Source organism: Tropicimonas sediminicola, assembly GCF_900188335.1.
Classification (GTDB): Bacteria; Pseudomonadota; Alphaproteobacteria; order Rhodobacterales; family Rhodobacteraceae; genus Tropicimonas; species Tropicimonas sediminicola.
In genome coordinates this window covers 225,296-280,041 of sequence record NZ_FZOY01000003.1, presented here as the reverse complement: position 1 = coordinate 280,041, position 54,746 = coordinate 225,296, and the positions used below count along the sequence as shown (strand labels likewise).

The following is a 54,746-nucleotide window of genomic DNA, read 5'->3' as shown; positions in this document are numbered from 1 at the left end:
GCACCGAGGCCAGATTGGCCAGCAGGCCATAATCCGCCAGCCGGTTGAAATGGGCCGCCGAGTAGGGCGCCGTGGCCGCTCCCGCGACGGCCGAGGACAGTACGACCGCGAGCACCGGCATCAGCCAGCGCGGCAGCCGGTTCATCCGTTCGCGCTGTGTCCGCAGCGCGCCGAAGGCCGCGACCAGCGCGGTCGTGGCGGCGAAGGACATCTGGAAGCCCGGGCCCAGCAGCGCTTCGGGGGAGATCACCAGCAGCAACGTCGCCGCCAGAGCAACCGAGCGCAGCGAGATCGCCCGCCGCTCGAGGATCACCGCCACCAGCATGACCGAGACCATGACGAAGGCCCGCATGGTGGACACGGCCCCGCCCGACAGCGCGAGGTAGAAGGCCCCGACCGCCAGCGCGCCGAGCGCCGCCGCCTTGCGGATCGGGAAGCGCAATGCGAGCCATGGCACCAGCGCCAGCAAACCGCGCAGCGCGGCGAAGACAGATCCGGTCAGCAGCCCCATGTGCAGGCCGGAGATCGCGAGCAGATGCGCGAGGTTGGAGTTGCGCAGGTTCTCGACCACCTCGCGCGGCATGGCGGAGCGGTCACCGGTCAGGATCGCGGCCGCGAAGGCCCCGGCGGCGCCGGGGATGCGTTCCTGAACCGCGGCACTGATCGCCATTCGCATCCGGAACACCGCCAGCCCGGCCCGACCCTCCTCTGCCGGGGCGAGCACGAGCACCGGCGTCCGGGTGTACCCGGTCGCGCCAAGCCGCTCGAACCAGGCATTGCGGCGGAAGTCGAAGCCGCCGGGCTCGACCGGGCCGGCGGGGGGCGAGAGATGGCCGGTCAGGATCACCGTCAGGCCCGGCTCCGGGATCACGTAATCCTGCGGGCCGTGCAGGGACACGCGCACGCGCTCGGGCGTGCGGTGCGGGGCGACATCGGCGAGCACCACGCGGTCCAGGGTCAGCCGAGGCTTGTCGGAGACGGAGCGGTCGATCTCGATGATCCGGCCCTCGACCGGCCCGTAGTAGCGGAACCCGAGCACAGGCGCCGCCACCGAATGCGCCCGCGCGCCCGCCAGCATCGCGCCGCAGAGTACCAGCGCCACCGCCCAGACCAGCGGCGCAGCGACCTCCCCGGCCCAGCGGCCGAGCGCCATCAGCACCAGGATCGCCAGCGCGCCGCCCAGGTAGACCTCCGCCCCCGGCTCGACCCGCAAGGCGAACCAGCCGCCGCTGCCGAGGCCGAGGCAGATCGGGACCCACAGCAACAGCCGCCCCCGCTGCGCCAGAAGCGCCGCGGCGATCCTTCCCTGCCTGCCTGCCTCTCCGGCATCGGGCATTTCGGCCGGTGCAACGGGTTCCATCGCGCCAGCCTTCGGCGATCATCCTTGCCAAAGCGTTAACGCCCGCCGGTCGCCCCCGGTTCAGCCTGTCGCAGGCTTCCGTGACGGCGTCCTCATCAAGCCCTCTTGCATTCGCCGCGGGCTTGGCTTTCCATCCCGCCAGCGCTGAAATATATCCGCGACGACAGATATCGGAGGGCGCGATGCGGGGGGCCGGGACGATCCCGGAACCTCGCATGACGGCGCGCCCAATGCAGCGAGAGGTCTCAGGTTTTCATGTCGGACACGCCCCCAGTCGTCACCCGCATCGCACCTTCCCCCACCGGGTTCATGCACATTGGCACGGCCCGCACCGCGCTCTTCAACTGGCTCTATGCCAGGGGTCGCGGCGGCAAGTTCCTGCTGCGGATCGAGGATACCGACCGGGAGCGTTCCACGCCGGAAGCGACCGAGGCGATTCTGCGCGGGATGCGCTGGCTCGGGCTCGACTGGGACGGCGAGGCGGTGAGCCAGTTCGAGCGCGCCGGGCGGCACGCCGAGGTGGCGCATGAACTGCTGGCGCGGGGCGCGGCCTACAAGTGCTTTGCCACCCCCGAAGAGATCACCGCGTTCCGCGAAGCGGCGCGCGCCGAGGGGCGGAGCACGACTTTCCAGTCGCCCTGGCGCGACGCCGATCCCTCGACCCACCCGGACGCACCCTATGTGGTGCGGATCAAGGCCCCGCGCGAGGGCGAGACGGTGATCGAGGATGCCGTTCAGGGCACCGTGCGATGGAAAAACGCAGATCTCGACGATATGGTCCTGCTGCGGTCCGACGGCACGCCGACCTACATGCTCGCCGTCGTGGTGGACGACGTGGACATGGGCATCACCCACGTGATCCGCGGCGACGACCACCTGGCCAACGCCGCGCGTCAGTCGCTGATCTACACCGCGATGGGCTGGCCGCTGCCGGTCTATGCCCACATCCCGCTGATCCTCGGCCCAGACGGCAAGAAGCTCTCCAAGCGCCACGGCGCGACCGGCGTTGAGGAGTACCAGAAGATGGGCTACCCGGCCGCGGGGATGCGCAACTACCTCGCCCGGCTCGGCTGGAGCCACGGCGACGACGAGTTCTTCACCGATGCGCAGGCGCTCGACTGGTTCGACCTCGACGGCATCAACAAGGCCGCCGCGCGGTTCGATTTCAAGAAGCTCGAGAACCTCTGCGGGCAGCATATTGCAGCTGCAGAAAACTCCGATCTGCTCGAGGAATTGATCGCCTATCTGGCCGCAATCGAGGCTGCTCCGCTCTCCGAAACGCAAAAGGACGCACTGTCGCGGGGCATGGACAGCCTCAAGGAGCGCGCGAAGACCTTCGGAGAACTCCTTGAAAAAGCACATTTCGCCTTGACAGAACGGCCGATTGTGCCGGACGAAAAGGCTGCCGGCGCGCTCGATCCGGTATCCCGTGGTATACTGGAAGAATTGACGCCGCACCTGCAAAATGCTAGCTGGACGCGCGACGGTCTCGAGGGGGCCGTCAAGGAATTCGCCGACCTCAAGGGGCTCAAGCTCGGAAAGATCGCACAGCCCCTTCGTGCGGCCCTCGCGGGGCGCACAGCAACGCCGAGCGTCTTCGACATGATGCTCGTGATCGGCCGGGAGGAGACCCTGGGCCGCATAGCAGACGCCGCGGGCCATCCGGGGGAGTGATCCCACGGCCCGCGTAGCAGAAATCCGAGCCCGGATGTGCGCCCCCGTGCGACATCGGTGCCAGTCAGAAAGGGACGCCACATGACAGACAGAAAAGCGACGCTGACGTTCGACGACAAGACGCTCGAACTGCCGATCCACTCGCCCACCGCCGGGCCGGACGTGATCGACATCCGCAAGCTCTACGCCCAGGGCGATGTCTTCACCCATGACCCGGGCTTCACCTCGACCTCGGCCTGCGAGTCGACCATCACCTTCATCGATGGCGACAAGGGCGAGCTGCTGCACCGCGGCTACCCGATCGACCAGCTGGCCTCCAAGTCGCATTACCTCGAAGTCTGCTACCTGCTACTCTACGGCGAGCTGCCGACCGCGGCGGAGATGGAGAAGTTCGAGAACACCATCACCCGTCACACCATGCTCCACGAGCAGATGACGTATTTCTACCGCGGCTTCCGCCGCGACGCGCACCCGATGGCGATCATCGTCGGCGTGATGGGCGCCATGTCGGCCTTCTACCACGACTCGACCGACATCTCCGACCCGCGCCAGCGCGAGATCGCCACGCACCGCCTGATCGCGAAGATGCCGACGATCGTCGCCTGGGCGTTCAAGTATTCGATCGGCCAGCCCTTCGTCTATCCGCGCAACGATCTCGACTACGCGGCGAACTTCCTGAACATGTGCTTCTCGGTCCCGGCCGAGGATTACGAAGTGAGCCCGGTCCTGGCCCGCGCCATGGACCGCATCTTCACGCTGCACGCCGACCACGAGCAGAACGCTTCGACCTCGACGGTGCGTCTGGCCTCCTCGTCGGGCGCCAACCCCTTCGCCTGCATCGCGGCCGGTGCGGCCTGTCTCTGGGGCCCGGCCCACGGTGGCGCCAACCAGGCCTGCCTGGAAATGCTCCGCGAGATCGGCACCGTGGACAAGATCCCGGAATACATCGCCCGCGCCAAGGACAAGGACGATCCGTTCCGCCTGATGGGCTTCGGCCACCGCGTCTACAAGAACTTCGACCCGCGGGCGAAGGTCATGAAGGAATCGGCCGACGAGGTGCTGGACCTGCTCGGCATCCACGACAACCCGACCCTTCAGGTCGCCAAGGAGCTGGAGCGCCAGGCGCTGGAGGATCCCTACTTCGCCGAGAAGAAGCTGTTCCCGAACGTCGACTTCTACTCCGGCATCATCCTCGAGGCGATGGGCTTCCCGACCTCGATGTTCACCCCGATCTTCGCCCTGTCGCGGACCGTCGGCTGGATCTCGCAGTGGAAGGAGCAGCTCTCCGATCCGGCGCACAAGATCGGCCGCCCGCGCCAGCTCTACACCGGCCATCCCTTCCGCGACTACGTCGAGGTGGAGAACCGGGGCTGAGACACGGCGCCATCGGCACCAGAACAGGCGAAGGCCGGGGCATTGCCCCGGCCTTCTGCCGTTTCAAGGGGGGGGGCGTGCCTCAGATCGCGGCGACGCGCAGGTGCGGCGCACCGTCCGACGTGCGCTGCGGCGAGACGCCCTTCCCGTCGATCGTCGCCGACACGCGCTGACGGAACGAGGAGAAGCTGTCGAAGCGCACCACGTCGACCGGATCGTCGAAATGCAGCGTCACCTCGTGATGCGTGCCGCCGGCGATCTGGCGCAGCGCCAGAACTTCGCCGGTAAAGGCCTGGCCGAGATAGCTGCCGCGCACCCTGTCGCCGACGGAAAGCGGCGGCAGCGGGCGGTTCGGCGTCGGCTGCGTGTTGGCGGCGGCGTGCAGGGTGTTCCAGTCGCGATAGCCGAGCTGGGCGGCCAGCAGCTCGAGGCTGCGGGAATGGGACACCGGAGTGCCGGTTGCGGCGAGACTGTCGCGCAGGCGGCGTGCCTGCGCCTTCAGGGCATAGACGCCGGGAAGGCGGTCGTTGGAATGAGTATGGGTCATCTGTTGCCTCGTGAAACGCGACCGATGGCGGTTCGATGGGGCTCGCATTGCCACCCTGCCGGATGTCGCTCGGGCTCGGGATGATCATCTTCGACGGGACTTCACCATTGCGACCAGCGCATGCGAGCGGCCGGCGTCCCTGACCGAGTGCCTATCTGGCCCCGGGCGGCTGCAAATTCAAGGGGTCAGTTGCGCAGCACCACGCAGGGCACCCCGCCGCCCCGCAGGCGGCCACAGAGGCGCTGCGCCTCGGCGCGGCTGTCGGCGCCGATCTGGGCGGTGACCTGCCGGCCGGACCGGGCCGGCAGCCGCATCCGCCGGAAGGTGACGTCATACTCCTCGAGGACCGGCCGGCGGCGGCGCAACTGCTCCACACGCTGCGCGGCCACGCCCTGGCTCGGGTTGGCCGCCAGGATGACGGCCCAGGGGTGGTAGACGTCGGGCATCCGGAACTCGCGAAACCGGCGCGACTCGGCCAGCTCGACGCAGGCCTCGCGGAAAGGCCGGTCGTCATCGAGCGTCAGCGCCAGGCTCTCGGGCGGGGCGTCGCGCCAGTCGAGCGCCGAATAGCCGGTGATCGCGGGCACGTAGCGCCGGGTCTCCAGCGGCAGGATGCGGTCACGGTCGATGAAATCCTCCACCCGGTCCTCGCCGGCATTGTAGGCTGCCGCCGCGAGGCCGAGGTTGCCGTAGCGGTCCCGCAGCTCGGCCAGGTAGATTGCCGAGGCCCGGAGCGCCTTGGCCGGGTTGAACGGGTCGTCGAGCCGCCGCAGCAGCGCGGTACCCGGCATGAACTGCGCGATGCCCTGCGCGCCGGCCGGGCTGACGGCGGAGGCGTCGAACAGGCTCTCGCGCCAGATCAGCCGGACGAAGAAATCCCGGTCCAGCCCGGCCTCGGAGGCGGCGGCCTCGATGGTGCGGCAGACATCGGCAGTGTAGCTCTCGAGTGCGATGCAATGGGCGCCATCCGGGGTGCAGCGCAGGTCGGCCTTGCCAAGCGCCGCCGGTCGCGGCGGCGGGCGGAGCTGGCCCGGCTCCCGCACAGGGGGGCCAGGAGGATCGGCGAGGGCGGGCAGCGCCAGGCACAACCCCAGCACCAGGGCGCGCCCGAGCCGCCGCCTGCCGCGCCCTGCCCCGAGTTGCCTCCCTGCGGCCATGCCACGCTCTCCACCAACCCAGACATCCACACCGGCCGAAGGGAACCACGTTTCGCATCGCCGCCAAAGGAAAAAGCCGGCGGCAAGGGCTCCCGCCCGGCCGACACCCATCAAAGATGGGCCCCGGCCGGTTGGGCCGGGCCGCGCGCCTTCGGCGCGCGGCGGGCGCGGGCGATGAAGAGCAGGCGCGGGGCCGAACCGCAGGCGCTCAGCGTCCCTCGAAATGGGCCGGACGTTTCTCGAGGAAGGCCAGCACACCTTCCTTGAAGTCCCGGCTCAGCCCGCATTCCCCCTGCAACTGCGCTTCCAGCTCAAGCTGGGCCGCCAGCGTGTTGTCCCAGCCCTGGCGCAGCGCCTGCCGCGCCGCGCGATAGGCCGCCGTCGGGCCCTTGGCCAGGTGCAGCGCCCGGCTCCACCAGCGCGCCGGGAAATCCTCGTCCGGCACCGCTTCCCAGATCATCCCCCAGGCATCGGCCTGCCGCGCGGTGATCGGCTCGGCAAAGAGCGCCGCCCCCATCGCCTTGGCCGCGCCCATCTGGCGGGGCAGCATGTAGGTGCCGCCGGCATCCGGGATCAGGCCGATCCGGGCGAAGGCCTGCAGGAACACGGCGCTCTCGGCGGCAATCACCACGTCGCAGGCCAGCGCGAGGTTGGCCCCTGCCCCGGCCGCGGCGCCGTTCACCGCCGCGATGGTCGGCACCGGGCTCTCGGTGATCGCCTCCAGCATCGGGATGTATTCGTCGCGCAGCGTCCGCTCGAGGTCGATGTGGCCCACGTTGGCGCGGTCGCCCAGATCCTGCCCGGAGCAGAAGGCCCGCCCCTCGCCGGTCAGCACGACAACCCGCGCTTCCGATCCGGCGCGCCGCACCGCATGAGCGATCTCGGCCCGCATCTGCGTGTTGAGCGCGTTCATCACCTCGGGGCGGTTCATCGTCACCAAGGCGACGTCGTCGCGCACCGCATAGGTAATTGCGTCGTATTGCACCCTGCCGTCTCCCTCATAACCGGTCGGCGCGAGCATAGGCCGGCCATCGGCATCGCAAAAGTCCGCCCCGGCCGGGCCGTTACGTCATTCCTCGAGAATGTCGCGCAGCCGCGCTTCTTCTTCGGCGGAGAGACCGGCGGCGGCGGCGTCCGGCGCGCTGCCACGGCGGCGGACATAGACCAGACCGAGCCCGCCGGCGACCAGCAGCATGGCCGGCCCCGCGATCCACAGCACCAGGTTCGCCCCGGTCGCGGTCGGCTTGAGCAGCACGTATTCGCCGTAGCGGTCGACGACGTAGTCCAGGACCTCCTCGTCGCTGTCGCCTTCGACGAGCCGTTCGCGAACCAGCACCCGGAGGTCGGAGGCCAGCTCGGCATTGGATTCGTCTATGTTCTCGTTGCGACAGACCAGGCAGCGGAGCCCCTTGGAAATCTCCCGCGCCCGCGCCTCCAGCGCCGGGTCGTCGAGGATTTCGTCAGGCGTGACGGCCTGTGCCGGCGCGGCGAGCAGGAGGCCGAGGGCGAGGACAAGGCGCTTCATTCTGCGGGCACTCCGGCGGCGGGTGCGCGGCGCTTGCGGGCGCCCGCGGCGATGCGATAGCGACGGTCGGTCAGCGAGAAGACCCCGCCGATCCCCATGATGATGCAGCCCGCCCAGATCCAGTTGGCGAAGGGCCGGATGTAGGTCCGCACCGCATAGCCGCCGTCGGCCTGCGCGTCGCCGATCACAAGGTAGACGTCCCGCAGGAAGCCGTTGTCGATCCCGGCCTCGGAGGTCGGCATTCCGGCCACCGGGTAGACGCGCTTCTCGGGATGCAGCACCGCGATCTCGTCGCCGTCGCGATAGACCGCCATGGTCGCCATGGTCGACACGTAGTTCGGCCCCTGCACGTCCCGCACGTCCCGCAGCTCGACCTCGTAGCCCGCGTGCTCGAACCGCTCGCCGATCCGCGCCACGCGAATGTCCTCGCTCTCCCAGGCCATCAGGCCGGAAATCCCGAAGACCGTCACCGCGAGGCCGATATGGGCGGTCGTCTTGCCCCAGTCCGCACCCGGCAGGTTGCGCAGGCGCCGCAGCCGGCTGGAAATGTCGCCCCGACCGGTCCGGCTCCAGAGATCGACCAGCGCCCCGAGGGTCACCCAGGTCGCCAGCGCCAGCCCGACCGGCGCCAGCATCGCGCCGCCGGTCTGCATCACCCATACCAGCGCGCCAAAGGCCACGCTCAGCGCCAGAACGCCCCAGAGCGGCTGCATCGTCCGTGCGAGCGTCCCGCGCTTCCAGGGCAGCATGGCCCCGATCGGCAGGATCGCGGTCAGGGCCACCATGAAGGGCGTGAAAGCCGCGTTGAAGAAGGGCGCGCCGACGCTCAGCTTGCGATCGAAGGCGAGCTCCGCGAAGAGCGGCCAGACCGTGCCCACGAAGACCACGAAGGCCGACACCGCCAGCAGCACGTTGTTGGCCACCAGCGCGCTTTCCCGGCTGACCATCGCAAAGACGCCCTTGGCCTGCATCACGTTGGCCCGTGCCGCGAACAGCGTCAGCGCACCGCCCATGAACACCGCGAGGATCAGCAGGATGAACACCCCGCGCTCCGGATCGTTGGCAAAGGCATGGACCGAGGTGATGACGCCGGAGCGCACGAGGAACGTCCCGATCAGCGAGAAGCCGAAGGCCATGATGGCGAGCAGGATGGTCCAGGATTTCAGCGCTTCGCGCTTCTCCACCACGATGGCCGAGTGCAGCAGCGCCGCCGCCAGCAGCCAGGGCATGAAGGAGGCATTCTCGACCGGGTCCCAGAACCAGAACCCGCCCCAGCCCAGCTCGTAATAGGCCCACCAGGAGCCGAGCCCGATGCCGATGGTTAGGAACAGCCAGGCCGCCAGCGTCCAGGGCCGCACCCAGCGGCCCCAGGCGGCATCGACCTTGCCCTCGATCAGCGCCGCGACAGCAAAGGAAAAGGCCATCGAAAGGCCCACGTAGCCGAGGTAGAGGAACGGCGGGTGAAAGGCGAGGCCCGGGTCCTGCAGCAACGGGTTCAGGTCCTCGCCGTTCATCGGCGGCGTGGCGAGCCGCAGGAACGGGTTCGAGGTGAACAGGATGAAAGCGTAGAAGGCCACCGAGATCGACGCCTGGACCGCCAGGACCCGCGCCTTGAGCGAGGGTTTCAGATTGCCGCCGAACCAGGCCGCACAGGCCCCGAACAGCGCCAGGATCAGCACCCAGAGCAGCATCGAGCCCTCGTGGTTCCCCCAGACGCCGGAGATCTTGTAGAGCATCGGCTTCGCGGTGTGCGAATTCATCACCACCAGCCGCAGCGAGAAGTCCGACACCACGAAGGCATAGGTCAGCGCGGCGAAGGAGGCGGAGACCAGCAGGAACTGGATCGTCGCCGCCGGAACGGCAGCCGCCATCCAGCCGCTCCATTGCCGGGACGCTCCGATCATGGGAACGATCATCTGAACGATCGCGACAAGCGCGGCGAGGACGAGGGCGAAGTGGCCGAGTTCGACTATCATGGCCGGCAAATTAGCCGAGCCCCCGCCCTCCGGCAACGGGCCTGCGGCACCATGCCCTCACGATAGCGGGAGCAGATCGCTCGCCCGGGGCCGCCTTGTGCCAATAATCGCCCCAACAGCATCTTCTTGGCCCAAATACCCTCGCCGAAGGCCGGATCTTCGCAGAAGATCCGTTTCGCGCCGCCCCGGGCCTTACCGCTCCAGCATCTCCTTCAATGCCAGGTCCAGAAGATCCGCCGCCTCCCGGTTGCGCTCCAGCGTCTGCAGGAATCGCCGCCCCAGCAGCAGCTTGCGCGCGGTGCGGCGCAGATCGGCCGCCACCTTCCCCATCCAGACCCGCCAGATCCCGCGCATCGGACAGCTCACCTGACAAGGATCAGCAGCAGGACCGAGACCGCGAAGGCGCCGGCCACAGGCAGCAGGAAACTGCCGCGCCGATGCCCGAGCGAGGTCTCCAGCACCTCGAAATGCAGCACCGCCCCGGTCAGCATCAGCCCCACCAGCCCCAGCAGCATCTCGCTGCGCTCCATCGAGACCGGCGCCCCCAGCAGGGTGAATAGCCACCACCACCCCATCACCATCGCCGCCCCGGCCCAGGAGAACGCCATGCCGAGCGACAGCGGCGACATCCGCATCGCCCAGAGCCACAGGAAGATCGCGGAGATCATCAGCGCCATCACGGTCAGCGCCCCGAAGGCGATCTCCGCCGTGCCCAGGTAACCCTGGCTCAGGTAGGACGCATGGATCGCGCCCAGCAGGACGGCATAGATGGTAAGTGCCTGTTTCACGTCCATTTCCTCTTTCGGGAGGGGTCTGGCTCACACGCGGTCGCGCGGCAGCCTCTCGCGGATCAGCGTGGTGATCTCGACGATGATCTCGGTGTTTCGGTTCAGGATGGTCCGGGTCGCATCGTCCTTCTGATGGTCCCGGAACAGCAGGTAGAAGACCAGGAGCACCCAGGGTCCGTGTTCGGTGACAAGGGTGATCCAGAATCCTTCAGCCACGGGCATTCTTCCACTCCGCCAGCGCCGCGTTCGGCGCATCTGTGGCGGCCTCCTCGTCGTCGACAGGCTCGGAAACCGGCGCCGGCAGCGCGGCCTGCCGGGCGAGAGCCCCGCCCCGAAGCGCCTCCAGCGCCGCGAGCCCCTCGGTCACCTGCCCCGCCTGCGCCAGGGTTGCGGCGATCGAGCGCTGGAACTCCTGCCCCTTGGCCTGGTGACGGGCACCGAAATAGAAGCCGACGATCCCGCCCAGCAGCCACCACAGCGGTTCCGGCACCAGCGCGATGCCCTGCATCCGGGAAGCGAACCACACCGGGTCCACCATCGCCGAGACAAAGAGCGCCAGCGTGCCGAGCGCCAGCGCCGGCCGCGGCAGCCGGTTGAGCCCGTCGATCACCACGTCGAACGGCGACCGGCGCGTGCCGGCGAACTCCGCCGCGAACTGCGCCAGCGCCGCCTGGCTGAGCGCGGCTTCCCGCGCGGCGCCGTTCTCGGCATTCTCGCGAAACAGCTCCACCGTCTCGGCCACCGCGTTGCGCCCGTCGCCGAACAGCGTGCCCATCAGCGCCGACATCACCCCCATGCCGCCACCCGCGCCCGGTGCTGGGCCTCCGACAGGTGAAAGCGCGGAGCGATGAACTCCTCTGCCCGCACGATCCAGCCGCCCTTCCCGCCATCCCGGCGGCGGGCGTACTTGCGGCTGGCCGGCCTGGCATCGGCCAGGGCGTAGTAGTAATTGCGCCGGGCAATCCCGTAGGCGTCCGCCAGGTGGTCCGGCGCCCTCACGGCGGCGCGCTCCGCCGCGGCGATGGTCTGCGGCCCGATCACTCCGTCGACCGCGACCGTCTCGCCCATCTGCACCAGCAGCCGCTGCAGGATCCTCACCGCGTTGGACCCGGCGTTCACGTACATGTCGAAGACACTCGCCTGCAGCGCCTGCGGCAGCGCGGCGATCCGCGGCCGGTGGAAGTAATGCTCGATGAAGATGCGCACTGCCGTCGCCCGGTCGAGCCGCTGCACATCGCTCACGCCGACCCGCCCGTCGCCATCGAGATCCATCCCGAGCCGCTGCAGGGTGCCGATGGTGACGCCATACTTGGTCGCCCCGCCCGGATCGTCCGGATCGTTCACAAAGCCGCCCTCGCGGGCGACGATCTCGCTGGCGATTGCCTCAATGTCTTTCATGGAGCCTGCTCTCCGGTGCCTAGGAATGCCCCTGAAGCTGGCCCAAATGGTTTAAGAAAGATGAACCCGGCCGTTCGCTCGGCCCCTGCAAGCGGCATTCCCGAACCGGTCCGCGCCGGCCCCGGCGCCCGTTTCGACAGGCCGCGACGGTGGCCCGTTTCCCGGCGCAGCCCACCATCCGACCGTGCCGTGCACATGGCGGCTTCCGTCGATCATCGCCGCAGCTCCGAGGCAAGGACGCAGAGCGCTCCGCGCGTTTCGACGCCCGCTGCTCGCTGGACAATGTTGCAAAGGGAACTAGCGTAGACGAACCGTTCAACTCTCGGAGACCGTGAACATGTCATCGAAGATCATACTGAGCGCGCCGCTGGTCCTCTGGGGGCTCGCGGCCTTCGCTGAAGGCGAGACGCCCGACGCCAGCGCAAGCGAAACGCCCGCAACGGCCACGGCTTCGCAAGATGTGGACCTCGCCGCGGCTGAACAGATATTCAAGAAATCCTGCCGGGCCTGTCACGGCAACAAGGCGCAGGGCGCCGCCAGCTATCCGAAGCTCTCGGACAAGGAGCCGGATTACCTCGCGGAGAAACTGGAGCGCTACCGGGCGGGCGAGAAATTCGGACCCAACTCGATACTGATGATCCAGAACGCGAAGAAGCTGTCGGACGCGGACATCGCGAACCTGTCGGTCTACATCGCCACCGCATTCGACTGATCCCGAACGATTGACGATACCTGCGCGGCCAGAGACTTCCCCGACGTAAGTTCCGCGTTGACCGGTTGCATGACCGCAGATTACCGTAGGGAGTCTCGGCCAGGCCGGTACATAAGAGTGCGAAAACACCCCCGGTTGGCGAGATACAACACCTAAGGGAGGACACAATGTTTCATTCTATGCACCGCTCGACGCTCCCCGTCGTCGCGTCGCTGCTCGCTGGTACGGCGATCATGTCATCGCAGGCATTTGCCCAAAGCGGCATGAACACCACCAGCCTTCAATCCGAGGTCGTGCTCGACGGGCTGGAAAACCCGTGGGACATGGCGTTTCTCGATGACGGCACGATGCTGTTCACCGAGAAATGCAAGGGTCTCTCGGTGCGGATGCCGGACGGATCGGTCAACGCGCTCTACGGTGTCGGCGAGACCGAAGGCTACGCTGACAACGGCTCCGACCTGTTCTGCGAGGGCCAGGCCGGCATGATGGGGGTCGCCTTCGATCCGGACTTCTCCAACAACCGTCGCATCTACGTCTACTCGACGTCGAACATGTCGGATCCGCACACCAACCGCCTGATGCGGTTCACCGTGAACGACGACTTCACCGGCGTCGCGGACCGCACCGACATCGTCGACGACGTGCCCTACAAGATGGCCGCATCGAACCATCCGTTCGGAGGCCCCGGTGCCCACAACGGCGGGCGCGTGCGTTTCGGCCCGGATGGCGCGCTCTGGCTGACGACCGGCGATACCCACAATGGCGAGGTGCCGCAGAGCCCGACGATGATGGGCTCCAAGGTCATCCGTATCGACACCGACGGCAACGCCCATCCCGACAACAGCCCGCCCGAGGGCTTCGACACGCGGACGTATACCTACGGGCACCGCAACGTCCAGGGCATCGCCTTCCACCCCGAGACCGGTCAGGCCATCACCGCCGAGCACGGTCCGTGGCATTCCGACGAGATCACGATCCTGCAGAACGGCGGCAATGCCGGCTGGGATCCGCGGCCGAACATGGCCGGACGCGAGGATTGTCCGGACAATTACTGCGGCTACAGCCCGAACCAGGAAGAGGGCATGAACCGCTACGAGCGCGCGGCCTACATGCCGATGACCGATTTCGACACCTATCCCGACGCCATGCCGCCGATCTGGAACAACAACGGCTGGTCGCAGGGCACCTCGTCGGCCGCGTTCCTCGCGGGCGATGCCTGGGGTGACTGGGACGGCGCCATGGTCGTGGGCATCATGGGGATCGGGTTCGGCGGAACGCCGATCGGACAACGGATCGACGTCATCCAGTTCAACGACGACAATACCGACGTCGAGGACGTGACCGAAATGACCCTGCCGATGGAGCCCGGGCGCTTCCGGTCGGTCGTCATGGGGCCGGACGGCAGCCTCTACACGGCCATCGACGAGGGCACGATCTACAAGCTGACCCCCGGCAGCTGACCTGAACACGGGCCGCGCGGCACCGTCGCGCGGCCTAGTCCCCGATCACCAGCGCATCGGGGATGTCAAAGCGCTGGTCATCCACGCGAATGGTGTAGACGCCATCGGACAGGCTCCAGTCGATGTCGGTTCCAACGCCCGACATGGTGGCAGAGCCGCGAAGGAACGCCCCCTCGGAGAACGTCAGCATTCGCGCGAAGCCGTTGGGAAATGTCACCGTTACCGCCGCTGAACCGTCGACGCGGGCGACCGACGCGCCGCATGTGCCAAGCGCCTGTCCGACCTCCTGCGCGCAACGAACCTCGTCCGTGGCGTCGAAATCGCCCGACCTGGCGCGCTTGGTCGCCGCCATCGTGTCAGCGGCAATGGCCCCGGCAGAAAGTGCGACGGTGATCGCTGCGAGCGGCAGTGCAATGCGCATGACTTCGCTCCATGGTTTGCCCGGGCAGTATCTCCGCGTGCCGGCCTCGTATCAAGGACGCGAAACGCGCCACCCCGACGGCGCCCCCATCCTCAAGCCGGCCCATTATCGGCACCGTCCGGCCATCGGCCAGCGTCACCGGCAGCGCAGCCCAACGATCGCGGGAGGACGGTCGGCAGTCCGAGCCGGGCCGGTGTCAGGAGCCGCTCTCGGCCGGGTCCTGGTACACGCCCTGCTCCTTGAGCGCGTCCATGACCTCCTTGGGCATGTAGGTCTCGTCGTGGCGCGCGAGGATCTCGCGGGCCACGAAGACGCCGTCCACCAGGTTGCCGGTGCCGATCATGCCCTGGCCCTCGCCGAACAGGTCGGGAAGCACGCCGGTGTAGGAGACCTGCACCGAGGCGCCGCCATCGGTCACGCTGAAGGTGATGGTCTCGCCCTGCCCGCGCACCAGCGTGCCCTCCTCCACCAGGCCGCCGATCCGGAAGGTCTCGCGCTCCGCCGGCGGCTCGGCAACCACGTCGGACGGGGCGCGGAAGTAGTTGATCCCGTCCCGCATCGCGTAGCCGATCAGCGCCGTGCTGCCCGCCAGGGCGATAAAGGCCACCAGGATCACCTGGATCCGGCGCTTCTTCTTGAGCCCTTTCATTCCCTGCATGGTCGTCGCCCTCCCTCGGAGACAGCCCCGGGCCTCACGGATAGACGGGGGCCAGCATCAGCCCCTCGGTCTCCGGCAGCCCGAGCATAAGGTTCGCGTTCTGGATCGCCTGGCCGGACGACCCCTTGGTCAGGTTGTCCAGCGTGGCATAGACCGTCGCACGCCCCGCCGCGCGCTCCTTCACCACGCCGATATGGACGAAGTTGCTCGCCCGCACATGCTTGGCCGCGGGCACCTCGCCCATCGGCAGCACGGCGAAGAACGGCTCGTCGCCATAGGCCGCCTGCATCGTCGCATGGATCTCGGCCGCATCGCCGCGCACATAGGTCGCAGCCAGGATGCCCCGGTTGGCGGGCAGCAGCGTCGGGGTGAACTGCACCTCGACCTTGCGGCCGGCGGCCTTGCTGAACTCCTGGTCGAACTCGCCCAGGTGCCGGTGCTTGCCGCCGACACTGTAGGGGAACCAGCTCTCCGACAGCTCGGCATGCAGCAGGTTCTCCTTGAGCGACCGCCCGGCCCCGCTGACGCCCACCTTCATGTCGAGGATGATGTCGTCGAGGTCGATCACCCCGGCCCGGATCAGCGGCAGCAGCGAATAGAGCCCCGTCGCCGCGTTGCAGCCGGTGCCGGCGACCAGCCGCGCGCCGCGGATCTCGTCGCGGTAGAACTCGGTGAGGCCATAGACGGCCTCCTTCTGCAGCTCGGGCGCCGAATGCGGCTTGCCGTACCACTTCTCGTATTCCACAGGGTCGCGCAGCCGGAAATCGGCGGACAGGTCCACCACCTTCACGCTCCGCGGCAGCTCCGCGATCACCGCCTGGCTTGTGGCATGGGGCAGCGCGCAGAAGCACAGGTCGACGCCGTCGAAGTCGATCTCCTCGATCTTCTGCAGCGGCGGCAGGTCCAGGTGGCGCAGGTGCGGGTAGACCTCCGACATTGCCATGCCTGCCTTGCGGTCGCCCGACAGCGCACGCACCTCCAGACCGGGGTGAGTTGCGATCAGGCGTACGAGTTCGGCGCCGGTGTAGCCGGACGCCCCGAGGATGGCGACGGAATAGGTCATGTCTGCCCTTACATATTAGGATTTCGATTGCGTCAAAGGTCGAGAATTGCCGCACTCACGCGGCGGTGAACTCGATCTGTCGTCGCAGGAACTGGGTCGCGCGGCTCGAAACCCTGCGCGGATCGCCGGTGGTCAGGAAGCGCGGCGCCTCGCCCGGCCCGATCATCGCGGGATGACGTTCGAGGTAATCGGCAAGGCTCTCCGCCACCAGGTTGGCCTGGGAATAGACCTTCACGTCGGGGCCGAGCGCATCGCGGAAGATGTCTTCCATCAGCGGGTAATGGGTGCAGCCAAGGATCGCGGCCTCGGGGTCCGGCATCTTGCGCTTGAGCGCGTCGACATGGCTGCGGACCAGCGCCTCGGCGAGGATCATGTCCCCCTCCTCGATCGCATCCACGACGCCGCCACAGGCCTGCGCCTCCACGTCGACCCCGATGGCGCGGAAGGCCAGCTCGCGCTGGAAGGCCCGGCTGCGCACCGTCGCCGGCGTGGCGAACAGCGCCACATGCTTCACCTCGACCTCGCGCGGCGGCGAGTTGTCCCCCCACTGGCGTTCGGTCAGCGCCTCGATCAGCGGCACGAAGACGCCGAGCACCCGCTTCTCGCGCGGCACCCAGCTCTCCTGCATCCGCCGCAGCGCGGCCGCAGAGGCCGTGTTGCAGGCGAGAATCACCAGGTCGCACCCCTCCTGCCACATCCGCTCCACCGCCGAGGTGGTCAGCGCATAGACGTCGTCGGCGTCCCGCACGCCGTAGGGCGCATGGGCGTTGTCGCCGAAATAGACGAAGGGCACCTCGGGGAGACGCTTGCTCACCGCATCCAGAACGGTCAGCCCGCCCAGCCCGCTGTCGAATATGCCAACTGCCATCAGTAGATCCGTGGCCCCCTCTCGCCCTTGTCTTCCCGGTATCTGTCCTCGAATTCGAAGCCATAGTCGAGCGACTTCAACGGCCGCGGCGACAGCGCATAGGTCTCGGAGCGCAGAAAATCCATCATTGCGCGGGAATCCCCGGCCCTCTTGGCAAGTTCCTCGCGCGGAATCGGCTCGCCGATCACAACCCGCACGGGCTCGTCCACCCGCTTGCGGAACTCCTTGATCAGCAGCGCCAGCCGCAAGGTGGAATGCAGGTGGCTGGCGAACTGGAACAGCCGGCTGTTGTGCCCCTCGAAGAAGATCGGCACCACCGAGGCGTTCGACTTGGCCACCATCCGCGCGGTGAAGCTGCGCCAGCCCGGATCCATCGGCCGGGTGAACGGCCTGGCCGAGGTCGAGACAGTGCCGCCGGGAAACACCCCGATCGCGCCGCCCGCGGCAAGGTATTCCAGCGCGATCTTCCGGGTCGCCAGGTTCTCCTTCATCGCCTCCTTGGACTCGTCGAAGGACACCGGCAGAATCACCTTGTTCAGGTCCTCGGCCTTGCGGAAAACGCTGTTGGCGAGAATGCGGAAATCCCCCCGCACGATCGACAGCATATGCCCCATCATCAACCCGTCGAGGATGCCGTAGGGATGGTTGGCGATCAGGATCAGCGGCCCCTCGGCGGGGATGTTGTCGAGGCTTCCGCCGACCACGTCGAGGCTCAGCCCGTAGCGCGCGACCATCACCCCCCAGAAATCCTTGCCCGCGGCGACCTCGTGCTCATAGCCCTCCGCCCGCCGGATCAGCCCGATCCTGCCGGTGGCGTTCTCCAGAACGCGCACCAGCGCCCGGCCGCCCCGCGACCGCACGCTCGTTGCATAGCTTATGTCTCGGGCGACATGCCTGTCGGACATTCCAGCGGCCTCCAATCTGCCGGGCGTCATACCGTGCCTTCCGGGGCTTAGCCACATGATATAGGACACCGTGGCAGGGATAGGGAGAGCCACGACGCTCCCCGAGGCCGATCGCCGGGCGGCGACCGGGGCCAAGTCGTCGCGATTTACAAATTTTCACGCATTGGGGATATGATCCTGGCGCAGAGCGTGCCAAAACGCTTTGACGCATCCGCGGACCATCGCAAACCTTCGCAGCCGGAATTGAACTCCATGGATTGGGACAAGCTCAGGATCTTTCACGCCGTCGCTTCCGCCGGAAGTCTCACCCACGCGGGAGATTCCCTCCACCTGAGCCAGTCGGCCGTCTCGCGGCAGATTCGCGCGCTCGAGGAGAGCCTCAACACCACCCTGTTCCACCGCCATGCCCGCGGCCTGATCCTCACCGAGCAGGGCGAGTTGCTGTACGAGGCGACGCGCGGCATGAGCAAGCGGCTGGAGGCCGCCTCGGCCCGGATTCGCGACAGCGAGGAGGAGGTCTTCGGCGAGTTGCGCGTGACCACCGCCCACGGGTTCGGCTGCCTCTGGCTGGCGCCGCGCCTGGCCAAGCTCTACGGCAAGTACCCCGATCTCAACATCGACCTGATGCTGGAAGAGCGGGTGCTCGACCTGCCGATGCGCGAGGCCGATGTCGCGATCCGGATGAAGGAGCCCTCGCAGGCCGACCTGATCCGCAAGCGCCTGATGACGGTCCGGATGCGGCTCTACGCATCGCGGGACTACATCGAGCAGTTCGGCATGCCGCAAACCGCGGACGAGATGCGCGACCATCGGCTGATCTGCCAGGGGACCTCCTCTACCCAGGTCTCCGCCGGCGCCTCGATGGTGCAATGGCTGATCGGCCACGACATCACCTCGCGGCTGAACGTCAACAACTATTTCGGCGTGCTCCAGTGCGTGAAGAACAACCTCGGCATCGGCGTCCTGCCCGACTACATCGTGGCTTCCGAGCCCTATCTCGTGCGCGTCCTGCCCGAGGTGGAGAGCGCCGAAGTGCCGGTTTTCCTCGCCTACCCGGAGGAACTCAGGCAGTCCAAGCGGATCGCCGCCTTCCGCGATTTCGTGGTCGAGGAGATCCAGGCGCACCGCCGGATTCTCGAGGCCAGCCAGCCCGACGAGGGCTGACCGGCCCCTCCCGTACAGCGTCCGGGCGTCGTTGCACTTGCAACACAGGCAAACCCGCTATTTGCACTTGCGGCAATTTTGGACTTGAACCGGACCGTTCACTTTTCTACATCCGGAGTATCGACGGGCGTTCTTCGCTCGTCTTTACCTCCCTGTTGGACTTGGGCCGAGACTTGTCTCGGCCTTTTTTTTCGACCTTTTCCATCCCCGAACCGCTGAAATTCTCACCGTTTTCCACAGGCGCCCTCCGCGAATCCCGGCATTTTGCAAACCGGAAAGCTGGTCTATGATGCGCCGAACCCAGATCCGGAGGTGTCCCATGTTCCGCCAGTTCGCCGCCATCGCCCTCGCCGCGGCGCTGTCCCTTCCCACCGCCGGCCACGCCGCCAGCTGCGGCAATTCCGCCTCGGGCTTCGACGCGTGGAAGCGGGAATTCGCGGCCGAAGCGTCGCGCGCCGGGATCGGCCAGCGCGGCCTCTCGGCCCTTGCCAACACCCAGTATTCCCAGGCCACGATCAACGCCGACCGCGGGCAGAAGAGCTTCAAGCTCAGCTACGACCAGTTCTGCCAGAAGCGCGGCTGCAACGTGATCGTCTCACAGGGCAAGAAGCGCAAGGCGCAGAACCCCGGCTTCTACCAGTCGCTCGAGCGCGCCTATGGCGTCCCCTCCGGCGTCATCATCGCGATCCACGGCATGGAAACCGGATTCGGCCGCTTCATGGGCGATTCCAACGTGCTCAACGCCACCGCGACCCTCGCCTACGACTGCCGCCGCCCACAGTTCTTCCAGCCGCATCTGATGGGCGCGCTGGTGATGATCGATCGGGGCATGATGTCCCCCAACGCCATTGGCGCCAAGCACGGCGAACTCGGCCACACCCAGTTCCTGCCCGGCAACGCCCTGCGCTACGGCCAGGACGGCAACGGCGACGGCCGCATCGACTTCAACAACATGTCCGACGCGCTCGCCTCGACCGCCAACTACCTGCGGATGAAGGGCTGGGCCCCCGGACAGCCGTACCAGCCGGGCACCCGCAACTACAACGTGCTCAAGGAATGGAACGCGGCCTCCGTGTACCAGCAGTCGCTGGCCGTGATGGGCGCCCAGATCGACGGCTGAGCCGGCCCTTCCGGATGCGCGCGATCCGCCATCGCCCGCACCCGCTTCTTCTGTCCGCAAATATCCCGGGGGGCTGCGGCCCGGCCGCAGCGGGGGCAGCGACCCCTCCCCCTCCGGGCCCGCGCAAAGCCGCCCTTGCCCAAACCACCCTTCCCCTTTTCGCCGCGCCCGAATAAAAGCGCAGCGGACAAAGGGGACGAACATGCAAGAGCCAGCCATCACGCCGGAAATCATCGCGGCCCACGGCCTCAAGCCCGAGGAATACGCCGAGATCCTGCGGATCCTGAACCGCGACCCGAACTTCACCGAGCTCGGTATCTTCTCGGCGATGTGGAACGAGCACTGCTCCTACAAATCCTCCAAGAAATGGCTGCGCACCCTGCCGACCGAGGGCCCGCAGGTGATCTGCGGCCCCGGCGAGAACGCCGGCGTGGTCGACATCGGCGACGGTCAGGCCGTGGTCTTCAAGATGGAGAGCCACAACCACCCCTCCTACATCGAGCCCTACCAGGGCGCCGCGACCGGCGTCGGCGGCATCCTGCGCGACGTCTTCACCATGGGCGCGCGCCCCATCGCGGCGATGAACGCCCTCTCCTTCGGCGAACCCTCGCACCCCAAGACCCGCTCCCTGGTCTCCGGCGTGGTGGCCGGCATCGGCGGTTACGGCAACTGCTTCGGCGTGCCGACCATCGGCGGCGAGGTCCGCTTCCATGCCGCCTACAACGGCAACTGCCTGGTCAACGCCTTCGCCGCGGGCCTCGCGGATGCCGACAAGATCTTCTACTCCGCCGCCTCCGGCGTCGGCATGCCGGTGGTCTACCTCGGCGCCAAGACCGGCCGCGACGGTGTCGGCGGCGCGACCATGGCCTCCGCCGAGTTCGACGACACGATCGAGGAAAAGCGCCCCACGGTGCAGGTCGGTGACCCCTTCACCGAAAAGCGCCTGATGGAAGCCTGCCTCGAACTCATGCAGACCGGTGCCGTGATCTCGATCCAGGACATGGGCGCCGCCGGCCTCACCTGCTCGGCCGTCGAGATGGGCGACAAGGGCAAGCTCGGCATCAAGCTCGACCTCGACTGCGTTCCGCAGCGTGAAGAGAACATGACCGCCTACGAGATGATGCTCTCCGAAAGCCAGGAGCGGATGCTCATGGTGCTGCGCCCCGAGAAGGAGGCCGAGGCCCGCGCGGTGTTCGAGAAATGGGACCTCGATTTCGCCATCGTCGGCGAGACCATCCCGGAAGACCGCTTCCTGATCGAGCACAAGGGCGCCGTCGTGGCCGACCTGCCGCTCGCCACCCTCGCCGGCTCCGCCCCCGAATACGACCGCCCCTGGGTCGAAACGCCCGCCGCGCCGGAAATGGACCCGGTGCCCGAGGTCGACCCGATCGACGCGCTCAAGGCGCTGATCGCCTCGCCCAACTACGCCCACAAGGGCCGGGTCTTCGAGCAATACGACCACATGGTCATGGCCGACACCGTGCGCGTGCCCGGCCTCGGCGCCGGCATCACCCGCGTGCACGGCACCAACAAGGCGCTGGCCTTCACCTCCGACGTGACGCCCCGCTACGTCCGCGCCAACCCGCTCCAGGGCGGCCGGCAGGCCGTGGCCGAGGCCTGGCGCAACCTCTGCGCCGTCGGTGCGAAGCCGCTCGCGACCACCGACAACCTCAACTTCGGCAACCCCGAAAAGCCCGAGATCATGGGCCAGTTCGTCGGCGCCATCAAAGGCATCGGCGAGGCCTGCGCCGCGCTCGACATGCCGATCGTCTCCGGCAACGTCTCGCTCTACAACGAGACCGACGGCGAGCCGATCCTGCCCACGCCGACCATCGGCGCGGTCGGGCTGATCGAGGACCTGGACCAGGTCATCGGCCGCGACGCCCGCGAGGGCCACGTGCTGCTGCTGCTCGGCGAGACCACCGGCCACCTCGGCCAGTCGGCGCTTCTTGCGGAGGTCTTCAACCGGGAGGACGGCGACGCACCCCAGGTAGACCTCGCAGCCGAGAAGGCGCATGGCGACTTCATCCGCGCCAACCGCGAGTGGATCGACGGCTGCACCGACCTGTCGGACGGCGGGCTGGCGCTCGCCGCCTTCGAGATGGCCGAAACCGCCGGCATCGGCGTGATCCTCGACGCCGCCGACACGGCGACGCTCTTTGGCGAGGACCAGGCGCGCTACCTGATCGCCTGTTCCTTCGACAAGGCCGAGGCGCTGATGGTCGCCGCGGGCCAGGCCGGCGTGCCGCTGCAGACGGTCGGCCGCTTTGCCGGCGAAACGGTGCGCATCGGCGATGCCGAGGCCCCGCTGGCGGAGCTCTCGCGGATCTTCCGCAGCGCCTTCGCCGAGGCCGTCGGCTGAACGCGGAGCGCACCGAGCGGGCCGCGCCGATGGCGCGGTGCCTTCGGCGAGGGTATTTTCGCCAAGAAGACGAGGCCCGGCACCTCAGGTGACCGGCGCCACGCCGTGGCGGGGATCGCCCCGCGCACCCTTGCGGCCATTGTCCGGCGGCCCTAACTTCCATCGAAACACAACGTGACAGGGATTACACCCATGGCCATCGAGGCCCAGCAGATCGAGACGCTTCTTCGCGAGGCCTTTCCGCAAGGCAAGGTCAAGGTGACCGACATGGCCGGCGACGGCGCCCATTTCGCCGCCGAGGTGGTGGACGAAAGCTTTCGCGGCATGAACCGGGTCCAGCAGCAGCGCGCCGTCTATGCCGCGCTCAAGGGCATGATGGACGGCAGCCAGGCCGACCTGCATGCGCTGGCCCTGACCACCAAGGCGCCGGACTGATGTCCGGCGGCAACGCCATGGCCGTCACCCTCGCGCTCGCTGCGCTGGCTGGCATCATGGCGTTCGCCCTGAAGCGGGCCCTCAGCGGTCCGCGCACCGGGTTCGACCCGCTGGAAGCTGAAGAATCGGCGCGCCGTGCCTATCTGGAGCAAGCACGGCGCGATGGGGTGGACCCCGACGTGGCGGATGCCTATGAAATCGAGCTCAGGCTCCGCCGGCGCGAAATGGAACGGCAGCGCAAGGAAGAAATCCGCTCGGACCTCTCCGGAGTGTAGGAAACCGCGCCTGCCGGCACAGGACAATGGATGTGGAAAAATGACCGAAGCTAAAGCCCAGATCGAAAAGACCGTCTCCGAGAACGATGTCGTGCTCTACATGAAGGGCACCAAGATGGCGCCGCAATGCGGGTTCTCGCAGCGGGTGGCCGGCGTTCTCAACTACATGGGCGTCGATTTCGCCGATGTGAACGTGCTGGCCGACGAGGAGATCCGCCAGGGCATCAAGGAATATTCCGACTGGCCGACGATCCCGCAGCTTTACGTGAAGGGCGAGTTCGTCGGCGGCTGCGACATCGTCACCGAGATGACCCTGTCGGGCGAGCTGGACCAGCTCTTCGAGCAGAACGGCGTCGCCTACAACAAGGAAGCGGCGGACAAGATCCGCGAAGCCAACGCCTGATTGCCGACCCCGGCGCGGTCTGCACCGCATCGGGGCGCCATCGCCGGGCCGAACGGCGATTTGCAGCGGCGGTCCACGCAGCCGCCGCCCGACGAATGTTCGTGCCGGCCACTCTTCAGGCCGGCATTTTCATTCGGGCCCATCGTCATCGAAGGCGTGGAAGGGCAAATGGGCCTGGTTCTCTGAGCGCAGGACGCCACGCTTGCATTCCGACGCCGCCCGCCACCGGCCAGGCCTCCCCGAAAGAACGTTCGGCACAACACATCGCGGCCCGCCTGTTTCGGGATTCGAATCTGGAGAGATCACGGCCGCGCCGGGCCGCCACCACGCACAGATCGACGGTCATACCGGGGTGATGCCGTGTACGCGGCAGGCGGACCGCTCGATCGCGGCCGTGTCGGCCCTGCGCCAATCGTCGCAGGCGCGCGCCTTGCCCGTCCCGCCAGGACCGGCACGCGAAGCGTGCCACGCCCAACCCGCGAAGATGCCGCAAGGCATCGCCAAGGGGCGGGAGCCCCCCGGCCCCGCCGTCAGCGTCCGGCCTTTTCCTCGGCCAGCGCCGCCAGCGCCTCGGCGCGGGCCGCGATCTCGGCCAGCGTATCGCTGACGATCGGCGGGATCACCGCGACTTCCACGCGCTCGGGCTCGGGCGCGGGCATCGCCTTCATCTCCTCGATCAGGCGCTCCTGCCGGGCGAGCTTCTCCTCCGCGGCGGCTGCCTTTTCCTCGTAGGCCGCCGTGCGGTCCGCGAGCATCAGCCCCGCCATCAGCAGCATCCGGGCGTCCGGCATCCGGCCGATCTGGCTGACCAGCCCCTGCGCCTCGCGGTCCAGCATCGCCGCCGCGGATTGCAGGAACGGCTCCTCGCCTTCCTGGCAGGCCACGGTGAATTCCTTGCCGCCCACGACAATCCGCACTTCAGGCATCGCTTTGCTCCTTCACCAGCGGCTCAAGCGCCGAGATCAGGCCGTCGAGCTCTTCGCGGTCGGCCGAGCGCTGCCCCGCCAGCGCGGAGAGCTCGGCCTCCAGTTCCACGATCCGTTCCTGCTGGCGGTCCTTCATCGACTTCAGCGACCCGACGCGCTCGCGCAGCTGCCCGCCGGCGGTGGTTTCCGCCTCGAGCGCCTGGCGCAGCCGCGCCACCTCCGCTTCGGCGGCTTCCGCCCGGGCCTGTGCCTTGCGCGCCTCGGCCTCGGCGGCCTCCGCGGCCCCGCGGGCGTGGTCCAGCTCCTCGGACGAGGCGCCGCCGCCACCGCCCTGGTACCCTTCGACGGCACGTCCGATCCGCGCCATCGCGGCGCTGATCCGGCTCTCGAGATCGGCAATTTCGCTCATGCTCATCTCCCCGTTTCGCGGCTCTTGTCTCAGGGGCGGGTCCGGCAGCCGCAGCGAATCGGCCCTCCCCTCAATTGAATGAATACTAACCAACAAGCCAGCGGAATGCGCCCCCCTTGGTGGTCAGGTACTTAGGGCGGCTTCTTCATGCGCGCCAAGCCGCCTTGACCCGCCCGCTCCCCCTGCTACACCGCGCCAACCCCTTCTGTCGCGCCCCGTGCGCGACCGCGGCGCATACGAAAGGATCTCGCCATGGATATTGCAGCTCTGAAAGATGCCCATCCCGACCATTGGCAGAAGGCCTGCGCGATCCGCGTGCTGACGCTGGACGCCGTGGCCGCCGCGAACTCCGGCCACTCCGGGATGCCGATGGGCATGGCCGACGTCGCCACGGTGCTGTTCGAGAAGCACCTGAAGTTCGACGCCGCCAATCCCGGCTGGCCCGACCGCGACCGCTTCATCCTCTCCGCCGGCCACGGCTCGATGCTGCTCTATTCGCTGCTGCACCTGACCGGCTCGCCCGACATGACGCTCGAGCAGCTCAAGGACTTCCGCCAGCTCGGCTCGATCACCGCCGGCCACCCCGAATACGGCCACGCCATGGGCGTCGAGACGACGACCGGCCCGCTCGGCCAGGGCATCGCCAACGCGGTCGGCTTCGCCATCGCCGAGGAGCACCTGCGCGCCACCTGGGGCCCGAAGATCGTCGACCACTACACCTACTGCATCGCCGGCGACGGCTGCCTGATGGAGGGCGTGAGCCAGGAGGCGATCGCGCTGGCCGGCCGCCAGCAGCTCTCGCGCCTGATCGTGCTGTGGGATGACAACGGCATCACCATCGACGGCAAGGTCGCGCTGGCCGACATCACCGACCAGAAGATGCGCTTCCAGGCCTCCGGCTGGAACGTGCTGGAATGCGACGGCCACGACCCCGAGGCGATCGACGCAGCGCTGACCGCGGCCAAGTCCTCGGATCGACCGACGATGATCGCCTGCAAGACCCATATCGCCCTCGGCTCCTCCGCCCAGGACACCTCCAAGGGCCACGGCGCGCTGACCGACGCGCAGCTCATCGCCGACACCCGCGCCGCCTATGGCTGGGAGCACGGCCCGTTCGAGATCCCGGCCGGGATCAAGTCGGCCTGGGAGGCCATCGGCGCTCGCGGCGCGGCCGACCGCGCCGAGTGGGACGCGCGCCTCGCCGCCCTCTCCGACCGCAAGCGCGCCGAGTTTGCCCGCGCCCAGTCCGGCGAGCTGCCGAAAAAACTCGCCAAGGCGCTGCGCGACTACCGGGCGCAGCTGGTGGCCGACGCCCCCAAGGTGGCGACCCGCTCGGCCTCCGAGATGGCGCTCAACGTCATCAACCCGATCCTCACCGAAACCCTCGGCGGCTCGGCCGACCTCACCGGCTCCAACAACACCAAGTCGAAGGAGATGACGGTGTTCGAGCCCGGCAACCGCAAGGGCCGCTACATCCACTACGGCGTGCGCGAGCACGGCATGGCGGCGGCGATGAACGGCATCGCCCTGCATGGCGGCGTGCGGCCCTACGGCGGCACCTTCATGTGCTTCACCGACTATGCCCGCCCCTCCATGCGCCTCTCCGCGCTGATGGGCGTGCCGGTGGTCTACGTGATGACCCATGACAGCATCGGCCTCGGCGAGGACGGCCCGACCCACCAGCCGGTCGAGCACCTTGCCATGCTGCGCGCCACGCCCAACACGCTGGTCTTCCGCCCGGCCGACGCGGTGGAGACCGCCGAGGCCTGGGAACTGGCGCTGCAGCAGACCGGCACCCCCTCGGTGCTGGCGCTCTCCCGCCAGGGCCTGCCCACCCTGCGCAAGGTTGCGAAGCCCGCCAACCTCACCGCCGGCGGCGCCTACGTGCTGGCCGAGGCCGAAGCCAAGCGCCAGGCGGTGCTGATGGCCACCGGCTCCGAGGTCGCCGTGGCGATGGCCGCGCGCGACCTGCTCGAGGCCGAGGGCATCGGCACCCGCGTCGTCTCCATGCCCTGCATGGAGCTCTTCGCCCGGGCCGACGAGAAGTACCGCCGCAAGGTGCTGCCGAGCGGCGCGGTGCGTGTCGGGATCGAGGCCGGCGTGCAGCAGGGCTGGGACCGCTGGCTCTGCGGCGAGCGCGGCCGCGAGGCGAAGGCCGGCTTCATCGGCATGGACAGCTTCGGCGCCTCGGCGCCGGCCGGCGAACTCTTCGAGCATTTCGGCATCACCGCCGCGGCGACCGCCGAAAAGGTCAAGTCCCTGCTCTGAGCGCTCCCCCGCCGCGGCCGGTGCGCTCCCGCCCGGCCCGGCGACATCGAAGATGTCACCGGCCCGGTTGGGCCGGGCACGCGGCCCCTCGGGCCGCGTGCGTCGTTGATGGCTCCCCCTGACAGCTTGCCGGAAGGCCGCGCTGGTCTTGATGCCTGCGCCGTCAGGGAACTGACCACCAGCGCCTGATCTTGGCGAGGCGGCAATCCCGGCTCCGGTCGTCGTCGGCTCCTCGCAACGCGCGACACGCCCGCCGTCAGGCCATTGGGTATTTGAGCCAAGAAGAAGAGCGTCCCGCCGGATTGTCGTGGCGGAGCTATCCCGCGAGAGACGCGTTTACGGCGGAGAGGCGCGGCGGCCATGCAGGCAGGGCGTCCGCGAACGGCTCTCCCCAGGGAGCGTCAGGCTTCCTTGCTCCTCATGCCGAGCAACCACTCCCGCACATGCAAGGACGCGCCGGACGCCCCCTGGCGCGGCGCCAGGAGGTGGAAGTCCAGCCCTCCCTCAAGCGCCCCGTCAACCGGCTGCACAAGGCGGCCGGCGTCCAGGTCCCGCTGAACCAGGAGACGGCTGGCGAGGGCGATCCCCTGACCGGCGAGGGCCGCGTCGAGGCTCAGTGTCGTCTGGTTGAACCGCAGGCCGCGCGGCGGGTCGGTCTCCCGCCCGAAAGCCGCCACGATGAACCTGGGCCAGAGATCGTGCGTGTCGTGCAGCAGCGTCAGGCGCGACAGGGTCGCTGCATCGAGCGGGAGGCGCTCATCGGCCACGAGGCCGGGCGAGCAGACCGCGATGACCTCCTGCGGGAACAGCAGGTCGGCGCGCAGGCTCGCGCCGAACGGCGGCCGGCCCTGCCGCACCGCCAGGTCGATCCCGTCGGCATGGAAGCTCGCGACGCGCTCCGTCGCCGTGATGCGAAGGTCGATCCCGGGATGTGCCGCCGTGAACTCCGCGAGCCGGGGGATGAGCCATTTCGACGCGAAGGTCGGGGTCACGCTGATGGTCACACGCGAGGGCGCGGCCCGGAGCGCTCCGGTCGCCTCCGAGAGCTGAGCGAAAGCACGGGAGACCGCCGCGTGGTAGGCGCGCCCCTCCTCGGTGAACGCCAGACCGCGCGGCTCCCTCAGGAACAGGCGCAGGCCAAGATGTGCCTCGAGGCCGCGCACCTGCTGCGCCACGGCCCCCTGGGTCACACCCAGCTCCTCCGCCGCCGCGCGAAAGGTCAGATGTCTGCCCGCGGCTGCGAAGGCGCGAAGGCCATTCAGCGGCGGCAGGTCGATCCTGTCTGTCACGATAGATTTCCTACACCCACGCAGCAACCGATCTGGCTGGTCCGGGCATTCTATACGGCCTAATTGCCGAACGATACGAAAGACAGACCGACTGCCGCCCTCAGGGAGCGCAAGATCATGACGATAGAAAAAGTGGCCCTCGTCACCGCAGGTGGCAGCGGCATGGGAGCGGCCGCTGCAAGACGGCTCGCCGCCGACGGCTTCAAGGTCGGGGTCCTGTCCTCCTCCGGCAAGGCGGAGGCGCTCACCCGGGATCTCTGCGGCCTCGGCGTCACGGGGTCGAACCAGTCGGTCGCGGACCTTGCGCGCCTCGTCGACGGCGCGATGGACTGCTGGGGGCGGGTCGATGTGCTGGTGAACTCGGCGGGTCACGGTCCCAACGGGGACGTCCTCGCGATCACGGACGCGGAATGGCATGCGGGGCTGGATGTCTACCTTCTGAACGTGATCCGCCCGACCCGCCTCGTCACGCCGATCATGGAGGCCCAGGGCGGTGGCGCGATCATCAACATCTCGACCTTCGCGGCCGTCGAGCCCGACCCGCTGTTTCCGACCTCGGGCATCTTCCGCGCCGGTCTCGCCAGCTTCGCCAAGCTCTATGCCGACAGGTATGCGCCCCGGAACATCCGCATGAACAACGTCCTGCCGGGCTTCATCGACAGCCTGCCCGAAACCGGGGAACGCCGTGCGCGCATCCCGATGGGCCGCTATGGCAAGGAAGACGAGGTGGCCTCGCTGATCGGATGGCTCGCCTCGGAGGACGGTGCCTATGTCACAGGGCAGAACTGGCGGATCGACGGGGGGCTGACCCGTGGCGTCTGAGGCAACCGATATCGCCGCACGCAGCCGGACCGTCTTCGTCGTGAAGTGGGTGGCCTCGATCATCAAGATCCTCGGCTACGCCGGAACCGGCTTCGGCTGGACGCCGTGGAACCTGTACCTGTTCCTGGTCGGCGTGCTCGGCTGGCTGATCGTGGGCCTGCTCTGGAACGATAAGGCGATTATCCTGATCCATCTCGTCGCGCTCGGCTCCATGCTGTTCGGCATGGCGAGCCGGTGACTCTCCGGGCCCCGCGCGGCGCAAGCCGCGCGCCACGCCCAACCGGGAGGCCGCATCCACGATGCGGCGCGACCGGGCGGGAGCTCCCCGGGGCCGGGCGTGCCGGTCGCGTCAGGCAGGATCCTTGCCACGGAACATCCCGGCCAGCGGAATGAGCACCCGCGTGGCCACCGGTACCAGCAGCAATCCCACGAAGAGACCGAAGATGCCGTCGAGGAACGCCGTCACGAACCAGATCGTCGCCCCGGACCAGTCTTCCGGCACCATGTGCCCCGCCGCATGGGCCACGTCGTGGATCCAGTGGCCGACCTCGGCGCCAAGGTGCAGCTCTTCCATCCCGTGGATCACGATGCTGCCGCCGACCCAGAGCATCGCCGCCGTGCCGACGGTCGTCAGGATCGACATGAAGGTCGGCATGCCGCGCACGATGCCGCGCCCGATCGCCCGGGTCAGGCCGAGCCGTCCCCGCTGGGCCATCAGCAGTCCGATATCGTCGGCCTTCACGATCAGCGCCACAGAGCCGTAGACCAACACCGTGATGCCGACCGCCACCAGCGCCAGCGTCAGCGCCTCGGTCCAGAATCCCGATTCCGGGATCGCCGAGAGCGCGATCGTCATGATCTCCGCCGAGAGGATGAAATCGGTCTTGATCGCGCCCGCGACCCGGCTTTCCTCCAGGTGCGTGGGATCTTCGGGGGTGTCGCCGTGGGTGTCGTGCTCCCTGTGCGGCATCAGCGCGTGCAGGATCTTCTCGGCGCCCTCGAAACACAGGTAGCCCCCGCCCAGCATCAGCAGCGGCACGATGAGCCAGGGCGCGAAGTTGCTCAGGACCAGCGCCGCCGGCAGCAGCACCAGCAGCTTGTTGCGGATCGAGCCCCAGGCGATCCTCCCGACGATCGGCAGCTCGCGCGCCGCCGGGAATCCCATGGTGTATTTCGGCGTCACCGCCGCGTCGTCGATCACCGCGCCCGCCGCCTTGGCGCCCGCCTTGGCCGCGTCGTCGATCACCCCGCCCGCGACCTTGGCCGTGGTCTTGACCGCCTGGCTCGCCACGTCGTCGATCGAGGTCGCCGCCACCTTGGCCAGCGCGGCCACGTCGTCCAGAAGTGCCAGCAATCCGCTCATCGTCGCCTCGCGCGTTCCCGTTCCTTGCAGCGGACCCTAACGCCCCGCCTGCGCCGCGCCAAGGCAAAGGGCCGGCGATTGTCGCCACCGCCGCAAGCCATTAGAGAAATTGCAAGTGTTTCGCCGGACCCTCTGCCCATGTCGACCCGATCCTGGATGTTCCTCGCCCTGCTGCTCGCCTTCGCCATCGGCGCCAATGCGGCTTTCGAGTGGAACCTGCACATCTTCCTTGGCCGCAAGTTCATCGATGCGGTGGAATGGCTGGCCTTCTGGCGCTGAGCGCCGCCGCCCTCAGCAGTCGGAGCCGAGCTTTTCCTGCAGCGCCAGACGCACCGGCGGGGTCACGAACTGCGAGACATTGCCCCCCAGCCGCGCGATCTCCTTGACCAGCTTGGAGGCGATCGCCTGGTGCTGTGCCTCCGCCATCAGGAACACCGTCTCGACCGAGGCGTCGAGTCGCCGGTTCATGCCGACCATCTGGAATTCGTACTCGAAATCCGCCACCGCGCGCAGGCCGCGGATGATGATGCCGGCGCCGACGTCCCGGGCGCAGTCGATCAGCAGGTTCTCGAACGGATGCGCAACGATCTCGCAGCCGGTCTCCGCCGAGATCTTGACGCATTCCGCCTCGATCATCTCGACGCGCTGCTCGAGGTCGAAGAGCGGACCCTTGTCGCGGTTGATCGCGATCCCGATCACCAGCCGGTCGACCAGCACCGTGGCCCGGCGGATGATGTCCAGATGGCCGAGGGTGACCGGGTCGAAGGTCCCGGGGTACAGCCCGATGCGCATGGTGGTGGCTCCCTGTTAGGCTCCGGCGCGTCCCAACGCACCCGCCTCCCCGAGACACGCCGCAGGACCACCAACTGATCTGTCATGCACGCTTAACATTCCGCAGCGCAGCGATCCACGGCCATCTGGGCGCACCCCTCCGGCCGCGACGTGGCGAGCGCGGGGGCTCAATGCCCCATGATCATCCCCTGCAGCGCGTCCTTCTCCATCGCCAGTTCCATCAGCCGGGCCTTGACCACGTCGCCGATGGAGATGATGCCGATCATCTCGCCGTCCTTGACCACCGGCATGTGGCGGAAGCGGCCGTCGGTCATCCGGGTCAGGATCTCCTCGGCGTCATCGGCCAGCCCGCAGGTCTCGATGACGGCGGTCATCAGAACCTCGACCTTGTCGGCCATGCAGCCCGGCCCCCGCTTGCCCAGTTCGCGCACGATGTCGCGCTCCGACAGGATCCCGACGCAGGAGCGCCCGTCCGCCGAAACCACGACGGAGCCGATCCGGTTGTCCGAAAGCACCTTGGCCGCCGATTCGACGCTGTCGCCGGGCGCCACCGTGATCACGTTCGAAATCGGCTTCCCGTTCAAAATCTGTTGCACGATCATACTGCTGGCTCCTCCCCGGCATGTCCTGTCCTGTCTCCTTCCCCAGCGTCCACCGAGCCGGAGGCTTCTGTCAATGCCTCGCGCACGCGGGCCATTTCCCGGCGCATCCCCGCCACCAGCAACTCGGCGAAGCGCGCCAGCCGGCGTACCCGCGCGTCGTCGGCGTGGCGGATCAGGAAGAAGCTCCGGTCGAGCGCGAACTGCTCGGGCAGCACCCATTGCAGATCCGGCTCGCCCGGCAGCACGAAATCATGGGTCACCGCCAGCCCGGCGCCGGCGCGCACCATCTGGTACTGCACCGCCGCCGAGTTGGAGGCGATCTGCGGCCGGTCGACGCCCAGCCGTCCGAGGTAGTCCAGTTCCTTGTCGAAGATCATCTCCGGGATGTAGCCGACCAGCCGCTGCCCCCGGAGGTCCTCCAGCCGCCGGATCGGCCCGGCCTTGGCAAGAAACCCGCGCGAGGCCGCCAGCACCAGCCGGTAGTCGACGATCTTCTGCACCGTCAGCCGCCCGGCCGTCGGCGCGCTCACCCCGATCGCCATGTCGGCCTCGCGCCGGTTGAGGTTGAAGACCCGCGGCAGCGCCACGACCTGCACCTCCAGCGCCGGATGCGCGGCGACGATCTCGGTCACCACCCGCGGCAGCAGGAAGTTGGCGCAGCCGTCCGGCGCGCCGATCCGCACCGCGCCGGCCAGCCTGTCGCCCTGCCCGCGCACCGCGTCCTCGGCGCAGGCCATCGCCTGCTCGGCCTCCGCCGCGTGCGGCATCAGCCGCTCGCCGGCCTCGGTCAGCGCATAGCCCTGCGGCGATTTCAGGAACAGCACCGTGCCGAGCGCCGCCTCCAGCCGGCCCACCCTCCGGCCGGCCGTCGCCGGGTCCAGCCCCAGCGTCGTGCCCGCGGCCGACAGGCTGCCCTGCCGCGCCACCGCCAGGAACACGCGCAGATCGTCCCAGCTCGGGGTCATCGTGGCACCTCCTGCATTTTTGCAAAGCCCTTTTGGGAACCTGCCGCTTTTCGGCGCATTCGTGCAAGACTATTGTGCCGCCAAACCAACATGGAGGAGAGACCCATGGAAGAGATCGGCCATTACATCAACGGTCAGCGCGTTCCCGGCACCTCGGGCCGCTTCACGGACGTCTTCAACCCCGCCACCGGCGAGGTCCAGGCCAAGGTGGCGCTGGCCACCGTGGAGGAGATGAACGAGGCCGTCGCCAAGGCCGCCGAGGCGCAGAAGGCCTGGGCCGCCACCAACCCGCAGCGCCGCGCCCGGGTGATGATGAAGTTCGGCGCCCTGATCAACGAGCACATGGACGAGCTGGCCGAGCTGGTCAGCCGCGAGCACGGCAAGACCCTGCCCGACGGGCGCGGCGACGTGCAGCGCGGCCTCGAGGTCGTCGAGGTCTGCATGGGCGCGCCCTCGCTGCTGAAGGGCGAGTTCACCGATGACGGCGGCCCCGGTATCGACCTCTACTCCATGCGCCAGCCGCTCGGCGTCGTCGCCGGCATCACGCCGTTCAACTTTCCCGCCATGATCCCGCTGTGGAAGATGGCGCCCGCGCTGTCCTGCGGCAACGCGATGATCCTCAAGCCGTCCGAGCGCTGCCCCTCGACCTCGATGCGCCTCGCCGAGCTGCTCACCGAGGCCGGCCTGCCCGAGGGCGTGCTGCAGGTCGTCAACGGCGACAAGGAAGCGGTGGACGCGATCCTCGACAACGAGACCATCCAGGCGGTGGGCTTCGTCGGCTCGACCCCGATCGCCCAGTACATCTACGGACGCGCCGCCACCAACGGCAAGCGCGCCCAGTGCTTCGGCGGCGCCAAGAACCACATGATCATCATGCCCGACGCCGACATGGACAAGGCCGCCGACGCGCTGGTGGGCGCGGGCTTCGGCGCCGCCGGCGAGCGCTGCATGGCGATCTCGGTCGCCGTCCCGGTCGGCCAGGAGACCGCCGACGCGCTGGTCGAACGCCTCGTGCCCCGCATCGAGAAGCTCAAGGTCGGCCCCTACACCTCCGGCGACGACGTGGACTATGGCCCGGTCATCACCGCCCAGGCCAAGGCCCGCATCGAGGGCCTCGTCGAATCCGGCGTCGCGCAGGGCGCGGAGCTGGTGGTCGACGGCCGCGGCTTCAGCCTGCAGGGCTACGAGGACGGTTTCTTCGTGGGCCCCTCCTTCTTCGACAAGGTCACGCCGGAGATGGACATCTACAAGGAAGAGATCTTCGGCCCGGTCCTCAGCCAGGTGCGCACCGACAGCTATGAAGAGGCGCTGAACCTGGTGATCGACAACCCCTACGGCAACGGCACGGCGATCTTCACCGCCGACGGTGACACCGCCCGCGACTTCGCCCACCGGGTCAACGTCGGCATGGTCGGCATCAACTTCCCGATCCCGGTGCCGCTCAGCTACCACACCTTCGGCGGCTGGAAGAAATCGGCCTTCGGCGACCTCAACCAGTACGGCCCCGACGCCTTCCGCTTCTACACCAAGACCAAGACGGTCACCGCCCGCTGGTTCTCGGGCATCAAGGACGGCGGCGAGTTCAACTTCAAGGCGATGGACTGACCCCCACGCCCCCTGCCGAAACGACCTCACCCCGCCGGGCAACCGGCGGGGTATTTCGTTGAAGCGCCGACTGCGCCTTGATCCACCTCAGCGACAGCCCTTCTTGCCCGCCATATCATTCCCTTACGTCAATCGAAGTGGAGGGAACGGGTCATGAAAAGAATGTCGATCTTCATCGCAGGGCTTTGCGTTGCCCTCGCCCCGACGGCCGCGCTCGCCCAGGACCGGGACGTGGAGTTGGGCCAGCAGGAATACCTCGTCGCCTGCGCCGGATGCCACGGCGAAAGCGGCATGGGGGACGGGCCCCTCGCGGACCTGCTGAACATCACCACCCCGAGCCTGCTGGAGCTCTCCCAGGCCAATGACGGCAGCTTCCCCTACGAGGCGGTACTGACCACCATCGACGGCCGCGACGGCGTCCGGGCGCATGGCAGCACGATGCCGATCTGGGGCGAACGCTTCCAGATCTCGGCCACCAGCCAGCGCGGCGAGACCGCCGAAATGGTCGCACGGGGCCGCATCCTGTCGCTCGTCTACTACCTGCAATCGATCCAGAAGTAGCCGCCGGCGCGCGGCAATGGCTTCAACCGCTGACCTGCCCTCTCCGCAAGCCTCCGCGCTTGCCCGCACGTGATTGCCTTGCCTGCGCAGGGGCGCGGCCGATGGATCACGGGCCGGGAACCCGACCGGAAATCCGGCGGCGTCCCGGCCCGACGCGGAACCCTCCGCGCCGCCCTTGACCCCGCCGTCACGCCATGCGACCGCAAGGAGATCTCCTGCGCGAAGGGCAACAGGCAATGCGCGTTCTCTACATCACCCGCGACCGCTCCGGCCGCAAGATCCGCAAGCGGATGCACCGCTGGGCGATCGGCTTCATCGACGGCCAGGACGGCTTCTTCGAGGCCGCGCTGCACGAGGCGGTTCGGGTCACGCGGATGCCGTACGAGCAGGCGATCGCCCTGTCGGACACCCAGCGCCGCGCCTTCGACGCGGTGGTGGTCAACGGCAAGGCCGGCCTGCCCTGGCAGGAAGATCCCTCCGCCGCGCTCGACGCGCTGCGCCCGTTCAATCAGCCGGTCTCCCTGTTCGTCGGCCACGCCCAGCCCGAGGTGATGCCGCCCGACGCGCTGCTGGACCGCTTCAAGGTGGTCTTCAAGCGCGAGCCCTTCGCCGATACCGGGCGCTACGGGATCTCCGACGCGAACGCCGCCAAGATCGTGCCCACCCACCTCGCGAACCCGATGGTCTCGCATTCCTACCGGCTGAAGTGGCGCAACCGCACCCGGCCGCTGTCCACCTACGCCTGGCAGACGCCCGACGAGTACGACGTCTTCTTCATCGGCACCGTCTCCGAGAACCGCTACGTCGCCCGGATCGCCGCATGGGAGGCCGTGCTCGGCTCCGATCTCACGTCCATCGGCGGGCTGCTCCCGAAACCGGAGTTCAAGGCGCAGGTGCCGCCCGCGCTGATCACCGATCCCCTGCCCAAGCAGGAGTACCGCGAGGTCATGATGCGCAGCAGCATCAACCTGGCGCTCGAGGGCATCGGACCCTTCACCTTCCGGCACCTGGAGCAGTTCTGGGCCGGCGCCTTCACGCTCTCGACCAACACCATCCGCCCGCTGCGCCTGCGCGCCCCGCTGGTCGAGGACCAGGATTACGTTGCCTTCGACACCATCGACGAGATGATGGACAAGATCCGCTGGTATCTGGAGCACGACGATGCGCGGAAGACCATCGCGCAGAATGGCCGCAAGGCCTACGAGCGGCTCTACGACGTGCCCGCCCACGCCGCCGAGATCCGCGCGGCGCTGACCGCCTGAGCCCGAGGAGCCGCCCGTGCCGATCCTGCGCACCGCCAGCACCACGATCCTGTTCGTGCACATCCCCAAGGCCGGCGGCACCAGCGTCGAGGCCTACATGCGCAGCAAGGGCACGCTCTCCTTCCACAATTCCCGGACCCTGCCCGGCTTCGCCACGACGCCGCAGCATTTCCACGCCGAGTTGATGGAGGGCCTCTTTGCCCCGGATTTCTTCGACGCCCGCTTCGCGGTGCTGCGCGACCCGCTCGCCCGCCTGGTCAGCGAGTTCCGCTGGCGCGCCAAGGTGCCCGATCCGAAATACGCCCGCTTCGGGCTGCGCGATCTCTCCCGCCGGGGCAAGTTCCTGATCCACGGCCGCAAGCTGTTCCTCACCTTCGATGAATGGGTCGCCCACGTCTTCAAGCTCTACCCGAAGGACCCCTTCGTCTGCGGCAACCACATTCGCCCGCAGCACGAATTCCTGTCCGGCGGCGAGGCGCTGTTCCGGCTGGAGGACGGGCTCGGACCGGTGTTCCGCTGGCTCGACGCGGCGACCGGCACCGATGCCTCCCCCGAACCCGAGCGGCTCAAGCCGGCCGGCTTTCCGTACCCCGAGATCTCGGATGCAACGGACCGGGCGGTGCGGGAGTTCTATGCCGAGGACTACGCCCTGCTCGCGCGCCTCTCCGCTGACGCCGGCACGCCCGGCACCAACGGCGGTTGAAACCCCGCACGGCGCACTCTACCACGAGGCACCGGCAGGCCAGGACCAGACCCCATGAAAAGCTGCATCGCGACCGGCGACTACTATCGCAACGGCGAGACCTTCATCAACCGCCACATCCAGCACCTGTTCGGCGGCGAGACCTGCATCGTGGCCGGCCGCTACCACGGCGAGAACCCGCTCGGCCGGCCGGTCTTCGAGCGGCGCAAGGGCACCGGCGGCGCCGATCGGCTGATCGCCCCCTACTGGCTGCTGCACAACACGCTGGTCCACGGCACCTCGCGCCTGCCCTATGGCCGGGCCAAGGCCGAGCTGGCGCAATTCTGGCGCGACAACGGGGTGCAGGTGATCCTGGCGGAATTCGGCACCCAGGCGCTCGCCGTGGCGCCGCTGGGCAACGAAATGGGCATCCCCGTCTTCACCTATTTCCGCGGCACCGACGCCTCCAAGCACCTGCGCCGCACCCACATCCAGAAGGCCTACCGCAAGCTCATGCCCAAGCTCGCCGGCGTCTTCTCGGTGTCGCAGTTCCTGCTCAACAACCTCGCCGCCGAAGGCATCACCCATCCCAACAGCCACGTCATCCCCTCGGGCGTGAACGTGGAGCGCTTCCGGCCGGCCGAGAAGGAGCCCTCGACTTTCCTCGCCGTCGGCCGCTTCGTCGAGAAGAAGGCCCCGCTCATCACCCTGCGCAGCTTCGCCCGCGCCACCGAGGGCCACCCCGAGGCGCGGCTGGAGATGATCGGCGACGGCCCGCTGCTGGCCGAAGCCAGGGCGCTGGCCGCGAGCCTCGGCGCGGGCGACCGCGTGCATTTCCCCGGCGCCATGCCGCATGATTACGTGCGCGAGCAGCTGTCCCGAACCGCGGTCTTCCTGCAGCATTCGATCACCGCCGCCGACGGCAACACCGAGGGCCTGCCCACCGCGATCCAGGAAGCGCTCGCCTGCGGCTGCATCACCATTTCCACCCGCCACGCCGGCATCCCCGAGGCGGTCGAGCACGGGGTGAACGGCTTTCTCGTCGAGGAATGGGACGAAACCGGCTTCACCGCCCAGATCGCCCGCGTTCTCGAAGAGGGCCGCCAGGAAGAAATGGAACACGCCGCCCGCGCCACCGCCGAGGAACGCTTCGACAACGCGAAGCTGCTCACCAAGCTGGAACAGACCATCCTGCGCACCCTCGCCGGGAACTGACCCGGCGGCCCCAGCCAACGGACGCGCCGCCTCGCCCGTGGCTAAAGCCGGAACGCCAATACAATTCGCAGATCAGATTATGGCGCGTTTTTTGAAACGTCCGCAGTTTGAGGAAATCGGTCAGGCCTGGCGATCAGATGTAGTGCAATTTTCCAGACAAAAGTAGCACCCAGAATATCAAAGCTGGCAGTGCGACAATGCAGTCAATTGAGATGTTACAGATGTAGAGAACCCGAAACCCTGCAATTCCGCGCAATCTCAAAATCGGTCTGAAGTAGATATACTCTGCGAGCGATGCAAGAATTGCGCCTATTGTGAGAAGATAAACAGCAGAAAAAGGACTCAAGAGTTCAAATTCTCCTGCAAGCGGCGACCCACCTAGTGCCAATCCAACCATTTCATTGGCAACCTGCAGACCTGCCAGCTTGACTGCCAAAGAAATACCATGAGCGGCCCAAGAATGAAGGGTTGCCGAAAAAGAGATCACGCCAAACAAGGATGGATATACAAGTGGCTTCACGATGAGTGGCGCACTTGCCCAAATGACGAGCAACAAAGGCCCAAGTACGAACGCGAAGAACATATTTGATCATAGCAATAGCGCCGTCGGGCGGCTGTGATCTCTGTCAACCCCCACTTGTATGAGCATTTGCCAGCAGGTTTCGACGAGAAGCGCATCGTTATCTTGGTCCAGACATCGGGGCCCTCGTCCTGGATGTCGCCCAGTTCGGCAGACCTGTCGCCTCCCCGAGCAGCGCAGGGGAGGTTTGCCCCCGACACAGACAGCCAGCGACGCGATGGCTTGGCAGCGACAAGCCCCCGCCGCAAGGCCGCGGCCGGCCCGGACCAGCCAACCTCCCCTCGCATGGCGAAGTGGTCGCAGGGCGTCGTCGTTTACAGAAATTCCCCGGTGCTCTAACGATACGTAGGAAGATTATCCTCTCGCGAGACGAGGACGCGTCGTCCAGACGGCCGCGCGTTTCGGCATCCCGAGAGCAGAAGCGAACGGATTTTCACGGCCCCGGGCCAGACAGGGAGATTTTCATGCGTAGCCTGGCACTTATGCTCTGCACCGCCGCAACCGTCACCTCCACCGCCGCGATCGCCCAGGATGGCGGGTCCGACGGCGCGCCGAACGCGGTGCTGATCCGCGGCGCGAGCATCTTCACCGGATGCTCCCCGGAGCTTCTCGAAGGCCAGGACGTGTTCATCGCGGGGCCGTTGATCTCGCGCATCGGACCGGACCTCGAGCCGCCCGAGTTCGCCACCATCATCGAGGCCGACGGGCACGTGCTGATCCCCGGCCTGATCGACGCCCATTGGCACGGCGTCTTCGCCACGGCCACCATCGGCCAGCTCATGAGCACCAACGAAGGCTACTGGAACCTGCTCACCGCCGCCGCGCAGCGCGACACGCTCTACCGCGGGTTCACCACCGTACGCGACACCGCCGGCCCGATGTTCGACATTGCCCGCGCGACCGACGAGGGCCTGATCGAAGGTCCGAGGGTCTTCCCCTCCGGCCCCGCGATCTCGCAGACCGCCGGTCACATGGATTTCCGGACCACCAAGGACGTGCCCGCAACCCCGGACAAGCTGAACCCCTTCGAGACGTCGGACATGTTCTACATCGCCGACGGCGTCCCCGACGTGCTCAAGCGCGTGCGGGAAAACCTCATGCAGGGCGCGACGCAGATCAAGCTGATGGCCGGCGGCGGCGTCACCTCGTCCTACGACCCGATCCACGTCAAGCAATACACCAGGGCGGAGCTGGAGGCGGCGGTCGAACAGGCGGAGAACTGGGGCACCTACGTGCTGACCCACGCGATCAACGACGAGGCGGTGAACCATTCCATCGACGCCGGCGTGAAGAGCATCGAACACGGCCACATGTCCACCCGCGAGACCCTGCAGCGTTTCGTCGACGAGGACGTCTGGCTCAGCATGCAGCCCTTCCTCGACGACGAGGACGCGCCGGCGCTGAACACCTTCCAGCAGGCGAAGTACAAGTTCGTCACCGACGGCACCGATTTCGTCTACCGCACGGCCAAGGAGCTGGGCGTCAAGATCGCCTTCGGCACCGACACGCTCTTCAGCGCCGACCTCGCCGCCCGGCAGGGCGCGCAGCTCGCCAAGCTGCAGCGCTGGTTCACCCCCTACGAGGCGCTCAAGATGGCGACCTGCGACAATGCCGAACTGCTGAAACTCGGGGAGAAGCTCACGCCCTACCCGCTCGGCCCGCTCGGCGTGATCGAGGAAGGCGCCTATGCCGACCTCATCCTGGTCGACGGCAACCCGCTGGAAGACCTCGACCTCGTGGGCGACCCGGAGCAGAACTTCGACATCATCATGAAGGACGGCGTGATCTACAAGAACACGCTCGACTGACCCGAGCCCGCGCGGCCCCCTGCCGGGCCGCGCGACCTCGTTCCGGCGCCAATCCCGTCGCTAGGCGACGGCCGGGCCGGCCAGCCCCAGCGCCAGCATCAGCAAGGAAATCGCCCCGACCCAGGCGGCCGCGACGCGCAGGGCGATCCCGACCCAGTCCCAGGTGAAGCGCTGCTTCAGGACGAGGATGATCCCGAAGAGGTAGAGCAAGCCGAGGTTGGCCCCCACCAGCGAGCCCGACATCGTGAAGAGGCGGTCCCGCAGCGGCCCGGCGTCCGGAATGGACGCAGCCCCGATCAGGAACCCGCCCAAGGCCACCAGCGCCACGGCGAGCAGGTGGACCCTGCCCGGCGCCAGCGCCGCCAGCGCGCAGACCGCGAAGGCCGTGGCGAACATCGCCGGGTCGAGATCCGCGCTGCTGGACCCGAGGATCAGCCCGAGGATCGTTGCCACCGGAAAGGCGGCAAAGTGATACCGCTCCCGCTCGCTGGCATATCCCGACGCCAGCAGCCCCATCCCGACCATCAGCAGCGCCTGCGCGGGGGTCGAAAAGGGATGCAGCATCCCGATGTAGAACCCCTCCAGCCCGGGAACCGGGCTGTGGGCGAAGGCCGGTCCCGCTCCCAGCAGGAACGGGAGCCACGCCAGCCGCCAGGCCCGGGTCACGTCAGGCCACGCCGGTCAGGAAGGCGACCCCGGCAAGCGCGATCACGCCGCCCGCACCGCGAACCGCCGTGCGCCCGGCCGGCCACCGGACCAGCAGGCCGAAGGCGATGCCGATTAGGTGCAGCAGGCCGGTCGAGATCACGAAGCCCACCGCATAGGCAAAGGCATTGACCGTCGCGGGCAGCTCGGTGCCGTGGGCATAGCCGTGGAAGATCGCGAATGCCCCCACGATCACCGCCGCCACCCAGATCGGCGGCCGCACGGCAAAGACGATCATCAGCCCGAGCACCACCGCGGACAGCGCGATCCCGGTCTCGATGGCGGGAATGGGGATGCCGAGGATCCCCGCCACGGCCCCAAAGGCCATGACCAGCGGAAAGACGACCGGCAGAATCCAGATCGCCGGCGCTCCGAGGAACGCCCCCCAGAGCCCCACGGCGACCATCGCCGCAACGTGGTCCCAGCCGAGGATCGGATGGGTGAACCCGGCGACGAACCCGCCGCCATATCCCTCGCCGGTATGGGCGAGACCGGGAAAGGCCGAACTGAAATACGCCAGAGTGATCCCGAGAAGGGCTAATGCGAGGCGGTGCGTCATTGAATACTCCCTGGAGACTGGTCCTTACAACGAAGTGGTACGACACCTCTGGAAAGCAAACAACTTTTGCCTCGCAGCCGGACGGGATGCCGCGCGACGCGCTCCCCGCCCGGCGCGCCGCGCATGGAAAGGCCCCGCCGGCCAGATGTCCGACGGGGCCCCTCCTCCTGGGTAACTGTCAGGCCGCGATCAGGCGGCGCCCTTCGCCGTGCCCTTTCCGCCCATCGGCTGCACCGGGTGGGCATAGCGCAGGAAGGTCGCCAGCGCGCCCCCGGCGATCACGAGGCTCGCCACGTTGGAGAGGGTCGGGTCGAGCCCGAAGCCGATCTTGTCCTGCAGGATGAAGGCCGCATCCACCGCCGTCATGAAGACGGCCGGCACCGTGGCGATCCAGTGGATCTTGCCCTTCTGGGCGAGGTAGATCGCCGCCGACCAGAGCACCATCATCGACAGCATCTGGTTCGACCAGCCGAAGTACCGCCAGATCACGGCGAAGTCGGCGCGGCTGACGAAGAAGGCCACCACGAAGAGCGGGATCGCGATCATCAGCCGTTTCGAGATCTGCGCCTGGTCCACGCGGAAGGTCTCCGCGAGGATCAGCCGGGTCGACCGGAAGGCCGTGTCGCCCGAGGTGATCGGCAGGATCACCACGCCGAGGATCGCGAGGAAGCCGCCGAAGGTGCCGAGCAGCGTGTTGCAGACCTCGTTGACCACCGCCGAGGGCGAGCCGGAGGCGATTACCGCCTGCAGCGCCTCGGAGCTCTCGTAGAAGGTGACGCCCGCCGTGACCCAGATCAGCGCGATGATACCCTCGGCGATCATGGCGCCGTAGAACACCTTGCGGCCGTCCCGCTCGTTGCGCATGCAGCGCGCCATCAGCGGCGATTGTGTCGAGTGGAACCCCGAGATCGCACCGCAGGACAGCGTGATGAACAGCAGCGGCCAGAGCGGCAGGTCGTTCGGATGCACGTTGGCCCGGAAATCGAGGTTCGGCAGCAGCTCGTAGCCGTTGAAGACCAGCCCGCCGAGAACACCGAAGGTCATGAACAGCAGCAGCACGCCGAAGATCGGGTAAAGCCGGCCGATGATCTTGTCGATCGGCAGGATCGTGGCGACGAAGTAGTAGCAGAAGATGAAGAAGACCAGCAGCTGCACGTTCAGCCCGGTCATGCTCGACAGCAGCTTCGCCGGGCCGAGGATGAAGACCACGCCGACCAGAAGCAGCAGCAGCACCGAAAAGACGCGCATCACCTGGCGCGCCGGCATCCCCATGAAGTCGCCGACCACCTCGGGAATGGACTCGCCGCCTTTGCGCACCGAGAGCATTCCGGAGAAATAGTCGTGCACGCCACCGGCGAAGATCGACCCGATGACGACCCAGAGCAGCGCCTGGGGACCGTAGAGCGCACCGAGGATCGGGCCGAAGATCGGGCCGAGGCCGGCAATGTCGAGAAGCTGGATGAAGAAGACCTTCCACGTCGGCATGTTGATGTAGTCGACGCCGTCCTCACGGGTCCAGCAGGGGGTCTTGCGGTCCGGCTCGATGCCGAAGATCCGCTCGACCAGAACGCCGTAGGTGAAATACCCGAGTATCAGCACCCCGACGCAGGCAAGGAAGAAAGCCATTGTGTTTGTCCCTCCGAGACGTTGCTCGCGCGGCTCACGTGTCCTGTGAGCGCGGCCTGAACCCGCCGCGACCCGCAGTCAACCTGCCCCCGGCGCATGTCCGCCATGGCAGGAACAGATGGGTCGGAGCGCTGCCCGGGAAACAAAATTACCCCAATGGGTTAGGCTGAGGCCCAAATCGTGCGCGCAAGATTCTCTCGCAAAGCGGTGCGACAGCAGGCCGCTTGCGAATTTCCGGGCGCCTGCCGCCTTCTTCGGCATGTGAGCGCTGACACCCCGAAAGGCCCGTTCCGGCGGCCGGCATCGTCGCCGCCGCGCGGCGCTGCGGCTTGCGCCCCCGGCCCGGCTCTGCCACCCTCGCCCAACGACGCAGGGAGGGAGAGATGTCGCGCACGGCACCCCAGCTGACACTCGGGATCGAGGAGGAATACCTCCTGGTCGACACCGAGACCTTCGAACTCGCAAACGCGCCGGAGGCGCTGATCGAGGAATGCGCCGGCGCCATGCAGGGCCAGGTCAGCCCGGAATTCCTGCAATGCCAGATCGAGATCGGCACCAAGGTCTGCACCGACATCGCCGGGGCACGGGACGAACTGAAACGCCTGCGCTCCACGGTGGCGCAGCACGCCGCGCGGCACGGGCTGGCCCCGATCGCCGCCTCCTGCCATCCCTTCGCCGACTGGAAACAGCAGATCCACACCGACAAGACCCGCTACAACGAACTCGAACAGGCGCTGGCCGGGGTGGCGCGGCGGCTGCTGATCTGCGGGATGCACGTGCACGTCGGCATCGAGAGCCCGAGCCAGCGCATCGACCTGATGAACCAGCTCACCTATTTCCTGCCGCACCTGCTGGCGCTGTCGTGCTCCTCGCCGTTCTGGATGGGCCAGGACACCGGGCTCTGCTCCTACCGGCTGACCGTGTTCGACAACCTGCCCCGCACCGGCCTGCCGCCGCTGCTGAACTCCTGGGCCGAATTCGAGCGGATGACCGGCGTGCTGGTGGATCTCGGCATCATCGAGGACGCCTCCAAGATCTGGTGGGACCTCCGCCCCTCCTGGCGCTTCCCCACCATCGAGGCCCGGATCTGCGACGTGCCCACCCTGCTGGAGGACACGCTGACCATCGCCGCGCTGACCCAGTGCTTCACCCGGATGCTCTGGCGGCTCGCGGCCCGGAACCAGCGCTGGCGGCTCTATGACAACGTGCTGATCGGCGAGAACCGCTGGCGGGCGCAGCGCTACGGGGTGAACGAGGGCATGATCGATTTCGGCCAGCGCGAGATCGTGGGCTTCGACGTGCTCGCCGAGGAGATGGTGGAGATCCTGGCCGAGGACGCCGAAGCGCTCGGCTGCCTGGCCGAGGTCGAACGGGTGCGCGACCTCGTCGCCCGCGGCACCAGCGCCGACCGCCAGCGCACCGTGCGCCAGCAACGGCTCGAGGCCGGCGACGACGAGCAGGCAGCGATGCGGGCCGTGGTCAGCCACCTGATCGACGCCTTCCAGGACGGGCTGTGAGACCAGGCGTGCGGCCGATCCCGAAGCACTCCCGCCCGTCGTCGACGCATCCTTCGGATGCGCCTCCTCCGGTTGGGCCGGGCCGCGCGCATCCGCGCGCGGGGCGATCTTTCGGACGAAAGATCGTGCCTCCGGCGGGGGTATTTCGCACCAGGAGACCAGGCGGGACAGCGCCCTTGCCGATCCGGGGAGGCGCGGGGTGAAGGAGACCGATCTCTATGGCCCGGTGAAGGCGTTGCTCGAGGGACAGGGCTACGAGGTGAAGGGCGAGGTCGGGCCCGCCGACCTCGTGGCCTGCCGGCAGGACGAGGCCGCACCGGTCATCGTCGAGCTCAAGCGCGGCTTCTCGCTGGCGCTGATCCACCAGGCGATTGACCGGCAGGCGATCACCGATGCGGTCTATATCGCCGTGCCGCGCGGCGCCGGGCGGCGCTTCCTGAAGGCGCTGTCGGAGAACCGCGCGCTGTGCCGGCGGCTCGGGCTGGGGCTGATCACCGTGCGGCTGCCGGACGGCCACGTCGAGATCCACCTCGACCCCGCGCCCTACCGCCCGCGCCCGGCCCCGGCCCGCCGCAGCCGCCTGCTGCGCGAATTCGCCCGGCGCGAGGGCGACCCGAACACCGGCGGCGCGGCGGCCGGGCCGCTGGTCACCGCCTACCGACAGGATGCGCTGCGGCTGGCCGCCCACCTGGCCACGCACGGCCCCTCTCGCGGCGCGGAGGTGGCCCGGGCGACCGGCGTGGCCCAGGCGACGCGAATGATGGCGGACGATCACTACGGCTGGTTCGAGCGGGTGGAACGCGGGGTCTACGGGCTCACGCCCAACGGTCAGCGCGCGATCGTGGCCGGCGCGCCATGATGGACGGAAATCGCGCTCAAATCCCTGTGTGCACGCGCTGAGCCCACTGGTCCCGCGGCCTCGCACCTGCTAGCTGACCCCCACGACCCTTGGGGAATGAACAGGATTCCAATGACCAAACCGCTCAGCCGGCGCGGCCTGATCGCAGGCCTTGGCGCCCTCCCGCTCCTCGCCCATCCCGCGATCCTGCGGGCCCAGGTGACGCCGATGACCGACCGCCCCACCGACACCGGGGCGCTGCGCAACATCTCGGCCTTCACCCGCCGGAACTGGCAGGACCATTTCCCCTCGCTCGGCGTCGGCGCCATCGTCTGCGATGTCGACAGCCGCGCGGTGCATTACTGGAATCCCGACGGGAGCTACTACGTCTACCCGAGCTCGGTGCCGCTCTCCGAGGACCTGACCAAGCGCGGCTACACCGAGGTCGTCCGCAAGAAGGAAGGCCCGACCTGGACGCCCACCGCCTCGATGCGCGAGCGCGATCCCAGCCTGCCCCAATCGGTCGGCCCGGGCCCGGACAACCCGCTCGGCACCCATGCGATGTACCTCGGCTGGCCGGCCTACCTGATCCACGGCACCCATGACACCCGCAAGATCGGCCGCCCCTCCTCCTCGGGTTGCTTCGGCCTCTACAACGAACAGGTCGCGCAGCTTTACCCGATGGTCGAGATCGGCACCCAGGTCCGGGTGATGTAACCGGCCGGCGGCGGCCGCCGGGCCGGGGTTGCGAGCGGAGGGCCGATCGGCTATCCGGGGCGCTTTCCCGTTTCCAGCAAGGGCCGCCGCCATGTCCCCCCGCGTGCTTGCCGTCGATTTCGGCACGTCCAATTCCGCCGCCGCCGTGCTCGATGGCGGCGCGGTGCGCCGGATCCCCGTCGAGGGATCGGCCGACACCCTCCCCACCGCCGTGTTCTTCCCCGCCGACGGCGGCGCGATGCGGATCGGCGCGGCCGCCGGCGCAGCGCTGGTCTCCGGCGAAGAGGGCCGCTACATGCGCGCCCTCAAGTCCATCCTGGGCACCTCCCTCTTTCACGAACAGCGGTTGATCGAAGGCCGCCGGCGCCGCCTCTCGGAGGTCGTCACGGCCTTTCTCGTCGCCCTGCGCGAACGGGCGGAGACCGAGACGGGCGCGCCGCTGCGGCAGGTCCTGTCCGGCCGCCCGGTGCGGTTCCACTCCACCGACGACGCCCGCGACACCCAGGCCGAGGCCGACCTGCGGGCCTGCTACGAAGCCGCCGGCTTCGAACAGGTCGATTTCCTGTTCGAGCCGGAGGCGGCGGCACGGGCGAGCCTTGATCTCGGCGCGGCGGGCGAGACCGGCCTGATCGTCGACATCGGCGGCGGCACCTCGGACTTCTCGGTCTTCCGGCAGGGCACCGGGGGGATCGAGATCCTCGCCAGCCACGGCATCCGCCTCGGCGGCACGGATTTCGACACCGAGGTCTCGATGGCCCATGCCATGCCGCTCCTCGGCCACGGCGGCCAGCTCCGGCGCAGCTTCGGCGACGGGCTTCTGCCGGTCCCCAACGCGATCTACCGCGACCTGGCGACCTGGGCGCGTATCCCGTTCCTCTATGCCCGGGACACCGAACGCCACGTCGAGGACCTGCTGGCCCATGCGGTGGAGCCCGAGAAGCTGCGCCGCCTGCAAGCGGTGGTCGGCGAACGGCTGGGCCACGACCTCGCCTTCGCGGTCGAGGATGGCAAGATCGCCGCCAATGCCGGTGGCGCGCGCGCCGAGATCGCCATGGGCTTCGTGGAGCCCGGACTTGCGGCCCCGGTCACGCCCGGCTCGCTCCATGCCGCGCTTTCGGGCTTCGGCGACGCCCTGCGCGCGGCGATCTGGGAGGTGCTGGTCCGCGCCGGCACCCCGCCCCACGCCATCGGCTCGGTGATCCTCGTCGGCGGCTCCAGCCTGATGCGGCTGGTCACCGACGCCGCGACAGAGGTCTGCCCCGCCGCCGCCCAACGGCGCGCGCAGGCCTTCACCGCCGTGGTCGACGGCCTCGCGCTGGCCACCGGAGAGCACGCGCCGGCCTGACCATCGACACGGCCCGACCTGCCCTCGCGCGCCTGGACAGCGGGGGACGATCCTGCGGATCGTGCCTCCGGCGGGGGTATTGGGTCCAAGAAGAATGGAGAGGCCGCACCCTGCCCGTCTTCCTGGTACAAGTACCCCGGGGGTTTGGGGGCAGCGCCCCCAACCTGCCGCCGGTCACCGCCCGGCCGCCAACCGATCACGACGCCCGTTCCGATTTGCGCTTGCCAGCGCCCCCTCTCCCGTGGAAATTGAACATGCATTCAATTTCCAACGGCTCTGGGAGGAAGCCCATGGATTTCGCACTGAGCGAAGAGCAATCGGCGATCTTCGACATGGCCCGCGCCTTCGGCGAGGAGCACATCGCCCCGCACGCCCGCGCATGGGAAACCGAGGGCACGATCCCGAAGGATCTCTGGCCCCGGCTGGCCGAGCTCGGCTTCGGCGGGCTCTACGTGTCCGAGGAGAGCGGCGGCTCCGGCCTCACCCGGCTCGACGCCACGCTGGTGTTCGAGGCGCTGTCGATGGCCTGCCCCTCGGTCGCGGCGTTTCTCTCGATCCACAACATGTGCGCCCGGATGCTCGACAGCTTCGGCTCCGAGGATATCAAGGCCCGCTACCTCGCCCCCGCCCTCACCATGGAGACCGTGTTCTCCTACTGCCTGACCGAGCCTGGCTCCGGCTCCGACGCGGCAGCGCTGAAGACCCGGGCCGAGCCCGCCGGCAACGGCTATGCCCTCACCGGCACCAAGGCCTTCATCTCCGGCGGCGGCTATTCCGATGCCTATATCGTCATGGCCCGCACCGGCGCGGACGGCCCCCGCGGCATCTCCGCCTTCGTGCTCGAGGACGGCACCGAGGGCCTGTCCTTCGGCGGGCTGGAGCAGAAGATGGGCTGGAAGAGCCAGCCCACCCGTCAGGTCCAGATGGACGCCTGCCCCGTCCCTGCCGCCAACCTGCTGGGCGAAGAGGGCCGCGGCTTCGCCTATGCCATGGCCGGGCTCGACGGCGGGCGGCTGAACATCTCCGCCTGCTCCCTCGGCGCCGCGCAGGCCGCGCTCGATGCCACGCTCGCCTACATGGCCGAGCGCCGCGCCTTCGGCCAGACCATCGACCAGTTCCAGGCCCTCCAGTTCCGCCTCGCCGACATGGAGATCGAGTTGCAGGCCGCCCGCACCTTGCTCCGCCAGGCCGCCTGGAAGCTCGACACCGGCGCGCCGGACGCCACCAAGTTCTGCGCCATGGCCAAGAAGTTCGTGACCGAGGCCGGCAGCCGCGTCGCCGACCAGTGTTTGCAGCTCCACGGCGGCTACGGCTACCTTGCCGATTATGGAATCGAGAAGATCGTGCGCGACCTGCGCGTGCACCAGATCCTCGAGGGCACGAACGAGATCATGCGCCTGATCGTGGCGCGCCACCTTCTGAGCGAACGATGAGCGACATCCACATCCGCAAGGCCGGCCGCACCGGCCGCATCACCCTCACCCGCCCGCAGGCGCTCAACGCCATGTCCTACGAGATGTGCCTGGCGATCGACGCCGCACTGATGGACTGGGCGGATGACCCCGGCGTCGCCATGATCGTCTTCGACGCCGAGGGCGAGAAGGCCTTCTGCGCCGGCGGCGATATCGCCGAGATCTACGCCACCGGCACCGCCGGCGACTATGCCTACGGTCGGAAGTTCTGGCACGACGAATACAACATGAACGCCCGGCTTTTCGAATTCCCCAAGCCGGTCGCGAGCTTCCTGCAGGGCTTCACAATGGGCGGCGGCGTCGGCATCGGCTGCCACGGCTCGCACCGGGTGGTGGGCGAAAGCAGCCAGATCGCCATGCCCGAATGCGGCATCGGCCTGCTGCCCGACGTTGGCGGCACCCTGCTGCTCGCCCGCGCGCCCGGGCGGCTGGGCGAATACCTCGGCACCACCGGCACCCGCATGGGCCCGGCCGACGCGCTGTTGGCAGGCTTCGCCGATTACTTCGTCCCGCAGGCCCAATGGCCCGACCTGATCGCACGGCTCGAGGAAACCGGCGACTGGACCCTGATCGACGCCGCCGCCTCGCCCGCCCCCGAAGGCCGCCTTGCCGCCCTGCAACCGCAGATCGACCGCCACTTCGGCGGCGAGCGGCTGGGCGACGTCCTGCGCAGCCTGAACGCGGAACCCTCCGACTTCACCGCCAGCACGCTCAAGGCGATGACCCGCAACGCGCCGCTCGCCATGGCCTGCGCCATCGAGGCCGTCCACCGCCTGCGCGGTCCCGCCGCCGACATCCGCCGCGCGCTCGACCTCGAATACCGCTTCACGTTCCGCGCGATGGAGCACGGCGACTTCCTCGAAGGCATCCGCGCCGCGATCATCGACAAGGACCGCAGCCCCAAATGGCGGCACGGGCTGGAGGAGGTCACGCCCGCCATGGTCAGCGCGATGCTCCGCCCCCTCGGGGCCGACGCGCTCACATTCGACACGCCACACCCCCGGGAGGACATCGCATGAAAGTCGGTTTCATAGGACTTGGAAACATGGGCGCGCCGATGGCCGCCAACCTGGCCGCCGCGGGCCACGCCGTGACCGGCTTCGACCTCGCCGCGCCCTGCCCCGAGGGCGTCACCGCCGCCGCCACCGCCGCCGAGGCCGCCAGCGGCGCCGAGGTGGTCATCACCATGCTGCCCAACGGCGAGATCCTGCGCCGCGTCGCGGCCGAGATCCACCCCGCCATGCAGCCCGGCGCCGTCCATCTCGACTGCTCCACAGTCGATGTCGACAGCGCCCGCGCCGTGGCCGAGGCCGCAAGCTCCGCCGGCCTGCGTGCGGTCGATGCCCCGGTCTCCGGAGGTGTCGGCGGCGCGGCGGCCGGCACGCTCACCTTCATGGCCGGCGGCGCCGAGGACGCCTTCGCCACCGTCGCGCCGCTCTTCGAGGTCATGGGCCAGAAAGCCGTCCACTGCGGCGGCCCCGGCGCCGGTCAGGCGGCCAAGATCTGCAACAACATGATCCTCGGCATCACCATGATCGGCACCTGCGAGGCCTTCGCGCTGGCCGACAAGCTCGGCCTCGACCGGCAAAAGATGTTCGACGTGGTGTCCACCTCCTCCGGCTACAGCTGGTCGATGAACGCCTATTGCCCGGCCCCCGGCGTCGGCCCGACGAGTCCCGCCGACAACGGCTACAAGCCCGGCTTCGCCGCCGAGCTCATGCTCAAGGACCTGCGCCTCTCGCAACAGGCCGCCGAGGCCGCGGATGCCGATACGCCGCTCGGTCAGGCCGCCACCGCGCTCTACGAGGCCTTCGTCGAGCGCGAGGACGGCAAGGGCATGGACTTCTCCGCCATGCTCCCCCGCTTCGAGAAGCGCGGGCGCGGCTAGGCGGTCGGCGGCACGTGCAACGCGCCCGGAAGGCTCCGGGCGCGTGACGCCCCTACCAGGACAGCGTCTTCACATCCGGGTCGAACAGAATGCTCTCGACCACCGGCCAGTTGCCCATCTCGACACCGTCAATGTAATCCGCCTCGGTCAGACCCGCCGCCTGCGAACAGGCGCTGCACATGATCACCGTGCCGCCGTCGGCCATGAAGGCCGTCAGCATGTCCTGGATCGACGTGCCGTCCCCGGCCATCGGCCCGGGAATGTGGCTGGAGCGCTTCCTGTCGGCCAGGTACACCGCCCGCACGTTCAGCCAGATCGCCACAGGCTCATGCCCGTTCTTCAGCGCCTTCTCATGGGCGAACATGATCGCCTTCGCGGCCGCCCATGTGTCATCGGTGGTGAGGTTCACGAAAAGCCCGGGCTTTCCGTCTTCGGCCAGGGCAGCGGCACCGAACAGCGCCAGCGCAACGCCCGCAAAGAGATTTCGCAAAAGACTCATCTTTCCCTCCCGTGTCTCGCAGGCAGAGAGTTGCGCCTCCATGAAAATTGGCAAATGAGACAGATCAAATAATACGTATTTTATAAATATCTTTTTGAGAGTGTCCGTCACGAAGCCGCCCTATCTGCAACAGAGTCCCCCCTGCAGATCGAGCGCGATCCGCCGGCGCGCTACGGCTTCAACGCGAGGTGGTCCGCCAGCTTGAAGCAATAGGTCCACCAGTCCACCAGCTCGTCCCGGTTCGCCGGATCATCCCAGTCCCCGGCGTCCCACCGCGCGTGCCATGCCTCCCGCTTGGCCAGCGCCGTCTCCGCCACGTAGCCCTCCGACGTCCGGCGCAGCGCCTCCTCCCGCATCGACCGGGAGGCCGAGACGTAGAGGTCGATCATCGCGTTTTCGCCGGGCTGGAAGCTCTGCTCCCCCAGCAGCAGTTCGACCAGCACCGAGCATTCGACCAGGCTCTCGCGCAGCGGCTGCCCCGCCTGCCCCGGCGCGGCCAGTCCGGCCGCCAACGCCCCTGCAATCCCGATCCCGCGCATCCCGCACTCCCGCTTCTCCGGTCGCAGCCTGCCAGCGGAACCCGGCCGAAGTTTGGCAACCTCCCGCCGATCACGCCAAAACGACTGGAACACCCCGCGCCTTCCGGTGTTCTCTCCCGGAGCGCCCGCCGCACAGGCGGGCCGCAAAGACAAGATTGAAGGACCAGGAATGAAGACCCTCGCCACCGTGCTGCTGACAGCCGCCTTCGCCGCCGGGATCGGAGCCGGCGCCGCCTCCGCCGGCAACGGTAACGCCGGCTGCCCGCCCGGACTCGCCAAGAAGAACCCGCCCTGCGTGCCACCGGGCCAGGTCGGCAAATCGGTGCGCTCGGACGCTCCCGACCGGGACGACCGATACGTCCGGCGCTACCAGCGCGGCGAGGTGCTCGACGGGGACTACCGGGTGATCCACGACCCCGCGCGCTACCGGCTCGACCGCAATGGCGACTACGCCGTGCTCGGCGACTACGTCTACCGCATCGACCCCGACACCCGGAAAGTGCTCAACCTGATCGGCGCCATCGCCGACCTCGCGCAGTAACCTCCGGACACCCCGCCCGCGCGCGAAGCGCGCCCGGCCCAACGGGAGGAACGGCATCTGCGATGCCGCGACGACGGGCGGGAGACCTGAGTGCCGGGATTTCCGGTCGTTTCCGGGCGCGAAATGACCGAAACGGCGCACCCCAAGGCGAACGCCTGCGCTGAAGCTGTGAAATGACCGGAACACGCCCGAAAACGACCGCAATTGCGGTCGTTTTCGCTTTCGGATCGGTCGAAACGCCTATTCCGCCGCGTGCCGCCGCGCCGCGTCCAGCATCGGCTTGAGATATCGCCCGGTGTGGCTCCCGGCGACCTCCGCCACCTCTTCCGGCGTGCCCGTCGCCACAACCGTGCCGCCGCCATCGCCCCCCTCGGGGCCGATGTCGATAATCCAGTCAGCGGTCTTGATGACGTCGAGATTGTGCTCGATCACCACCACGGTGTTCCCCTGCTCCACCAGTTCGTGCAGCACTTCCAACAGCTTGCGCACGTCTTCGAAGTGCAGCCCGGTGGTCGGCTCATCGAGGATATAGAGCGTCCGCCCGGTCGAGCGCTTGGCCAGCTCCTTGGAGAGTTTCACCCGCTGTGCCTCGCCGCCCGACAGCGTCGTCGCCTGCTGCCCGACCTTGATATAGCCCAGCCCCACCCGGACCAGCGCATCCATCTTCTCCCGGATGCTCGGCACCGCCTTGAAAAACTCCTGCGCGTCCTCAACCGTCATATCAAGAACGTCGGCTATGCTCTTGCCTTTGAACTTGATTTCCAGGGTCTCGCGGTTGTAGCGCGCGCCATGGCAGGTCTCGCAGGTCACATACACATCCGGCAGGAAGTGCATCTCGATCTTGATCACCCCGTCGCCCTGGCAGGCCTCGCAGCGCCCGCCCTTGACGTTGAAGCTGAACCGCCCCGGCTTGTAGCCGCGCGCCTTGGCTTCGGGCAGCCCCGCGAACCAGTCACGGATCGGCGTGAAGGCCCCGGTGTAAGTTGCTGGATTCGAACGCGGAGTCCGGCCGATGGGGCGCTGGTCGATGTCGATCACCTTGTCGAGGTGCTCGAGCCCCTTGATGGTCTCGCAGGGCGCCGGCGTCTGCCGCGCCCCGTTCAGCCGCATCGAGGCCGTCTTGAACAGCGTCTCGATCGTCAGGGTGGATTTGCCTCCGCCGCTAACCCCGGTCACACAAACGAATTTCCCGAGCGGGAAGTCGGCCGTCACCTCCTTGAGGTTGTTGCCGGTCGCCTTCACCACGGTCAGCTTCTTGCCATTGCCCTCACGGCGCAGCTGGCTCACAGGGATCTCGCGCTTGCCGCTCAGGTAGTCGCCAGTGATCGAGTCCGGGTTCGCCGCGATCTCGCCCGGCGTGCCCTTGGCCACCACCTGCCCGCCATGCACACCGGCGCCCGGACCGATGTCGAAGACATAGTCCGCCTCGCGGATCGCCTCCTCGTCATGCTCCACGACGATCACGGTATTCCCTTGATCCCGCAGGTTTTTCAGGGTGCCAAGCAGGCGGTCGTTGTCGCGTTGGTGCAGGCCGATCGAAGGCTCATCCAGAACGTAAAGCACGCCGGTCAGCCCCGAGCCGATCTGGCTCGCCAGCCGGATCCGCTGGCTCTCGCCGCCCGACAGCGTGCCAGCGTTGCGCGACAGGGTCAGGTATTCCAGACCGACGTTGTTCAGGAAACCCAGCCGTTCGCGGATCTCCTTGA

58 protein-coding genes (2 of these 58 running past the window's edge) are annotated in these 54,746 nt (G+C 68.1%); 28 read left to right on the top strand and 30 right to left on the bottom strand.

Annotation, left to right across the window (positions count from 1 at the left end; genetic code table 11):
* A protein-coding gene (locus CHB86_RS09850) for a ComEC/Rec2 family competence protein (protein WP_245837876.1) crosses the window boundary here: on the bottom strand, positions 1–1,360 show its 5' portion. 731 nt of this gene lie to the left of the window's left edge; only the first 1,360 of its 2,091 coding nucleotides appear in the window; the start codon lies at positions 1,358–1,360; its stop codon lies off the left edge, out of view.
* Positions 1,361–1,615: 255 nt separating this feature from the next.
* Here CHB86_RS09850 and gltX point away from each other — a divergent pair, with 255 nt between their 5' ends.
* Together gltX and gltA are read left to right on the top strand one after the other, a co-directional pair.
* Entirely contained in the window at positions 1,616–3,034 is a 1,419-nt protein-coding gene (gene gltX, locus CHB86_RS09845; RefSeq protein ID WP_089232865.1) for a glutamate--tRNA ligase, read from the top strand.
* A gap of 81 nt (positions 3,035–3,115) precedes the next feature.
* Entirely contained in the window at positions 3,116–4,408 is a 1,293-nt protein-coding gene (gene gltA / locus CHB86_RS09840) for a citrate synthase (RefSeq protein ID WP_089232864.1), read from the top strand.
* An 82-nt stretch (positions 4,409–4,490) separates the two neighbouring features.
* Here the strand turns inward: gltA and CHB86_RS09835 are convergent, their stop codons facing one another.
* From CHB86_RS09835 to CHB86_RS09795, 10 genes are all read right to left on the bottom strand, one after another.
* Entirely contained in the window at positions 4,491–4,955 is a 465-nt protein-coding gene (locus CHB86_RS09835) for a glyoxalase superfamily protein (protein WP_089232863.1), read from the bottom strand.
* 185 nt (positions 4,956–5,140) lie between these two features.
* Positions 5,141–6,112 carry a lytic transglycosylase domain-containing protein gene (locus CHB86_RS09830; protein WP_176442830.1) on the bottom strand — a complete coding sequence of 324 codons (972 nt, stop codon included), beginning with the start codon at positions 6,110–6,112 and terminating at the stop codon, positions 5,141–5,143.
* Between the two features lie 208 nt (positions 6,113–6,320).
* The gene (locus CHB86_RS09825; RefSeq protein WP_245837868.1) at positions 6,321–7,097 is read right to left on the bottom strand and encodes an enoyl-CoA hydratase-related protein; all 777 of its coding nucleotides are present in this window, start codon (positions 7,095–7,097) and stop codon (positions 6,321–6,323) included.
* 84 nt (positions 7,098–7,181) lie between these two features.
* Positions 7,182–7,637, bottom strand: coding sequence for a cytochrome c-type biogenesis protein (locus tag CHB86_RS09820; protein ID WP_089232860.1), 456 nt, complete (start codon positions 7,635–7,637; stop codon positions 7,182–7,184).
* A complete protein-coding gene (locus CHB86_RS09815; protein WP_089232859.1) occupies positions 7,634–9,613 on the bottom strand; it encodes a heme lyase CcmF/NrfE family subunit in 1,980 nt (659 codons plus the stop codon). Before CHB86_RS09815 ends, CHB86_RS09820 begins: the two co-directional genes overlap by 4 nt.
* A gap of 192 nt (positions 9,614–9,805) precedes the next feature.
* A complete protein-coding gene (locus CHB86_RS24610; protein ID WP_176442829.1) occupies positions 9,806–9,967 on the bottom strand; it encodes a hypothetical protein in 162 nt (53 codons plus the stop codon).
* Positions 9,968–9,975: 8 nt separating this feature from the next.
* Positions 9,976–10,401 carry a hypothetical protein gene (locus CHB86_RS09810; protein ID WP_141134864.1) on the bottom strand — a complete coding sequence of 142 codons (426 nt, stop codon included), beginning with the start codon at positions 10,399–10,401 and terminating at the stop codon, positions 9,976–9,978.
* A gap of 30 nt (positions 10,402–10,431) precedes the next feature.
* Positions 10,432–10,623, bottom strand: coding sequence for a hypothetical protein (locus CHB86_RS09805; protein ID WP_089232857.1), 192 nt, complete (start codon positions 10,621–10,623; stop codon positions 10,432–10,434).
* Entirely contained in the window at positions 10,610–11,197 is a 588-nt protein-coding gene (locus tag CHB86_RS09800; protein WP_089232856.1) for a holin family protein, read from the bottom strand. The genes CHB86_RS09805 and CHB86_RS09800 overlap by 14 nt, the downstream gene beginning before the upstream one ends.
* Positions 11,188–11,799 (bottom strand): holin-associated N-acetylmuramidase, encoded by a 612-nt coding sequence (locus CHB86_RS09795; RefSeq protein WP_089232855.1) that lies wholly within the window; start codon positions 11,797–11,799, stop codon positions 11,188–11,190. Before CHB86_RS09795 ends, CHB86_RS09800 begins: the two co-directional genes overlap by 10 nt.
* Before the next feature lie 337 nt (positions 11,800–12,136).
* Here CHB86_RS09795 and CHB86_RS09790 point away from each other — a divergent pair, with 337 nt between their 5' ends.
* On the top strand, positions 12,137–12,511 hold the full coding sequence (locus CHB86_RS09790; RefSeq protein WP_089232854.1) for a c-type cytochrome: 375 nt from the start codon (positions 12,137–12,139) through the stop codon (positions 12,509–12,511).
* 167 nt (positions 12,512–12,678) lie between these two features.
* Positions 12,679–13,971 carry a PQQ-dependent sugar dehydrogenase gene (locus tag CHB86_RS09785; protein ID WP_089232853.1) on the top strand — a complete coding sequence of 431 codons (1,293 nt, stop codon included), beginning with the start codon at positions 12,679–12,681 and terminating at the stop codon, positions 13,969–13,971.
* Between the two features lie 34 nt (positions 13,972–14,005).
* On the opposite strand, the gene CHB86_RS09780 is transcribed toward CHB86_RS09785, so the two are convergent.
* The 5 genes from CHB86_RS09780 to CHB86_RS09760 form a co-directional block, all read right to left on the bottom strand.
* Positions 14,006–14,392, bottom strand: a complete 387-nt coding sequence (locus CHB86_RS09780) for a hypothetical protein (protein ID WP_089232852.1) — start codon at positions 14,390–14,392, stop codon at positions 14,006–14,008.
* A 196-nt stretch (positions 14,393–14,588) separates the two neighbouring features.
* Positions 14,589–15,041: a cytochrome c maturation protein CcmE gene (gene ccmE / locus CHB86_RS09775; protein ID WP_089232851.1), complete on the bottom strand. Its 453-nt coding sequence runs from the start codon at positions 15,039–15,041 to the stop codon at positions 14,589–14,591.
* A 43-nt stretch (positions 15,042–15,084) separates the two neighbouring features.
* Positions 15,085–16,113, bottom strand: coding sequence for an N-acetyl-gamma-glutamyl-phosphate reductase (gene argC / locus CHB86_RS09770; protein WP_089232850.1), 1,029 nt, complete (start codon positions 16,111–16,113; stop codon positions 15,085–15,087).
* A 55-nt stretch (positions 16,114–16,168) separates the two neighbouring features.
* Positions 16,169–16,981: a glutamate racemase gene (locus CHB86_RS09765; protein ID WP_089232849.1), complete on the bottom strand. Its 813-nt coding sequence runs from the start codon at positions 16,979–16,981 to the stop codon at positions 16,169–16,171.
* On the bottom strand, positions 16,981–17,886 hold the full coding sequence (locus CHB86_RS09760; RefSeq protein WP_089232848.1) for a lysophospholipid acyltransferase family protein: 906 nt from the start codon (positions 17,884–17,886) through the stop codon (positions 16,981–16,983). The genes CHB86_RS09765 and CHB86_RS09760 overlap by 1 nt, the downstream gene beginning before the upstream one ends.
* Positions 17,887–18,138: 252 nt before the next feature.
* Between CHB86_RS09760 and CHB86_RS09755 the strand changes: the two genes are divergently transcribed.
* The 6 genes from CHB86_RS09755 (at position 18,139) to grxD (ending at position 23,645) form a co-directional block, all read left to right on the top strand.
* A complete protein-coding gene (locus CHB86_RS09755; RefSeq protein ID WP_089232847.1) occupies positions 18,139–19,050 on the top strand; it encodes a LysR family transcriptional regulator in 912 nt (303 codons plus the stop codon).
* A gap of 319 nt (positions 19,051–19,369) precedes the next feature.
* Positions 19,370–20,170, top strand: coding sequence for a lytic murein transglycosylase (locus CHB86_RS09750; RefSeq protein WP_089232846.1), 801 nt, complete (start codon positions 19,370–19,372; stop codon positions 20,168–20,170).
* 202 nt (positions 20,171–20,372) lie between these two features.
* Positions 20,373–22,532 carry a phosphoribosylformylglycinamidine synthase subunit PurL gene (purL, locus tag CHB86_RS09745; protein WP_089232845.1) on the top strand — a complete coding sequence of 720 codons (2,160 nt, stop codon included), beginning with the start codon at positions 20,373–20,375 and terminating at the stop codon, positions 22,530–22,532.
* A 192-nt stretch (positions 22,533–22,724) separates the two neighbouring features.
* Positions 22,725–22,967, top strand: coding sequence for a BolA/IbaG family iron-sulfur metabolism protein (locus CHB86_RS09740; protein ID WP_089232844.1), 243 nt, complete (start codon positions 22,725–22,727; stop codon positions 22,965–22,967).
* A complete protein-coding gene (locus CHB86_RS09735; protein ID WP_089232843.1) occupies positions 22,967–23,242 on the top strand; it encodes a hypothetical protein in 276 nt (91 codons plus the stop codon). The genes CHB86_RS09740 and CHB86_RS09735 overlap by 1 nt, the downstream gene beginning before the upstream one ends.
* Positions 23,243–23,282: 40 nt before the next feature.
* Positions 23,283–23,645, top strand: a complete 363-nt coding sequence (gene grxD / locus CHB86_RS09730; RefSeq protein ID WP_089232842.1) for a Grx4 family monothiol glutaredoxin — start codon at positions 23,283–23,285, stop codon at positions 23,643–23,645.
* Between the two features lie 530 nt (positions 23,646–24,175).
* Here the strand turns inward: grxD and CHB86_RS09725 are convergent.
* The gene (locus CHB86_RS09725) at positions 24,176–24,571 is read right to left on the bottom strand and encodes a cell division protein ZapA (RefSeq protein ID WP_089232841.1); all 396 of its coding nucleotides are present in this window, start codon (positions 24,569–24,571) and stop codon (positions 24,176–24,178) included.
* Entirely contained in the window at positions 24,564–24,980 is a 417-nt protein-coding gene (locus tag CHB86_RS09720) for a hypothetical protein (RefSeq protein ID WP_089232840.1), read from the bottom strand. Before CHB86_RS09720 ends, CHB86_RS09725 begins: the two co-directional genes overlap by 8 nt.
* Before the next feature lie 252 nt (positions 24,981–25,232).
* Here CHB86_RS09720 and tkt point away from each other — a divergent pair, with 252 nt between their 5' ends.
* Positions 25,233–27,248 carry a transketolase gene (gene tkt, locus CHB86_RS09715; RefSeq protein ID WP_089232839.1) on the top strand — a complete coding sequence of 672 codons (2,016 nt, stop codon included), beginning with the start codon at positions 25,233–25,235 and terminating at the stop codon, positions 27,246–27,248.
* A gap of 401 nt (positions 27,249–27,649) precedes the next feature.
* Here the strand turns inward: tkt and CHB86_RS09710 are convergent, their stop codons facing one another.
* Complete coding sequence (locus CHB86_RS09710) at positions 27,650–28,537, bottom strand: LysR substrate-binding domain-containing protein (RefSeq protein ID WP_089232838.1); 888 nt, start codon at positions 28,535–28,537, stop codon at positions 27,650–27,652.
* Between the two features lie 117 nt (positions 28,538–28,654).
* Between CHB86_RS09710 and CHB86_RS09705 the strand changes: the two genes are divergently transcribed.
* A complete protein-coding gene (locus tag CHB86_RS09705; protein WP_089232837.1) occupies positions 28,655–29,359 on the top strand; it encodes an SDR family oxidoreductase in 705 nt (234 codons plus the stop codon).
* Positions 29,349–29,597, top strand: a complete 249-nt coding sequence (locus CHB86_RS09700; RefSeq protein WP_089232836.1) for a DUF6552 family protein — start codon at positions 29,349–29,351, stop codon at positions 29,595–29,597. Before CHB86_RS09705 ends, CHB86_RS09700 begins: the two co-directional genes overlap by 11 nt.
* A 111-nt stretch (positions 29,598–29,708) precedes the next feature.
* On the opposite strand, the gene CHB86_RS09695 is transcribed toward CHB86_RS09700, so the two are convergent.
* Entirely contained in the window at positions 29,709–30,722 is a 1,014-nt protein-coding gene (locus CHB86_RS09695; RefSeq protein ID WP_089232835.1) for a DUF808 domain-containing protein, read from the bottom strand.
* A gap of 138 nt (positions 30,723–30,860) precedes the next feature.
* Here CHB86_RS09695 and CHB86_RS24605 point away from each other — a divergent pair, with 138 nt between their 5' ends.
* Complete coding sequence (locus tag CHB86_RS24605) at positions 30,861–31,001, top strand: hypothetical protein (RefSeq protein WP_176442828.1); 141 nt, start codon at positions 30,861–30,863, stop codon at positions 30,999–31,001.
* Positions 31,002–31,013: 12 nt separating this feature from the next.
* On the opposite strand, the gene coaD is transcribed toward CHB86_RS24605, so the two are convergent.
* The 3 genes from coaD to CHB86_RS09680 all read right to left on the bottom strand — a co-directional run bounded on the left by coaD (position 31,014) and on the right by CHB86_RS09680 (position 33,081).
* Complete coding sequence (gene coaD, locus CHB86_RS09690; RefSeq protein ID WP_089232834.1) at positions 31,014–31,514, bottom strand: pantetheine-phosphate adenylyltransferase; 501 nt, start codon at positions 31,512–31,514, stop codon at positions 31,014–31,016.
* A 167-nt stretch (positions 31,515–31,681) separates the two neighbouring features.
* Positions 31,682–32,116 (bottom strand): CBS domain-containing protein, encoded by a 435-nt coding sequence (locus CHB86_RS09685; protein WP_089232833.1) that lies wholly within the window; start codon positions 32,114–32,116, stop codon positions 31,682–31,684.
* Positions 32,113–33,081 (bottom strand): LysR family transcriptional regulator, encoded by a 969-nt coding sequence (locus CHB86_RS09680; RefSeq protein ID WP_089232832.1) that lies wholly within the window; start codon positions 33,079–33,081, stop codon positions 32,113–32,115. The genes CHB86_RS09685 and CHB86_RS09680 overlap by 4 nt, the downstream gene beginning before the upstream one ends.
* Before the next feature lie 105 nt (positions 33,082–33,186).
* Between CHB86_RS09680 and CHB86_RS09675 the strand changes: the two genes are divergently transcribed.
* From CHB86_RS09675 to CHB86_RS09655, 5 genes are all read left to right on the top strand, one after another.
* The gene (locus CHB86_RS09675) at positions 33,187–34,686 is read left to right on the top strand and encodes a CoA-acylating methylmalonate-semialdehyde dehydrogenase (protein ID WP_089232831.1); all 1,500 of its coding nucleotides are present in this window, start codon (positions 33,187–33,189) and stop codon (positions 34,684–34,686) included.
* 153 nt (positions 34,687–34,839) lie between these two features.
* Entirely contained in the window at positions 34,840–35,247 is a 408-nt protein-coding gene (locus CHB86_RS09670) for a c-type cytochrome (RefSeq protein ID WP_089232830.1), read from the top strand.
* Positions 35,248–35,483: 236 nt separating this feature from the next.
* Entirely contained in the window at positions 35,484–36,509 is a 1,026-nt protein-coding gene (locus CHB86_RS09665; RefSeq protein ID WP_176442827.1) for a glycosyltransferase family protein, read from the top strand.
* Between the two features lie 16 nt (positions 36,510–36,525).
* Positions 36,526–37,212, top strand: coding sequence for a sulfotransferase family 2 domain-containing protein (locus CHB86_RS09660; RefSeq protein WP_089232828.1), 687 nt, complete (start codon positions 36,526–36,528; stop codon positions 37,210–37,212).
* 54 nt (positions 37,213–37,266) lie between these two features.
* Positions 37,267–38,406 (top strand): glycosyltransferase, encoded by a 1,140-nt coding sequence (locus CHB86_RS09655; protein WP_089232827.1) that lies wholly within the window; start codon positions 37,267–37,269, stop codon positions 38,404–38,406.
* Positions 38,407–38,539: 133 nt separating this feature from the next.
* Here CHB86_RS09655 and CHB86_RS24175 read toward each other — a convergent pair whose 3' ends face one another.
* Positions 38,540–38,989, bottom strand: coding sequence for a hypothetical protein (locus CHB86_RS24175; protein ID WP_141134863.1), 450 nt, complete (start codon positions 38,987–38,989; stop codon positions 38,540–38,542).
* A 461-nt stretch (positions 38,990–39,450) separates the two neighbouring features.
* On the opposite strand from CHB86_RS24175, the gene CHB86_RS09650 reads away from it, so the two are divergent.
* Positions 39,451–40,794 carry a metal-dependent hydrolase family protein gene (locus tag CHB86_RS09650; protein ID WP_089232826.1) on the top strand — a complete coding sequence of 448 codons (1,344 nt, stop codon included), beginning with the start codon at positions 39,451–39,453 and terminating at the stop codon, positions 40,792–40,794.
* A gap of 60 nt (positions 40,795–40,854) precedes the next feature.
* On the opposite strand, the gene CHB86_RS09645 is transcribed toward CHB86_RS09650, so the two are convergent.
* From CHB86_RS09645 to CHB86_RS09635, 3 genes are all read right to left on the bottom strand, one after another.
* Entirely contained in the window at positions 40,855–41,460 is a 606-nt protein-coding gene (locus tag CHB86_RS09645) for a HupE/UreJ family protein (RefSeq protein WP_089232825.1), read from the bottom strand.
* Position 41,461: 1 nt separating this feature from the next.
* Positions 41,462–42,058: a HupE/UreJ family protein gene (locus CHB86_RS09640; RefSeq protein ID WP_089232824.1), complete on the bottom strand. Its 597-nt coding sequence runs from the start codon at positions 42,056–42,058 to the stop codon at positions 41,462–41,464.
* A gap of 189 nt (positions 42,059–42,247) precedes the next feature.
* Complete coding sequence (locus tag CHB86_RS09635) at positions 42,248–43,684, bottom strand: carbon starvation CstA family protein (protein WP_089232823.1); 1,437 nt, start codon at positions 43,682–43,684, stop codon at positions 42,248–42,250.
* Between the two features lie 383 nt (positions 43,685–44,067).
* Between CHB86_RS09635 and CHB86_RS09630 the strand changes: the two genes are divergently transcribed.
* The 7 genes from CHB86_RS09630 (at position 44,068) to mmsB (ending at position 51,461) form a co-directional block, all read left to right on the top strand.
* On the top strand, positions 44,068–45,201 hold the full coding sequence (locus tag CHB86_RS09630; RefSeq protein WP_089232822.1) for a carboxylate-amine ligase: 1,134 nt from the start codon (positions 44,068–44,070) through the stop codon (positions 45,199–45,201).
* A 199-nt stretch (positions 45,202–45,400) separates the two neighbouring features.
* Entirely contained in the window at positions 45,401–46,060 is a 660-nt protein-coding gene (locus tag CHB86_RS09625; protein ID WP_089232821.1) for a DUF2161 domain-containing phosphodiesterase, read from the top strand.
* Between the two features lie 111 nt (positions 46,061–46,171).
* Positions 46,172–46,756 (top strand): L,D-transpeptidase, encoded by a 585-nt coding sequence (locus CHB86_RS09620; RefSeq protein WP_089232820.1) that lies wholly within the window; start codon positions 46,172–46,174, stop codon positions 46,754–46,756.
* A gap of 91 nt (positions 46,757–46,847) precedes the next feature.
* Positions 46,848–48,101, top strand: a complete 1,254-nt coding sequence (locus CHB86_RS09615; RefSeq protein WP_089232819.1) for an Hsp70 family protein — start codon at positions 46,848–46,850, stop codon at positions 48,099–48,101.
* A 290-nt stretch (positions 48,102–48,391) separates the two neighbouring features.
* A complete protein-coding gene (locus tag CHB86_RS09610) occupies positions 48,392–49,534 on the top strand; it encodes an acyl-CoA dehydrogenase family protein (RefSeq protein ID WP_089232818.1) in 1,143 nt (380 codons plus the stop codon).
* A complete protein-coding gene (locus tag CHB86_RS09605; RefSeq protein ID WP_089232817.1) occupies positions 49,531–50,592 on the top strand; it encodes an enoyl-CoA hydratase/isomerase family protein in 1,062 nt (353 codons plus the stop codon). Before CHB86_RS09610 ends, CHB86_RS09605 begins: the two co-directional genes overlap by 4 nt.
* On the top strand, positions 50,589–51,461 hold the full coding sequence (gene mmsB / locus CHB86_RS09600; protein WP_089232816.1) for a 3-hydroxyisobutyrate dehydrogenase: 873 nt from the start codon (positions 50,589–50,591) through the stop codon (positions 51,459–51,461). The genes CHB86_RS09605 and mmsB overlap by 4 nt, the downstream gene beginning before the upstream one ends.
* 52 nt (positions 51,462–51,513) lie before the next feature.
* Here mmsB and CHB86_RS09595 read toward each other — a convergent pair whose 3' ends face one another.
* Positions 51,514–51,960 carry a DsrE family protein gene (locus tag CHB86_RS09595; RefSeq protein ID WP_089232815.1) on the bottom strand — a complete coding sequence of 149 codons (447 nt, stop codon included), beginning with the start codon at positions 51,958–51,960 and terminating at the stop codon, positions 51,514–51,516.
* Between the two features lie 170 nt (positions 51,961–52,130).
* Positions 52,131–52,499, bottom strand: coding sequence for a hypothetical protein (locus tag CHB86_RS25205; protein ID WP_089232814.1), 369 nt, complete (start codon positions 52,497–52,499; stop codon positions 52,131–52,133).
* A 169-nt stretch (positions 52,500–52,668) separates the two neighbouring features.
* On the opposite strand from CHB86_RS25205, the gene CHB86_RS09585 reads away from it, so the two are divergent.
* Positions 52,669–53,040, top strand: a complete 372-nt coding sequence (locus tag CHB86_RS09585; RefSeq protein WP_245837866.1) for an excinuclease ABC subunit A — start codon at positions 52,669–52,671, stop codon at positions 53,038–53,040.
* Between the two features lie 240 nt (positions 53,041–53,280).
* Here CHB86_RS09585 and uvrA read toward each other — a convergent pair whose 3' ends face one another.
* Positions 53,281–54,746, bottom strand: partial view of an excinuclease ABC subunit UvrA gene (uvrA, locus tag CHB86_RS09580; protein WP_089232813.1) — the 3' portion only. The gene runs 1,402 nt beyond the window's last position; 1,466 of the gene's 2,868 nt are visible here — the last part of the coding sequence; the start codon falls outside the window, past its right edge; the stop codon is at positions 53,281–53,283.

What these genes read in the sequence shown, in the direction of transcription:
- CHB86_RS09650 (WP_089232826.1), top strand. Translation starts at nt 39,451, where the DNA reads ATGCGTAGCCTGGCACTTATGCTCTGCACCGCCGCAACCGTCACCTCC.
- CHB86_RS09815 (WP_089232859.1), bottom strand. Translation starts at nt 9,613, where the DNA reads ATGATAGTCGAACTCGGCCACTTCGCCCTCGTCCTCGCCGCGCTTGTC.
- CHB86_RS09780 (WP_089232852.1), bottom strand. Translation starts at nt 14,392, where the DNA reads ATGCGCATTGCACTGCCGCTCGCAGCGATCACCGTCGCACTTTCTGCC.
- CHB86_RS25205 (WP_089232814.1), bottom strand. Translation starts at nt 52,499, where the DNA reads ATGCGCGGGATCGGGATTGCAGGGGCGTTGGCGGCCGGACTGGCCGCG.
- ccmE (WP_089232851.1), bottom strand. Translation starts at nt 15,041, where the DNA reads ATGAAAGGGCTCAAGAAGAAGCGCCGGATCCAGGTGATCCTGGTGGCC.
- gltA (WP_089232864.1), top strand. Translation starts at nt 3,116, where the DNA reads ATGACAGACAGAAAAGCGACGCTGACGTTCGACGACAAGACGCTCGAA.
- CHB86_RS09830 (WP_176442830.1), bottom strand. Translation starts at nt 6,112, where the DNA reads ATGGCCGCAGGGAGGCAACTCGGGGCAGGGCGCGGCAGGCGGCGGCTC.
- CHB86_RS09695 (WP_089232835.1), bottom strand. Translation starts at nt 30,722, where the DNA reads ATGAGCGGATTGCTGGCACTTCTGGACGACGTGGCCGCGCTGGCCAAG.
- CHB86_RS09740 (WP_089232844.1), top strand. Translation starts at nt 22,725, where the DNA reads ATGGCCATCGAGGCCCAGCAGATCGAGACGCTTCTTCGCGAGGCCTTT.
- CHB86_RS09785 (WP_089232853.1), top strand. Translation starts at nt 12,679, where the DNA reads ATGTTTCATTCTATGCACCGCTCGACGCTCCCCGTCGTCGCGTCGCTG.
- CHB86_RS09820 (WP_089232860.1), bottom strand. Translation starts at nt 7,637, where the DNA reads ATGAAGCGCCTTGTCCTCGCCCTCGGCCTCCTGCTCGCCGCGCCGGCA.
- gltX (WP_089232865.1), top strand. Translation starts at nt 1,616, where the DNA reads ATGTCGGACACGCCCCCAGTCGTCACCCGCATCGCACCTTCCCCCACC.
- CHB86_RS09680 (WP_089232832.1), bottom strand. Translation starts at nt 33,081, where the DNA reads ATGACCCCGAGCTGGGACGATCTGCGCGTGTTCCTGGCGGTGGCGCGG.
- CHB86_RS09655 (WP_089232827.1), top strand. Translation starts at nt 37,267, where the DNA reads ATGAAAAGCTGCATCGCGACCGGCGACTACTATCGCAACGGCGAGACC.
- CHB86_RS09595 (WP_089232815.1), bottom strand. Translation starts at nt 51,960, where the DNA reads ATGAGTCTTTTGCGAAATCTCTTTGCGGGCGTTGCGCTGGCGCTGTTC.
- CHB86_RS09610 (WP_089232818.1), top strand. Translation starts at nt 48,392, where the DNA reads ATGGATTTCGCACTGAGCGAAGAGCAATCGGCGATCTTCGACATGGCC.
- CHB86_RS09805 (WP_089232857.1), bottom strand. Translation starts at nt 10,623, where the DNA reads ATGCCCGTGGCTGAAGGATTCTGGATCACCCTTGTCACCGAACACGGA.
- argC (WP_089232850.1), bottom strand. Translation starts at nt 16,113, where the DNA reads ATGACCTATTCCGTCGCCATCCTCGGGGCGTCCGGCTACACCGGCGCC.
- CHB86_RS09685 (WP_089232833.1), bottom strand. Translation starts at nt 32,116, where the DNA reads ATGATCGTGCAACAGATTTTGAACGGGAAGCCGATTTCGAACGTGATC.
- CHB86_RS09665 (WP_176442827.1), top strand. Translation starts at nt 35,484, where the DNA reads ATGCGCGTTCTCTACATCACCCGCGACCGCTCCGGCCGCAAGATCCGC.
- purL (WP_089232845.1), top strand. Translation starts at nt 20,373, where the DNA reads ATGCAAGAGCCAGCCATCACGCCGGAAATCATCGCGGCCCACGGCCTC.
- CHB86_RS09635 (WP_089232823.1), bottom strand. Translation starts at nt 43,684, where the DNA reads ATGGCTTTCTTCCTTGCCTGCGTCGGGGTGCTGATACTCGGGTATTTC.
- CHB86_RS09640 (WP_089232824.1), bottom strand. Translation starts at nt 42,058, where the DNA reads ATGACGCACCGCCTCGCATTAGCCCTTCTCGGGATCACTCTGGCGTAT.
- CHB86_RS24175 (WP_141134863.1), bottom strand. Translation starts at nt 38,989, where the DNA reads ATGTTCTTCGCGTTCGTACTTGGGCCTTTGTTGCTCGTCATTTGGGCA.
- CHB86_RS09760 (WP_089232848.1), bottom strand. Translation starts at nt 17,886, where the DNA reads ATGTCCGACAGGCATGTCGCCCGAGACATAAGCTATGCAACGAGCGTG.
- CHB86_RS09615 (WP_089232819.1), top strand. Translation starts at nt 46,848, where the DNA reads ATGTCCCCCCGCGTGCTTGCCGTCGATTTCGGCACGTCCAATTCCGCC.
- CHB86_RS09670 (WP_089232830.1), top strand. Translation starts at nt 34,840, where the DNA reads ATGAAAAGAATGTCGATCTTCATCGCAGGGCTTTGCGTTGCCCTCGCC.
- CHB86_RS09800 (WP_089232856.1), bottom strand. Translation starts at nt 11,197, where the DNA reads ATGGGGGTGATGTCGGCGCTGATGGGCACGCTGTTCGGCGACGGGCGC.
- CHB86_RS09630 (WP_089232822.1), top strand. Translation starts at nt 44,068, where the DNA reads ATGTCGCGCACGGCACCCCAGCTGACACTCGGGATCGAGGAGGAATAC.
- tkt (WP_089232839.1), top strand. Translation starts at nt 25,233, where the DNA reads ATGGATATTGCAGCTCTGAAAGATGCCCATCCCGACCATTGGCAGAAG.
- CHB86_RS09725 (WP_089232841.1), bottom strand. Translation starts at nt 24,571, where the DNA reads ATGCCTGAAGTGCGGATTGTCGTGGGCGGCAAGGAATTCACCGTGGCC.
- CHB86_RS09675 (WP_089232831.1), top strand. Translation starts at nt 33,187, where the DNA reads ATGGAAGAGATCGGCCATTACATCAACGGTCAGCGCGTTCCCGGCACC.
- CHB86_RS09750 (WP_089232846.1), top strand. Translation starts at nt 19,370, where the DNA reads ATGTTCCGCCAGTTCGCCGCCATCGCCCTCGCCGCGGCGCTGTCCCTT.
- CHB86_RS09765 (WP_089232849.1), bottom strand. Translation starts at nt 16,981, where the DNA reads ATGGCAGTTGGCATATTCGACAGCGGGCTGGGCGGGCTGACCGTTCTG.
- CHB86_RS09735 (WP_089232843.1), top strand. Translation starts at nt 22,967, where the DNA reads ATGTCCGGCGGCAACGCCATGGCCGTCACCCTCGCGCTCGCTGCGCTG.
- CHB86_RS09835 (WP_089232863.1), bottom strand. Translation starts at nt 4,955, where the DNA reads ATGACCCATACTCATTCCAACGACCGCCTTCCCGGCGTCTATGCCCTG.
- CHB86_RS24610 (WP_176442829.1), bottom strand. Translation starts at nt 9,967, where the DNA reads ATGCGCGGGATCTGGCGGGTCTGGATGGGGAAGGTGGCGGCCGATCTG.
- CHB86_RS09585 (WP_245837866.1), top strand. Translation starts at nt 52,669, where the DNA reads ATGAAGACCCTCGCCACCGTGCTGCTGACAGCCGCCTTCGCCGCCGGG.
- CHB86_RS09705 (WP_089232837.1), top strand. Translation starts at nt 28,655, where the DNA reads ATGACGATAGAAAAAGTGGCCCTCGTCACCGCAGGTGGCAGCGGCATG.
- CHB86_RS09720 (WP_089232840.1), bottom strand. Translation starts at nt 24,980, where the DNA reads ATGAGCGAAATTGCCGATCTCGAGAGCCGGATCAGCGCCGCGATGGCG.
- CHB86_RS09790 (WP_089232854.1), top strand. Translation starts at nt 12,137, where the DNA reads ATGTCATCGAAGATCATACTGAGCGCGCCGCTGGTCCTCTGGGGGCTC.
- CHB86_RS09605 (WP_089232817.1), top strand. Translation starts at nt 49,531, where the DNA reads ATGAGCGACATCCACATCCGCAAGGCCGGCCGCACCGGCCGCATCACC.
- grxD (WP_089232842.1), top strand. Translation starts at nt 23,283, where the DNA reads ATGACCGAAGCTAAAGCCCAGATCGAAAAGACCGTCTCCGAGAACGAT.
- coaD (WP_089232834.1), bottom strand. Translation starts at nt 31,514, where the DNA reads ATGCGCATCGGGCTGTACCCCGGGACCTTCGACCCGGTCACCCTCGGC.
- CHB86_RS09795 (WP_089232855.1), bottom strand. Translation starts at nt 11,799, where the DNA reads ATGAAAGACATTGAGGCAATCGCCAGCGAGATCGTCGCCCGCGAGGGC.
- CHB86_RS24605 (WP_176442828.1), top strand. Translation starts at nt 30,861, where the DNA reads ATGTCGACCCGATCCTGGATGTTCCTCGCCCTGCTGCTCGCCTTCGCC.
- CHB86_RS09755 (WP_089232847.1), top strand. Translation starts at nt 18,139, where the DNA reads ATGGATTGGGACAAGCTCAGGATCTTTCACGCCGTCGCTTCCGCCGGA.
- CHB86_RS09620 (WP_089232820.1), top strand. Translation starts at nt 46,172, where the DNA reads ATGACCAAACCGCTCAGCCGGCGCGGCCTGATCGCAGGCCTTGGCGCC.
- mmsB (WP_089232816.1), top strand. Translation starts at nt 50,589, where the DNA reads ATGAAAGTCGGTTTCATAGGACTTGGAAACATGGGCGCGCCGATGGCC.